This is a genomic window from Streptomyces sp. CB02009, assembly GCF_001905825.1.
Lineage (GTDB): Bacteria > Actinomycetota > Actinomycetes > Streptomycetales > Streptomycetaceae > Streptomyces.
Genome location: NZ_LIVV01000001.1, coordinates 1,619,373 through 1,660,693, shown reverse-complemented (window position 1 = coordinate 1,660,693; position 41,321 = coordinate 1,619,373). Strand labels below are relative to the sequence as shown.

Sequence of the window (41,321 nt, the reverse complement as noted above, 5' to 3'; positions counted from 1 at the left end):
ATCGTCCAGAACATCGGACGCGCCCTGCGCCCGAATCCCGACGGCAGCGTGAAGACGGCGCGGATCATCATCCCGGTCTTCCTCCAGCCCGGGGAAGACCCGAAGGACATGGTCGCCTCGGCCAGCTACCAGCCCCTCGTCGACATCCTCCAGGCGCTGCGCTCGCACTCGGAACGCATGGTCGACCAGCTCGCCTCCCGCGCCCTCACCCGCGGCAGCGCCGAACGCCGGCGCATCCACGTCCACCCCTCCCCCGCGACCGCGGCCGGCCCGGAGAACGGGGACATGCCCGCGGAGACCAGCCAGGCGCAGCAGGAGGCCGACCGGGTCGCCTCCATCGTGGTCAACTTCGCCTCCCCCCGCGACGCCGCCGACATCGCCGCCCTCACCCGCTGCCGCGTCATCCGCCCCCAGTCCCTCGTCTGGCTCGAGGGCTACCAAGCCCTCACCCGCTGGCGAGCTGAGAACGGGATCACCGGCCTGCACTCCGTGCCCTATGACGTCGAGACCGCAGTCGGGACGACGAAGACGTTCCCCCTTGGCCGATGGGTGCATCAACAGCGAAAGACGCTGCGGGCCGGGGAGCTCGACCCCCACCGCAAGAACCTCCTCGACATGCCAGAGGCCGGCATGGTGTGGGAACCCGGCGACGAAGCATGGGAGAACAAACTCGCCGCACTCCGCTCGTACCACCAAGCACACGGGCACCTCGCACCCCGACAGAACGCTGTCTGGGGCGAAGGCGCGGCAGACGGGGAGCAGCTAGCTGTCGGACAGCTCCTCGCCAACCTCCGCCGCAGGGGCGGGCTCGGGAAGGATGCGGAGCGGGCCACGGCGCGCGCGGAGCAGCTGGCGGAGATCGACCCGGACTGGAACTGCCCCTGGCCACTCGACTGGCAACGCCACCACAAGGTCCTCGCCGACCTCGCCGACGCCGAGGACGATGGAGTGCTGCCCGACATCAAGCCCGGCGTGCTCTTCGAGGGCGACGACATCGGACGCTGGATCCAGCAGCAACGCAACCCAGGCACCTGGAAGCAGCTCTCCACCGAACAGCAAGAACGACTGACGAAGCTCGGCGTGCAGCCCGACCAGGCACCGGCCCCCGCCCCGACGGCGGCGCGTACGACAAAGGGCCCGAACAAGGCACAACAAGCATTCCAACGCGGACTCACAGCCCTCAAGCAATGGGTGGAACGGGAAGGCGCCGACCGGCCTGTACCCCGCGGCCACACCGAACAGATCACGGTCGACGGCGAAACCGAACCGGTGGCCGTCAGGTTGGGCGTGTGGGTCTCCAACACCCGCGCGAGGCGGGACAAACTCGCCCAAGAGCAGCAGGCCGCCCTCTCTGCACTGGACGTTCCCTGGGCAGTGACCGCGCCGGTGCCGAGTCGGCCTGGGGACCTGGGTCCGGCGGGTGAAGCTGTCGTCCAGCCCGTACCGTCGGACGCGTGCGGGTAGGAATGCCAGAGCCGAGACGACACCATGAAGGACGAGATCGCCTCCCCAGTCGTAGACCTCGAACTTCGGGCCGCTGTCCGCCAGACCAAGCCCGGTCTGCAGAGACACCACGCCCTGCGCAAAGAGTTCTCATCCGTTCGGGTGAGCGGCGAGGATCGGAACATCTGCGCTTCTGCTCATGTACTTGGCTTCGGGTATGGAGCCTGGCGAAGTTGTTGCTGTGGATGCGGCGGGTGATCTCAAGGTTTCCGCTGTACCTGTGGCTACCGGCGGGGTCGACGCGTGCTTTCGTGATCCTCTGGGAAAGGCACATCAGGTTTCGTGGCTTGCGGCGGCGCAGGACGTTAGCTTTGAGGACTGTCCTTTGATTCGGTCGTTTCCCGTCCGGTATGGGCGGCGCGTGGCGCCGGGGTGGTGGTGGTCGTCGACCAGCGGGCGGCTGGTGGCGTACGGGTCTGGTGTCATGCGGACCCAGCTGATGCTGCTCGACCGGGATCCGGCGGTTGTGGCGCTGGCCTGTCGGCCAGTGGAGCTGGTGTGGCGTGAGGGCGGCAAGGTCGTCTCTCATGCGCCGCAGCTGATGGCCCGGCTTCAGGACGGCAGCGGCCTGTTGCTCGACTGCGCGGGACGCACCGGGTCGTCTGCCCGGCTGGCGGAGCGGGCGCGGGTTGTGGCGGCTGCCGCGGAGGCAGTGGGCTGGCCCTATCGGCTCGCGGGGCCGCCGGATCCGATGTTGGTGGCCAATGTGCGGTGGCTGGCCGGTTACCGGCATCCCCGGTACGCCGCAGGACCGTGGATGCCGGCTCTGGTGGAGGCGTTCAGGAGTCCGCGGCCAGCGGTGGAGGCCGTGCGGGAGCTGGGTGAGCCGATCGCCCTGTGGCCCGCGGTCTTTCATGCGCTGTGGAGCGGTGTGCTTCGGGTGCGGCTGGACGAGCCGTTGCATGAGCGCGCCGTTGTCTCGGTCGCCCGGCAGGAGGCCGGAGCGGCATGAGGCAAGCGGTTGTCGGAGTCGGGGCGCGCCTTCGCTACGACGAACGGGTATGGACGGTCGCCGTGCTGGAAGGTGCCCGGGCCACTCTGGTGACCGATGAGGGCACCTCGGCGGTGGTGCTGCTGCCCTATCTGTTCGCTGATCCGTCCTTCGATGTGGAAGGCGGGCCGACGCTAGGGAGGGTGCCGCCGTTCGGGCTGGTTGAGGCCCTGCCGGAACAGGTGCGCGAGCGGGCTGTGGCGTGGCAGCGGCATGCGCGGGAGGTGGAGACCGGCTTTCCTGACGCGGTCGGCCAGGGCGCCCCGCGTGAGCAGTTCGATCCGGCGACGCGGAGCCTGGCGCAGCGGGAACAGGCGAAGGCGGAGGAGTTGAGGGCGGCGGGCTGGGCCGCGAGTGCGGCGACGGTGCGCCGGATGCGGGCGCGCTACCGCAGCGAGGGCTTATGGGGGCTGGTGGACGGCCGGGCGGTGCGGGAGCGGTCGGCTGTGGGGCGGGCCGATGAGCGGGTGGTCGCGGCAGTCAGGAAGGGGCTGGAGGGGCAGCGGGAGCGGTCGACAGGCACGCTGGTACGGCTGCGCCGCCAGGTGGGGTGGCTGCTCGAGGAGGAGTACGGCGCGGGGGTGGTGGACTTGCCGCCGGCGTCAACATTCAACCGGCTTGTGCACGCGGTGGCTGACGGGCAGGGCCTTTTGGGGACAGCGGCGCAGCGGCGGTGGCACGCGTCGCGGCCGGCACCTCCGTTCACGCCGACGGTGGCACTGCGGCCGGGCGAGCTGGTGATGCTGGACAGCACGCCGCTGGACGTACTGGCGGTGCTGGATGATGGTGTGACCGGCCGTCTTGAACTGTGCATCGCGCTGGACGTGGCGACGCGCAGCCTCTGCGCCGCGCTGCTGCGCCCTGTGGGCACGACGTCGGTGGACGCGGCGATGCTGCTGGCGCAGATGGTGGTGCCAGCAGTGATGCGGCCGGGCTGGGACAAGGCACTGTCCATGCAGCGGTCCGTCATCCCGTATGAGCGGCTGATCGCGTTGGACGCTCGGCTGGGGCGGGCGGCCGCACGGCCGGTGATCATGCCGGAGACTGTGGTGGTGGACCAGGGCCGGGTGTATGTGTCGGCTTCGTTCGTCTCCGCGTGCGAGAGCCTGGGGGTGTCGGTGCAGCCGGTTCCGCCGGCGAACGGCCCCGCGAAGGGGAACGTGGAGCGGACCTTCCGCGCCATCGCCGACGGCTTCAGCCAGTATCTGCCGGGCCACACCGGCTCGGACGTCTGCCAGCGGGGCGCGGCCACGCAGGAGGATGCGTGCTGGAGCCTGGCGCAGCTTCAGGAGCTGCTGGACGAGTGGGTCATCTGCGGGTGGCAGGAGCGCCGTCACGAGGCGCTGCGACACCCGGTGATGCCGCAGGTCGCCGTCTCCCCGAACGAGATGTGGGCAGCGCTGGTAGCGGTGACGGGGCACGTGCCGGTGCCGTTGTCCGCCGACGACTACGTTGAGCTGCTGCCCTTGCGGTGGCTGGGGATCAACGACTATGGCGTCCGCTTCGGCTGCCGCACCTACGACCACCCCGGCCTGAACGCCTACCGGCGCCGCCGCTCACCGCAGACGGAGAAGAACGGACGGTGGGAGGTCCACCACAACCCCTACGATCCGAACCGGGTGTGGGTGCGCCTGCCTGAGGGATGGCTGGAGGTGCCGTGGGTCCACGCGGCGGCGGTACGGCGCCCCTTCACCGCGTTCACCTTCGACCACGTCCGCCGCACCGTGGAACGCCGGCATGGCCGCGAAGAGCACGAGGCGGCGATCGCCCAGGCGCTGGATGGGCTGCTGCGCCGTGCCAGTCAGGGACTGGGCAGCAGACGAGAGCGGACGGTAGCTGCCCGGGCCCAGGCTGCCGCGCAGATGACTGATCTCTCCCCCGTCACCACACCGCAGCAGTGGCCTGCGTCTCTCGCGCCGGGGGCCTCGTTCGGGCTGCCCGGCTCCTTCACCGTCCCGCTGGACGCCGACGGCTGGGACATCGACGACAGCCTGGATGACATCGATGACGATCCGGGCGGCGAGGACTTCCTTCTCGCCGCCCTCGCCGGCGGCCAGGACGTCACGGCGGGCCACGCGGATGAAGCGTCCGAGCCGACGGCCGCAACGGCCGGAAACCAGGCCGCTGAGCAGACGCCGGGCGTTGCCGGGGCGGGCAGCATGCGCATCTACGACCCGTACCAGGAGGCCCTGGCATGGTGACGACGGCGCAGCCCGCCAGCACTTTCAGTCCACTGACGACGTGGGACAGGTGGCAGCAGTTCGTCGACACGCCCCACACCCGGGCTCGGGACGTCGGCGACCAGGAGTGGACGCTGGAGCAGCGGGAGGACTACCACGCACGGTTCGTCGTGCTGAAGACCCCTGCCATGGACACCATCTCCACCGCGGTACGCCGCCTGCTGCTGCTCAACCGCGGCCAGCAGGGCGGAGCCAGACGCGGCCTGATCATCTCCGGGCCGGCCACCACCGGGAAGACCACCGCGATGCAGCAGCTCGGGCGCACCGTCGAACTCGCCGACCGGCGCCGCCACCCCGACCAGGACGGGCGTCTGCAGGTGCTGTTCATCACCGTGCCGCCGGGCCGCCGTCCTCCACACCGAAGATGCTCATCAGCGAGCTCGCCCGCTTCCTCGGCCTGCCTACGCTGGAGCGGATGAACCAGATCCAGATCACTAACGCCGTGTGCGAGCTGCTGTGCGAGATGGGCACCCAGCTGGTCCTGGTCGACGACGTGCATCTGATGGACACCCGCAGCCGGGCTGGCGCCGAGACTTCCGACCAGCTGAAGTACCTCGGTGAGCGGATCCCAGCGACGTTCGTCTACTCCGGCATCGACGTCGAAGCCTCACCGCTGCTGACCGGCGTGCGCGGCTCCCAGCTCGCCGGCCGCTTCAAGATCGTGCGCAACCAGCCGCTGCGCTACGGCAGCAGCGGCGACAAGCAGGTCTGGAATGACCTGGTGAACGGCATGGACAGCGCGCTGCGGCTGCGCCAGCACCGGCCCGGCACGCTGGTCACACACGCCGCCTACCTGCACGCCCGCACCGGCGGCCGCATGGGCAGCCTCTCCCACCTCATCCGCGAAGCCGCCCTGGTCTCCCTGCTGGACGGCACCGAGAAGATCACCAAGAAGCTCCTCGAACACATCGAGCTCGACACCGCCGCCGAACAACGGGCCCGGGCACCCAGGCGCCACCCGATGCCCACGCACCGCCAGCCCTGACCGGCGTCCGCCACCAGGGCCGAGAACCGTATGAGAGGCAGGCGCCAGAACGCCGCCGACCGTGTCGGGGAGCGCGCTGAGCGGTGTGGCAGAGCGATCGCTGCCGGCGGTTTGGACAACGCCCTCATCCATGGCGATGAGTTCGGCGCCCTCGCGGACGCCGAGCACGCCAGATTGCGCGACGTCGCCACCTCGTGGACCCGGCTGCGTGCGGAGGACGGCGAGGTCATCGGCACGGAGATCGCCGACGCGATCGTGGGTGGTCTGGCTGCTCTCGTCAGCAGTGCTCGGCGCCAGGGCCAGGGCGTCTACTACTGGGTCGCGTAGCACTTCATGCCCGAAGCCAGATGACGAGGGCCGCGGCGGTGGCGCTGCCGAGGAAGACGTAGCCGAGCTTGTCGTAGCGAGTGGCGACCGCCCGGGACTGCTTCATGCGGTTGATCGCCCGCTCGACGGTGTTGCGCTTCTTGTAGCGGTCCCCATCGAAGCCGGGCGGCCGTCCACCACGTGCCCCTTTGCGCAGTCGGGCCGCCTGGCTGCCAGTCTTCTCCGGGATGGTGTGGCGGATCCCCCGCCGTCGCAGGTACTCGCGGATGAGGCCGTTACTGTAGGCCCTGTCAGCCGCGAGGCTGTCGGGCTTCTTGCGCGGCCCGCCCAGGCCAGATCTGGGCACCCGGATCTTCTCCAGACCGGCTCGAACTGGGTGCAGTCCGCCCGCTGACCTGGAGTGACGATCAGGGACAGTGGGCGGCAGCGGCCGTCCCCGCTCAGGTGAAGCTTGCTCGTGAGCCCGCCCCGCGAGCGGCCCAGGCCCTCGCCTCCCACGCCACCTCCACCAGGCGGGCAAGAAGGCTCTGCCACGGCGTCTCGTCCTGGTGTTCCACCCCTGCGGCCCCCTCTGATCCCGGGGCCAGCGGCAGGTCGGTGCGGGCGCCGGCCGCGTGCTGATGCGCGCGGACGATAGTGGAGTCGACCGAGATGTCCCAGTCGACCTCGCCTGCGGCGTCGGCCGCGGCCTGGACCTGCTGGAGCAGACGCTCCCAGGTGCCGTCGGCCAACCACAGGCGATGGCACTCGGTGAGCTTGTGACTGCGGCCGGCCGGCAGGGGTAGACGGCTGACCGGCCCGCCCGTCGGCGCGGCCAGAACTCAGGAGAGGACACGATCAGCGTGAGCGACGCCGAGCAGCGGAAGCAGACCCCCGACGGAGCGGCCGAACTCCTGGTTCGCTGTCTGGAGAACGAGGGCGTCGAGGTGGTGTTCGGCGTACCCGGCGAGGAGAACATCCGTTTCACCAACGCCCTCGCCCGCTCGGAGAAGATCCGCTACGTCCTCACCAGGCACGAGCAGGCCGCGTCTTTCATGGCGGAGATGTACGGCCGGCTCACCGGCTCGGCGGGGGTGATGTCCGCGACGCTGGGGCCCGGCGCGATCAACCTGATGCTGGGCGTCGCGGACGCCATGACGAACAGCACGCCCGTCGTCGCGATCACCGCGCAGGTCGGCAAGGAGCGCAACTACAAGGAGTCCCACCAGTTCGTGGACCTGGTGAGCATGTTCGCCCCGGTCACCAAGTGGTCGGCGGAGGTCCCGGCCACCCGGGCCATCCCCGAGATGGTGCGGCGCGCGTTCAAGACTGCGGAGTCCGAGCGGCCCGGTGCCGTCTATCTCGCCGTGCCCGAGGACGTCGACGCGGCGACGGACGGCTCGGACCTGCGCCCGCTGCGCAGGAACGTCGTTCAGCCCGAGGCCCCGTCCCCGAAGCAGATCGAGCGAGCCGTGGAGCTGCTGCGGGAGGCCCGCCGGCCGGTGATCCTCGCCGGACACGGCGCGGCGCGCGGCGGCGCCGCGGAGTCGCTGGCGGCGTTCGCCGCCGCACTCGACGTGTCGACGGCGACCACGTTCCACGGCAAGGGCGTCCTGCCCGATGACCACCCGTGCGCGACCGGCACGTTCGGCTTCATGCGGCGCGACTACACCAACTTCGGATTCGAGGAGGCCGACGTCGTCATCGCCGTCGGCTACGAGCTGCAGGAGTTCGACCCCTCCCGGATCAACCCGGACGGCGACAAGAAGATCATCCACATCCACCGCGTCCCGGCGGAGGTGGACGACAGCTACTCGGTCGACGTCGGCATCATCGGCGACATCTCGGCCTCCCTTGACGCCCTCGCCAGCGAGCTCGGCGGCCTGCGCTGGACCATCGACGACGAGGACACCGTGGCCACCCGCGCCCTGCTGGCCAAGGAACTCGAGCAGGGCGCCGCGGACGAGCGCTACCCGCTCGCCCCGCAGCGCGTCATCGCCGACACCCGCGCCGCGCTCGGTCGCGACGACATCGTGCTGGTCGACACCGGCGCGCTGAAGATGTGGATGGCCCGGCTCTACCCGACGTACGCGCCGAACACCTGCCTCATCTCCAACGGCTTGTCCACCATGGGCTTCTCGCTGCCCGGCGCGCTCGCGGTTCAGCTCGCCAGGCCGCAGTCGAAGGTGCTGGCGGCGGTCGGCGACGGCTCGTTCCTCATGCACTCCCAGGAGATCGAGACGGCGGTCCGCGAGAACATTCCGCTGACCGTGCTGATCTGGGAGGACAACGGTTACGGGCTCATCAAGTGGAAGATGGACCTGGAGGTCGGGGAAAACTCCAACACCGACTTCGGCAACCCGGACATCGTCCAGTACGCCCGCAGCTTCGGCGCGAAGGGCTACCACATCGAGTCCGCCGGGGACCTGCTGCCGACGCTCCGTGAGGCACTGGCGGACCCGGGCGTGTCGATCATCAACTGCCCGGTGGACTACGCCGAGAACATGAACCTCATCAAGTACCTCGGGCACCTCGACTCGGCGCTCTGACCCGCCCGCGGCGCGGCCCGACTCCCGTACGGGCCGCGCAGCGGCCATCCCGCGAGGGCGGTGCCGGCTGGTCTCCGGCACCGCGTGGCATTTCCGCGGCGCGGGGTAGGGGGTCACCGTGAGTTTCGGCCGGTCGAGGAGAGGAACGAATGTGATGCGTGCTCGGAGCATAGGTGCGGCAGCCGCCACGGGGTTGGCACTGGTGGCCGCCCGCGACCTCGTGCAGAAGAAGCACGCGCTGCTGAGGAACTTCCCCCTGGTGGGACACGCCAGGTATCTGCTGGAGACGATCGGCCCCGAGCTACGGCAGTACATCGTGACGTCCAACGACGAGGAGCGTCCCTTCAGCCGTGACCAGCGCAGCTGGATCTACGCGTCGGCGAAGGGGGAGAACAACCACTTCGGGTTCGGCACCGACAACGACGTCGAGCACGTGCAGGGTCATGCCTACGTGAAGCAGCGTACGTTCGCCGGTCCGCTGCCCGATCTGAGCGACCCACAAGCGGCGTTGCCCTCGGCCAAAGTGCTCGGCGGACCGCGCGGCCGCGCGAAGGCGTTCCGCCCGGCGAGCGTCATCAACATCTCGGCGATGAGCTTCGGCTCGCTGTCCGGCGCGGCCGTCACGGCGCTCAACAAGGGCGCGGCGCTGGCCGGGACGATGCAGAACACCGGAGAGGGCGGCCTGTCGCCCTACCACCTCAACGGCGGGGACCTTGTCCTCCAGATCGGTACGTCGTACTTCGGCTGCCGCAACGAGGACGGGACGTTCAACCTCGACAAGCTCAAGTCACTGGTCGCGGGCGCGCCCGTCAAGGCGATCGAGATCAAGCTCTCGCAGGGCGCGAAGCCGGGGCTCGGCGGCCTGCTGCCGGGCGCGAAGGTGACCGACGAGATTGCCGCGATCCGCGGCATTCCCGCGGGCGAGGACTGCGCTTCGCCGTCGCGGCACACCGCGTTCCACGACGTGGACTCGATGCTCGACTTCGTGGAACTGTTGGCCACGGAGACCGGATTGCCGGTCGGGATCAAGAGCGCCATCGGGGACATGGACTTCTGGGAGGAACTCGCCACGCTGATGGAGCGGGGTGAGCGAGGGGTCGACTTCGTGACCGTCGACGGTGGCGAGGGCGGCACCGGGGCGGCTCCCCTGATCTTCGCCGACTCGGTGTCCCTGCCGTTCCGCATGGGCTTCTCCCGCGTCTACGGTGTGTTCGCCGAGCGGGGCCTGACCGACGACATCACCTTCATCGGCTCCGGCAAGCTCGGCCTGCCCGAGAACGCCGTCGTCGCGTTCGCCCTCGGCGTCGACATGATCAACGTGGGCCGTGAGGCGATGCTGTCCATCGGCTGCATCCAGGCCCAGAAGTGCCACACCGACAAGTGCCCCACCGGCATCGCCACCCAGAACCCGTGGCTGGCGCGCGGCATCGACGCGCCCTCGAAGAGCATCCGGGCCGCGATGTATCTGCGCACCTTGCGCAGGGAGTTGCTGAAGGTCTCGGGCGCCGTCGGTGTCCCCCACCCGTCGCTCATCACCCCGACCGACATAGACATCCTGAACGGCGACTACGACGCCCGCACCCTGGGGAGCGTGTACGGCTACAAGGACGGCTGGGGCTCGCTCGGGCCGGACCTCGCCCACGAGATCGCCGAGCTGCTCACCACCTGAGCTAGCCACTCGGCCAACTCTCTTCAACCGTCATGGCCTGCGCAGCACGCCCACCGAGTGGAGCGCACCGAGCGGACGGTGGTGCGCGTCGCGGTGCGCACCGGATGGACTCGGTGCGCGCATCACCGCACCGGTGCGCACCGACCCGGTGCGGTGATGCGGTCAACTCGGTGGAGTGACCGCGAGGCGTCGGCGGTGCGCACCACCCCAGCGAGTGCGCGCCATCGAGTCCGCTCAGTGGCCGGCCTCCGGCCGCGGTGCGGTCCGGGCTCCTGCGGGCGGTGCGCCTGCTGGCCGTCCCGGCGCACCGGGTGCACTGCATCGGCACAGCACCAGCCAGTGCTCCAGGGTCCGCAGCCGTGGAAGGTCTGGCGACAGCTCGGACATCAGGCACCCGGGGGTTCACCGTCGCGCGGGGCACGGTAGAACTCAACGACGCAGGACCGCCCACCGGTCCGGAATCGAAACGCGCAGCCGGTCGTCCAGAGCACGCCTCCAGAGGCGGCCCGATTCGTCCAGGTGAGTCTGTGGATCTGCTGGATGACCTCGTCCATCCACGCGCCGACCGCCCGCCGACGCGGCTGCGGTGAGCGCCATAGCGAGGCCGGGTCCGGCATCGCTGCCATGTCGTTGCCGACAGCGGCAGCCAGGGTCCCGCCGACGAGGGCGCGGCTCGCGCCAGTGCCCCGCAGGGCAACGGCCAGCCGGGGCGGTTCAGCGCCGCTCGACTCCCCCTACGCCACGTGCGAGCGTGACACGGACATCGGGCGGGTGCAGGAGTCCGGTCGAAGCAGCCTGAGCAGCCTGATTGTCACCAGCGGGGCACGCGGCCTGTCACAGGTTCTCCTTCGCGACCACCGTGACCGGCCAGAAGCAGCCCCTCAGTATCCCAAGCTGGCGTAGATGGTGACGTTCTTGCCGTTGTCCCTGGCTCCGACGCACAGGTCACGCTGGTCGAGCAGCCAGCCGTTGCGGCGGCACCTCTCCTGCTGGAGGCCCAGTGCGCGGATGATCTCCGGGCGGGACAAGTCATCCCTGCTGGCGACCTTCACAAAGCGCCAGCAGCCGCCGGAACCGCAGCTGGTGCCCTCGCTGATCATGCTGATGCTCGGCGGCAACGAGGGGAGAGCCTTGGACGGCGGGGCCTCCGAACCTTCGCTGATCAGCAGCGCGTACCAGGGGCCGACCACGAGGGTGAGGGCGAACTGCATCCCCAGGAAGCCGATCGCCCCGTTGCGGCGGACCATCCATTCCGGAGGACGGGAGTTCTCGTGCCGGCGTTCCAGTCCCGCACCGCAGACGATGAGCGCAGGCGCCAGGATCGTGAACACGAGATGGGCGTCGGGCCGGGGGGCGTGGATCCATACCTGCTGGACGCTGATCAGCAGACCGGCTCCTGCGAGCAACGTGGCGCCGATCGCGAAGCCGACAAGACGGGTACGGGCGATCGCTGTCCAGACGGCGGTAGGCGCGACGGCAAAGAGTATCCCCAGGACGGTCAGCATGTATGGGGGACGTACCGCCTCAAGCGACCGGTTCCACAGAGCCAGATTTGACCTCAGGGACAATTCCCGCAGAGGCCGCGGGGAATCGCCGGGCAAGACCTATGGTGTCCACCCAGACCGAGCGCCGCCTGCTGCAGGCGAATGCCGGCCAGATCTTCGAGAGCAGGGCCGACCCTTACAGCGGGTACCGCCTGGCGTATCCCGAGTTGCTCACGAACTCCGTGGCGGCTCTGGCGCACGATCACATCGCCGTCCCTCGGATGGTCGACCTCGGCCGCGGTCCCTGCCCGATCATCCTGACCCTGGCTGCTCCAGGGATCGACATGCTTGCCGTGGACCCCAGCAGCAAGACTCTCCCCACCGTGAGGAAACAGGCCGGTGGGCGCGAGGAGCGGCGAGCCATTCGCAACCTTGTGGGCGCGCGATGTCCGGGCGGGGCGCGCGATACGCAACGCTCGCCACCGTCACCGCATCAGCATCGCCGAGATCGCCCTGTCCGCCGGAAACGGGACGGCCCTTCAACGAGCCGCTCATGGAACGCATGTGCGTCAACTTGGCGATCGTTTCTTCATTCATTCCAGTGGCGCGTGAACGCCAGAGTGCCATGTCATCCGGTCAGCACGGGAGGTACGCGCGTGCGTTGTGGTCCACGGGTGGCCGGTGGGGTCGCCGGAAGTCTGCGGCGGGAGGCGGGAGCACCGTAACGCTCGATGTCCTCCGCGGGTAAACCCGACGGTCGGTGCTGGCCGGGAGGCTTCAGGCTCCGCTGTACCCGGCGGCACAGGGGCGGTGAGCTACAGGGCGTTCCTGCCGCTCGGCCTGTGTTCCAGGCCGGCGGGGTCCATCGCGCACCGTCGACCGATCGGAGACGTCACCATGAGCACACCTCCTTCCGTCCCCCTCCGTGTCGCCCTCGTCAACGGAAGCTTCGAGCAGCCGTCCGTCACCGACATGGCGTTCCTCCCGGACGCCTCGCAGACCCAGGCCCCGCGGCACGTCCCGGGCTGGCTCACCACAGCCACGGACCACATGGTCGAGGTGTGGCACTCCGGCTTCAACGGCGTGCCCTCCGCGGAGGGCGAGCAGTTCGCCGAACTCAACGCCAACCAGGTCTCCACCCTCTACCAGGACCTGCCGACCACCCCGGGCACCAAGCTGTACTGGCGGCTGTACCACCGCGGCCGGCAGGGGCAGGACACGATGGCCCTGGACATCGGCGCTCCGGGCAGCACGGTCGAGCAGCGCTCCTTCACCGACGGCAACACCGCGTGGGGGTACTACACCGGCACCTACACCGTCCCGGCCGGGCAGACCACCACCCGATTCGCCTTCCGATCCGTCTCGGCGGCCGGCGGCAACCGTGGAATCGGCAACTTCCTCGACGGGGTGTTCTTCGGTACCGCTCCCCACGTGGTGCTCACGAAGACCGCCGTCCCGGCCGGCCCGTTGGACGTCGGCGATGTCGTCACCTACCGGATCACCGCCAAGAACGAAGGGGGCGGAGCCGCCGAGCGGCTCACCCTCACCGACGCACTGCCGCCGGGGACGACGTACGTGCCCGGCTCCCTCCGCATCATCGACGGCCCGAACGCCGGAGTGAAGACCGACCGGGCGGGTGACGACGAGGCCGCGTACGACTCCGCGAGCGACACGGTGGTCTTCCGGCTCGGCACCGGCGCCTCCGCCGGCCAGGGCGGCAGTCTGGCCAACACCGCCGCTCTGCCCGGGGGCACCACCGTCGAGTACCGGGTCACCCTCGGTCTGGAGACGGCGGGCACCCGGGTGACCAACACCGCTGTCGCCGCGTACGAGAACCGGCTCGGCTCCACCCCGGAGCCACTGACGTCCACCTCCGACGAGGCGGTGACCGAGGTGAGGCCGGCTGCCGATCTGGGCGTGACCAAGGCGGCCGACGCGACCACCGTGACCGTCGGTCAGACCGTGACGTACCGTCTGACCGTCCACAACGCCGGTCCCAGCCCGGCCACCGGCGTCACGGTCACCGACCGGCTCCCCGACGGCCTCACCTTCCTGTCCGCCGACACCGACGCTGGCGCCTACGACCCGGAGACCGGCCAGTGGTCCGTCGGCGCCCTGGCCGCCGGAGCCCGCGCCACCCTCACCGTGCGGGCCAAGGCCACCAGGCCCGGCCGCGTCACCAACACGGCCACCGTCACCGCCGCCGAGAAGGACCCCGACCCGTCCGACAACACCGACTCGGTCACCGTGTGCGTCGAACCCGCACCTGCTTGCTGCACCCCCTGCGTGCCCCGCACCTGACCGGCTGTCGGCCAGGAGGGCGGCTTTCGCCGAGAGGGCTGTTGTACGTCGGGGATGCTGGCCCCCCTCACCCCCTGCCGCCCATGCCTGACGGCCGCGGCTTCGACGCGTTCTGAGTCGTTCCGCATGCCCTGCGGGAGGCGAGGTGAGCGGCGACTCCTCGGCACCGGCGAGACGGCCGGTGCCGAGGGGCGTACACGCGTACGTCTCGTCGGTTACGTGACGGATCCGCCACGTCGCCTTTGGCGGGCATGGCAGGCATGGCGGGCATGGCGTCATGGGCTGTCGACAAGGTCCCGAGGCCGATCACGATCATCCAGTGCCACCGTGAGCAGGGCAGCCGGTCGAGTCAGGCCGGCACGGCGGTCGTCACGGTTCCTGTGGATGCGGGCTCAGGGTTGTCCCGCGCCGTGTCTCCGGTCATGGCTCCCTCTCTTCGGGCGCGTTTCTGTGGGTTCCCCGCTCCGGAGCGGCCATGCGTACGTGGATCCGAACGTCGTATCCGGCGTGCGGCCGACGGCCGCTCCGCAGCCGCACCCCGACATCGCCGACGGTCGGGAGCAGCCCGGGTGGCACCGGGTCCGCTGTGCGGCCGTCCTCCGGATGGCAGGCAACCGGCCGGAGGACGGCCGTCGTGCTCTGCGTCCGCGCCACCGGGTGGCCCTCCGCGTGGGCGGCTCCCAGCTCTACGGAGCAGATGCCCTGTTAATCTCCAGAACGACCGCCCGATATGCCTGGAACAGAGTCCACATGTCATTCTTCGTTTTCGCGACCCACGCCTCGAACGGCTTCGGCTTCTTCTTTACGCCGTTCTCCTCCCTCTTTCTCTTATACGCGTCCTGGTCGAATATGATCGATTCAAGTCCGGCTTGGTCTGACACTGCTGTGACGGCTTGTGCCGCTTCCATGTGCGCCCAACCGTAGAGGAACGGGAGCTCGTTGACCGCGGTGACCATCTGCCGGGAGAATTCTCCGTAACGCTGCGAGTTCGCGTCTCCGGTCCGCCCGGAGCCGCCTCCCTTTACTGCTGCCGCCGATTCGAAGTCAGCATTCGCGCGCTGCGTCACCGCGGCGTTCGCAAGCACCTCCAGCTGATCGATCTGCCTCGCTATATCTGGATTGTCACCCGCGAGCTCCGTGTTCTGTGTCCTGAGCGAGGTAATGAGGCCCAGAATGGCGCTACCCAGGGCATTGAAGAGATGATCGCCCTGCTTGGGCCCGTCCACGGCCCTCCCTTTCGGCATCCTTTGAATGATGGTTTCGTTGGGATGGACATCGCGTCCAACGGTCGCCGCAGTTCCCTCAGTTCGCTGAACCGGCGCGGCTCCTGACATGACGCGCGTGGCATTGGACTCCGCCTCTCGTTCGAAGCGGTCGGAGGGGTCGCTGATGGACAGGCCGGCGCCGTTGTCGGTTCCGGCGACGGGGCCCCGGCGTTGCTGGATCACATGGGTCAGTTCGTGCGCGAGGGTGTGCTTGTCGCTGCCGCCGTCGCCCAGGGCGATGTTGTTGCCGCTGGTGTACGCATGGGCACCGATCTCGGCGGCGGAGTCGCGGGCAGCCTGATCGTCGTGGATACGGACGTCGCTGAAGTCGGCCCCGAGCCGGGCCTCCATCTCTTCGCGGAGCGGGGCGGCGAGAGGGCGGCCGGAGCCGGAGAGAACGCCGTGGACGGAGGAGCGCTGGACGTCGGGCTGCTCGGCCTGCTGATGGCCGCAGCTCGCACCGTGCTGATGCCGCTCCAGCTCCCGTTCCTTCTGCTGAACCGGTGCCAGGGCATGGGGATGGCTGGAGAGCTGGAGCATGCGGAGGACTGCGGTATTGCCCGCGGCGCGCTGGAGCGCGAGCAACCCGGAATCGTCCCGAGGGGCCGGCGTACGAGGGAGCGGTGACTTGGCTGTGGGGGCCTGGTCGTGGTGGTGGGCGTGCTGTGCCAACGGAGTGCCTTTCGTGAGGCGGACACAGCCCACGAGACCGTTTCGGTGTTCTCCCGGGCGAGGTGTCCGGGGGCAGACTCAGGGGCACAGTTCTCGTCCTTCTGGTCACGGGCCCTGCGCTCTCCCTGCACTCTCGGCCTGCCGCCACATCCCCACACTCGACGCCTTCTGGGGACGGGCCCTCTCCCGACAGGCATCGCGGCGGCGGCACGGTCTGTCGCTGCCCGACGCGGCTCGGCGCTGTACGACACGGCTTGGCGCTGCCCGACACGGCTTGGGAGCGCTTCCTCGAGTTGCGCGAGGGCGGCGCCGGCCGGTCGGACCTGGCCGGCGCCGCCCTCGCTCACCAGCGGCGCTCCGGGTGTGTCAGTGACGGAAGATAGCGTCCCCGCGCATGGGATTCATGAGCGCCTGGGGCATCAGCAGCCACACGGGCCAAGTCATCGCCGGCCTCAGCCCGTACCTCGTGCCCGCGATGAGCGCGGACCGCGCGGAACCCCATGCCGAGCGGCGCTGGCAGGCGTGGGGGCAGAGTCCCCTCCCGGATTACCGGACCTGGTACTCCGACGGCAGCGGCGTAGGGTACGGCGGATCCGCGCGTGCCGACGTCGCCGCGGTCGAGTCCTTTCGATCGCTCACCGCACCCGGGCGCCATGTCGATGACGCGTGCGCCGGTAGGGCGCATCCCTCGTTCTCCGTACTGGACGATGTATGGGAAGGACAGAGCGAGGACAGCATGTTCATCTCCGTCCAGAGCAAGGACTACGCGGTCTCATCGCTGTTCCACGCCTTCGGCCCGGCGCGAGCGGCGCTGCTGCCGGGCTGGTGCGGCGCGTTCCTGCTGGATTCCGCCCAGGTACGCCATTCCCTGCCACCCGTCGAGCGTGCCCTGACGTTCACCCCGACAGAGCGCACCGCGGCCGAGGCCCAGGACTGGCTGGACTACGGCGAGGGCGACGAGAGCGTTCTCGACGGTCCCCTACGGGTGTGGCGAACGGCCGCCCGCGAAGGGCTGGGGCTGTGTGGTGTCCATGTACATGTCGGTTGATGACGTTCAGTCGCACGACCGGGCTTCACCCGACTGACGCAGCCGCTTCGCCGGCAGCGTCCCGCCCTTCTGAGATCTGGGCGATCGGCCTCCGTGCTCGTCGCCGAACGGCGAGTGAGCCAAGGCTATGGAAGGGGCGAACGGGACCGCCTCCGGCAGGCAGTTCGGGCACGAGGAGAGGATCCTGGCGCCGTCCGGTCCGACCCTATGGCCACCTCCGAACGCCCCACGGCCACCTCCGAACACGCGGCGGCCGAGCTCGTTCCCGTACCCGGTTTCCACACCGAGTTCGACCTCGCGAGGGACCCCGCTATCCAGGCCTGCGCCGCCAGCTGTCGTGTCGTACTCACCCTCTACAGTGAGCGGGTTCAACAGGGGAGGGAACCTCGCATCATGCAATACCGCACCAACCGCCGCGTCGTCGCGGCGGCACTCATATCAACCACTGTCACCACACTCGCCGCCTGCGGGCCCGCCGACACCGGCGCGGACTCCAAGAGCTCTGCGGGCGTCGACAGCGCCGGCTCGAGCACGCTCGGCCCGCAGGACTCCTTCAGCGGTCTTACCGGCGCGCAGATCAGTGACAAGTCCTTGGACGCCTTTCGAAGTGCCACGTCCGTGCGCCTCACCGGCGATGCACCGAACCCGCGCGGCAGCGGCACTTTCACCTTGGACATCGCCCTGGACATCGCCGGTTCGTGCCGCGGCACGATCACCATGCCCGGCGCCGGCACCCTCAACGTGATCAAGGGCAGAGGAGCCTACTTCGTCCAGGGCGACGAGACGTTCTGGCGGACATCGATGGCTGCGGCCGTCAAGAACAAGCCGAACGCCCAAAAGGCCGATGCATTCCTGAAGAGGGTCAAGGGCCGCTGGATCAAGATGAACAAGAAGACCACCAAGGCCTTTGCATCCTCGATCATGTGCGACCTCGCCGCAATGACCAAGCAGTTCAAGAGCCACTCGCCGGCATCCACCGAACGTGGAGCGGACGTCACCCGGGACGGCCGGAAACTCGCGGTCATCTACGAACGTGACGGATACCAGGTCACCACCAGCTACATCTCCCAGGGCGATCAGCCCTACCCCGTGGAGATCACCGCTACCGGCGGCAGCGCTCCCGTGGACGTCAAGCTCACCGACTACGGCAAGCCCGTCGACACCACCCCACCGCCCGCCGATCAGATCATCAGCCCCGAGGAACTCGGGCTGACACCCAGCCGTCGGGCATGACCACCCTCACGCCGGCGCGCCAGGCGGACAGCGTCGAAGCTGTGAGCGCCTTGCCCTCGGGGACCCGGCAATCTGCCTGACAGCTGTTCTCACCCGGCCGGGAATGCCGCAACCGTTCCCGGCCGGGGGCCGCGTCGCCATCTGGCCGGTGGCGCCGTACGGGTTCTCACTCGACTCGGGTGAGCGTCGGCCTGCCCGGGCTGCCTCTCAGCCCTGACGTGGGTGCCCTATTGATGTTGATGGCAGCGCTCTGACCTGCGGAAAGTAACGGATCACTGGCGCCGAGCCAAGTGATGGGTGACAGACTGCAGAACCGTTGTGGAGGGCCCAGGTGCTGATATCCGGTCACGACCCTGGACGGAGTCCTACTCCGTTCAGCGACGTCTATGAGGCGCATTTCGATGCGATCCTCGGGTTCGTCACCCGCAGAACCGCCGACCGGCACGTGGCGGCGGACCTGACCGCGGACGTATTCGTGGCGGCGTTGGAGGCGTTCGACAGCTACGACGCCAGACGTGGCACACACCGGGTCTGGTTGTACGGGATCGCCCGCAACACTCTGGCTTCGTACGCCCGTCACACGGCTCGCGAGCGGGAGGCGGTGGCCGCGCTGAGTGGACGTCGGCTGCTGGACGAGCAGGACATGCTCCGCTTCGAGGAACGCATCGACGCCGAACGGGAGGCCAGGGAACTGCTGGCCCGGCACGCGGTGCTGTCCGCGCCGCTGCGCGCGGTGCTCGACCTGGTCGCCGTCGACGGCCTGACCACGAAGGAAGCCGCGAAGGTACTGCGGATCTCGCAGCCGACCGCCCGTGTCCGCCTGCACCGTGCCCGAGCCGCCTTGCGCGCCGGGCGCGCTACCCCGCCCGACACTTTCACCAGCCCTCTCGCGGAGGCCACCCGATGAACACCCCGATCGGTTTCAAGGAGCGACTCGGTGCGGAACTGGCGGCCCTGGAAAGGGCACGGGCCGATCGAACCGAGCAGACGCCGACATCCCGGCACGAGACTCAGGCCCGCGCACGGAGAGTCTTCGCACAGCCCGGCGTGCGGCGAACCGTGCTCGCGGGACTGGCGGCCGGGGCAGCCGCCACCATCCTCGCCACCACGGGCGTACTGGAACCGCAGAACCGTCGGGTGCATGCGGACACCGTCGCCCAGGTGCTGGACGCCGCCGCGGTCAACGCGTCGAAAGGACCGGGCCAGGAGCCCGGACTCCGCCAGTGGATATACACCGACACCGTGACCTGCATGCCGGTCTGCGGGAACCAGGCCTCCTGGATACGGTACGACGGGGCGCAAGGCGCCTTTGTCGGCAAGGCGTTCGAGACGAAAGGGCGCACCGCCGTTGTCGTCAACGAGATTCCCGACTTCCTCAATCAAGGCAGGGTCGGGGGAAAGCCGCGGGAGACGTGGCAGGTGCTGTCCCAGCTGCCCACAGAGCCCCGTGAGCTCCTCGCCCGGGTGAGCGAGGACCCCTTCTTCGCGGGCGGGCTGGACCGTAGCGCGCCTCCCACCCGCAGTGGCCCGGACAACCGACACGACTTCATGGAAGAACGTCCTCCGGCCGCCACCGCCACCCCCGGCGCGCGGTTCTCCAGGATCCTCAACATCCTGCAGACCGCCCCGAACATTCCCCCAGAGATCAACGCCGCGCTCTACCGCGCGCTGGCCCTGATCCCCGGGACGGAGCTGGTCGGCACATCGATACGGGACGCGGCCGACCGGCCGAGCCTGGCCATCGCATTCGACTTCCATGACCAGCTGCGCACACGCGAGTACCTCTACCTGGACCCCCAGACGTACGAGTACCGCGGATACCGCATGGACTGGGACGGCGAACGCCGGTTCTCGAACTCGTTCGCCCTCGCATCGACCGGCGTCGTCGACCACCCCGGCCAGGTGCCCGGCGGCCCCGCTCCCGACCCCTCGAACATCGTGAAGATGACGCCGCCGATCATGGCTCCTCCGACGAAGAAACACTGAACGCAGCGCCCGCTGCCGGCACGGCTTCCGCCTTGCCCCTTCGGGGGCGCCATGGCAGCCGTGTCGGCGCCGTTGTCTTCGGCGCGGGCCCGTCGGCGCAGCGCGGCCCCGTGTGGGCAGCAGGCCAAGGCGTCGGCGTGGGCCTCGACCCCAGCCTCCGCCACTGGGCACAGCACCACGACACATGGCGTACCTCAGAACGCCAGGCATTTCGGGGGACACCATGCCCAGATTCCACAGCGTGGGGGCGCGGAGACACCTTCGAATCGACGGTTCCCCTCGCACGGTCGCCACACAGGCACTGGCGTGCGCGGGACGGGCCGGAAGGCCGAGAACAGGTGGGGGCGGTTCGTTCCCACTGGGCGCCAGGAGTGCGACGGCGCCGGCACTGTCGGTCCCGGGTGTTAGCGTCGCCGCCATGGCGAACCGTTCGTACCTTTACTCCGCGGACTCGATACCTGACGAGACCCAGATCCCTCAGCACGTCCGATGCGTATCCGAGCACAACTGGGACATCCCGCTGGCGCACAAGATCATGGTGGGACACGGAACGACGATCGTCCCCTCCATGATCTGGAACCCTCCGATCGGCATCGCCGCGGACTACGCCGCCGGGGCAGCCCTGCTCCGCAACCTCCTGCACGCGGTCGGCGAAGGTCTGGAAGAGGACACCGAGTTCACCGAGTTCACCGACTGCGTTGCCAGGACCACGGCCCACCTCGAGAAGCAGCAGGCGAAGTACTTCATTCTCGAGACCGGGGAAATCGTCTCGATGTCAGATACCGATCCGGCAGCGAGCGTGCAGCACCTGGTATCCCAGGACATCCCCGACGCCGTCGCCAACGCCGAAGCAGCGATCGCCGGCCGGAACGACGCCTGGCTCGCCACGCTCCGAACCGACTGGCAGACACATTTCGCATCCTTCTACAGCGAAGCCCTCTACTTCAGCTTCCCCGCCTGACAACACCCGCGGCGCGGGCGGTGCCGTATACAGCAACCTGATCCGGAGAACGCGCCCTGGTGGTGGCGCTTGGCGCCCAACCCCTGCCGGGAGCAGCCCTCCAGCCACTCCCCCGTCAGGGCCGAATGTACGCCGGACCGCCCCTCAGTCCGGTCACACAGAGCTAAGGTCCGCCGGCCCAAGGGCTCTGCGCCACCGCGGGACGCATTCCAGCCGACAGCCACCCATGCCTGCGCCTGCACCTATGCCTGCACCTATGCCTATGCCTATGCCTATGCCTATGCGGCCTCTATACCAGGAACGCAGCCCCCGCACAGCAGCACATAGGCTGGGGCGATGAACCGCACCGATCGCCTGTACGCGCTGGTCGAGGAGCTCCGAGCGGTGTCGCCCCGACCCCGCAGCGCTCCGTGGCTAGCACGACGGTTCGAGGTCAGCGTGCGCACCATCGAGCGGGATCTCGAAGCGCTGAGGCAGTCGGGCCTGCCGATCCGCAGTGACACCGGTCGGGCCGGCGGATACAGCCTTAACCGGGACCGTACGCTGCCGCCCGTGACACTCAGCGCCGCCGAGGCGCTCGCGGTCAGCGTCGCGATGCGCACAGCGGCGTCCACGCCCTTCGCGGCAGCCGCCCACCGCGCCGGACAGAAGGTGCTGGCCGTACTGCCCGCCGACGTGCGACAGCGGGAGGAAACACTCGCCCGACTCGTCCACAGAGTCGGGGACCACCCTCCAGACGCCAGTGGGAAGATGAGCGAGACCATCGTCGACGCAGTGGTCTGCGGCCATGTCCTGCACCTCACCTACACGGACCGGGCCGGCGCCGAGACAACATGCGATGTCGAACCGTTGGGCCTCTTGTCGGGACCTAACGGCTGGTATCTGGCGGCATGGTGCCGACTGCGTTCAGCCGTCCGAGGCTTCCAGCTCGACCGGATCACCTCACTGGAACCGTCGGACGAACACGCGGCGACCCGCGAGCCCCACTGGAGGGCCGAGCTGAAACGCCTGGACGCCGAACCCCTTCGCACGGTGATCTGAAACACCGACAGGACGGTGTCGCCAGGGACCGCGATGCTGTTCACCATGGACAACGAGAAGCGCATGACCACGTGGTGCCGCATGTGGAACGAGGACCCTTCCCTGGCACACGACCTGATGTCCGACGATTGCGTGCAGTGGTCCGACCGCGTGGCCGACTTGGACTCCGTGGTCGGCCCGGACGACCAGGAACGATTCGTCACCGCATACCGCGCCCGGCACGTGAACATCTTCAGCCCGCGGGTACTCGTCGACGCCGGCGATCGGTTCGCGTACCTGTGGGATGTGGTGAAAGCCGACGGCCGGACACTGACCGGCATCGACGTCAACGTCCTCACAGACGACCGCATCCAGGAGGACTGGACCTTCGTGGCGCAAGGCGCTGCGAGCAGACAGATCCGGAACCCCACGCGGCCGAGCGGACCGACCTGGCCACGCTCCAGGACCTGTGCCGCGACTGGGTCCAGCTCCGCAACGGCCGGGTCGAACTGGTCGCAGACCTTGCGACAGACGACTTTCGCCTCTTCTCTGGCACCACACCCGTTGACGACGCCCACGGCCCCACCGAGCTGGCCGGCTTGATCGAGCGACAGGCCGCCACCAACGACCCGCCCACCATCGCCCTCCACCGGCAACCCGTCATCGACACCACCCGGGGACACCTGGCGCTTCTCTGGACAGCCCGCACCAGGACCCACGGAACCTCCGTCGGCGGCGTCGACCTCCTGACGACCCGCGCCGGGCGCATCACGCACGCCTGGTCCCTCACCGGCACCCGCCCCTTCCGGTACTGAAGCCGACACCCGCCCGGCACCGACTAGCGGAGTCGGTCGGCAGTCCACCTGCTTGACAGCGGAAGGCCTCCTCAGCCCACCCACGCCATCCGCGGAGCCGTCGCGAAGGCCGCCGCCCGCAACGACTACGTGGTCGTCCTCGGCACCACATCAGCAAACACACGCGCGTCCTCACCACCCGCGACACACGGCTCGTCGCGGCCGCGCTCGAGGACGTCAGGAAGCGATCACACCACCCGTCGGTCCGCTGAGGCTCCGTCCGGCCCGCAGCGCCACGCACGAGATGTGGTTTGGCCGCTGTGCATGGCGACACGTGCCGAGACCGCGCGGGGACGGCTGGTGCGACGATCGGGCCGCTGACGGTACCCGGATCCGCTGCTCGTACGATCCATCCGCCGGACAGAATCTCTGGAGGACACATGGCTGACGCCAGCAATACCCGCTCTGCCGCCGGGGAGACCCCTGCAGCGCCACCGAGCCGGTTGCAGCGCCTGATGCGATACATCCCCTTGATCGCACCCCTCCTTCTGTGGTCCGTGCCCTGCTGGGTCCTCCTGTACGCGGGACAGCACTGGCCGCTGCCCGTCGCCGTGAGTGGCACCGCGCTGTTCGCCCTCGGCCTGGTCGGGATGCCGCTCACGATGGTGCGCGGCCACGGGCGGCGTCAGCAGGACTGGGCTGCGATCGTGGGCGACACGTTGCTGGGCGGCGCTTGGGTGCTGTTCACCTGGTCGGTGCTGCTCGGCGTTCTGCTGAGGCTCGCGTTGACCGTGGCCGACGTCGGTGACGGACAGGACCGCGCGCGGATGGTCACCTGGGCGGTCCTCGGTCTGACCGCCCTCCTGCTCGGGTGGGGGTCCTTCGAGGCGCGGCGCGTCCCCCGCGTGCGCCGGCTCGAGGTGGAGCTCCCGCGTCTGGGGGCGGGGCTGGACGGCACCCGCGTCGTCCTGATCACCGACACCCACTACGGCCCCCTCGACCGCGCCCGCTGGTCGGCCCGGGTCTGCGAGACGGTGAACGCTCTGGAGGCGGACCTGGTGTGCCACACCGGCGACATCGCGGACGGCACGGCCGAACGCCGCCGCGCCCAAGCCGCCCCGCTTGGCACCGTGAAGGCGACTCGGGCCCGCGTCTACGTCACCGGCAACCACGAGTACTACAGCGAGGCCCAAGGCTGGGTCGACCTGATGGACAAGCTGGGCTGGGAGCCTCTGCGCAACCGCCATCTCCTCCTCGAGCATGAGGGTGACACCCTCGTGGTCGCGGGCGTGGACGACGTCACAGCCGAGTCCTCCGGACTGGCGGGGCACCGCGCCCACCTCGCCGGAGCCCTCCAGGGCGCCGATCCCGGCCTGCCTGTCCTCCTCCTCGCGCACCAGCCCAAGTTCATCGACCAGGCGGCAGCCCACGGCATCGACCTCCAGCTCTCCGGCCACACGCACGGCGGCCAGATCTGGCCCTTCCACTACCTCGTCCGCCTCGACCAGCCCTCTGTCGCCGGGCTCAGCCACCACGGCGATCGCACCCTGCTCTACACCAGCCGCGGCACCGGCTTCTGGGGCCCGCCCTTCCGCGTCTTCGCCCCCAGTGAGATCACGCTGCTCGTGCTTCGCGCCCCACAGCAGTCCACGTCGTCCTGAAGAGTGTTGCCGACTGAAGAGTGTTGCCGAGGGTCCTGCTCCAGCAGGCCTCAGCGGTGCTTGACCTGACGCTTCACCGTGTCAGGGCGAGATCGTGCATGGAGCAGGGTCCTCCGGGTCACTACTCGGCCGGTCCCGTGGAGGTCTGACCTCCACGATCCACTTTGGCGGGGAAGGCGGCCGCCATCCACGGGCCAAGCTGAGCAAGCCAGGCCAGTGGGACGACAGGCCACAGCTGATCCCGGTCCTTTGATGGCGATTCTTGGAAACTGCCAGCGATGCTCCTCACCCCACTTCCTTGACCGTTGAACGGTGTGAGGAAGGTGCGGAGCGAGGAGCGACTACAGGGTAGGCAGAGGGCACTGGCATCCTGGCCCCATGGCAATCGCGGGGTCTCGCACGATGACGACGGACACATGGCTGACGCCTGCCGATGAGGTACTTCTGAGGCAGCGAATTGCCGAGGTTCTTCCCTCATCTGGATGGCACTGCAGTCACCCAGGGCCTGCTGGATTGCACCAAGTGCACCTGCATGACTCGATCGAGTCCGCTCTGAGCTGCGGAAGCACGCAGGCGTTTCTCAGCTTCCCGGCAGGCGCTTCCCTCCCACCAGCGATCATTCCGGCTGCGGGTGTCCGCACGCCTGTCGGGCCTCTGACCTCGGCGGTTGTCCAGCTGCTCCGTTCACGGCTCAGAACGGACGAGAGGGGCGAGTTCTTCGAGAGCGGGCGACTCGCAGTGCGGTGGTTCGAACCCGAAGTCGGACCGGAAATGCATCAAACCCTCACCGAACAGACCCGGCTGATCTGGGCTGCGTTGCGCACTGTGACCCGGCCGGCCGTGATCGAGGCGCCCGACGGTCGCCGCACTTCGGGACTGAGAATCGGGCCCGCCGCCCGTGACGCGGTGGTGCGCCGCCAGGTGCCGCTGGCGCGACCTGGCATTCAGCGGTTTCGGCTTGTGACCTGATCGCGAGGGCCTGGCGGCCGAAGGCCGCCGGGCCCGATGACTAGTAACGTTCAGGCCGAGTCGTTCAGGGAGTCCTTCGCGGCGGGATGACGTCGGGGACGGTAGGCATGGCAGGGCGGGCGACCTCTGGGGTGGCCAGCAGGGCCACGATGGTGACCGGCTGCTGGCAGTGCGGACGGTCCGGGTGGCGGTCGGCTCCAGAGGGTCGCGTTCCGGGACGGCCGGTCGGGGTCCTGATCGTGGTGTCGATCTGGGTGGTGGTGGAAGATCAGGCAGTGCGGGCGACGCCTGCACCTCACCGAGCCGGCGGGCGCGTTCCTTGTCGCGCTGACGATCACGCTGCTTCTCCGCCTCGCGGCGACAGCCCGGTGAAACAGTAGACCTACCGGAGGCGAGGCTTGGCGGTGAACTCGCCGCCGCAGGCCGGGCAGGACTGCAGCTGCGGGCCGGCGGGGGCCGTGCGACGCGCGAGGTTCTTTCAGCGAGGGGAGCAATAGATCTGCCGCGAGTTGGTAATGAACTCACACTCACAGAACGGGCAGTTGACAGTGCCGGCTCCCTGGAGCCGTGTCTGTTCGGTGTCACGAGACACGGGCGTTCACTCCCTTTCGCAAGGTCTCGGCCTGGTTCTAGTGACCGGGAGCCGGTAGGAAGGGCCGTCGATGCCGGCCCAGTACAGGAGCCGGTCAAGCATGGCTGCGGCAACGGTGGCACTTCGCGTGCGTCAGCTGGTCGTTAGCTGGTCGCTCGTCCGGGGTGCAGGGCCGTTCAGGACTTACGGCTTGCGGGCGACCCAGAGCAGCTCCGCCGGCCAGCGGTGCGCCCAGTCCGGTGGGTCGGTTGCGTTGTAGCCATTGAGTGTTCCGAGTTCGGGCCGCGGCTCGATCAGGTCATCGATGATGAGACCCGCACCGCGCAGAACCCTCACCCAGTCGCCGTAGGTCAGCTGATAGCTGGTCGCGCCGTCGCCTTCGGCGATGGAGTCCAGCCCGAAGTAGTCCTGCTGCAGCGTCGTGGTCACACGGCTGGCGGCCTCGTCGTAGCAGGCTTCGAACCACGGGCTCGCGACGTTGAACACCAGGCGCCCTCCATGACCCAGAACACGTGCGGCCTGCGGGACGGCCAGGTGCGGGGGCGCCCAGCTGAGCCCGCCGAAGTCGCAGAACACCAGGTCGAAGCTGCTTTCTGCGAACGGGAGTTGTTCAGCCGCGCCCTGCACCAGCGGATAGCGAGCCTGTCCCATCGCGCTCGCCGCCGCGGCGAGTTGAGCTTCTGACAGGTCGAGTCCGACCACGAGGGCGCCCTCGGCAGCGAGCGCCCTGGACCACTGGCCGGCGCCACAGCCGAGTTCGAGGACACGCTTGCCGGTGACGTCGCCGAGGGCGTGCAGGTGCGCGTCGGGCACGGAGTACATGCCCCACAGCCGAGGTGTGGCGCCGATCTGCGAGTCGTGTGCGTGCTGGTAGGTGCTGCTGATCCGGTTCCAGAACCGCCGGTTGGCGGGGATGCTGTCCACCTGCCGACTCCAGCACTCCCCGCCGGGGCAGTCAACACGATGGGGGCATTGGCTCCAGCTCGGCCCGCTCCGGTCCGGCCCCGGCTCTGCCTCGGGCAGGGCATCGGGCGGAGGGGGTCGGGTCCCCGGGGGCCCTGGATGGCACGACCCCGGGAGCTTTCGTACAAGACAGGACCGCTATGGGTCGGGGACCGTAGCCGCATGCGCAGACATGAAGCGAGGGCCGCCTCCGCCGATCGCGTTGCCGAGAGCGGCTGGGAGGTCGCCCGGCTTCCAGGGAGTCCGTCCCTCGAGGGGGTCTGGATGGCCGGGTTCCGTGACCGGGGCGCCGGCGGGCTGGACCTGCGGGTGCTCCCCCAACTGGTCGTGGTCGTCGTGATCGGGCTCGGGGGCGACCCGGTCGCGGTGAGAAGTGCCAGCGGCACCCAGCCCATGAGGAGCCTGGTGGCCTCACTGTCCCCGGGCCCGGCCCGTGTCCGTGGCGAGCATGTCGAGTGCGTCGAGGTGTGCTTGTCGCCCCGGGCCGCCTATGCGGTGCTGGGTGTCTCACCACGGGAGTTGGACGGTGCTGTCACTGCGCTCACCGACGTGTGGGGGCCGCAGGCGCGACGACTTGGCGAGCAGTTGGCAGAGGCCGGGACGTGGCCAGAACGCCTCGCGCTGACGGACTCCTTCCTCGCGAAACGGGCGGTGGGGGCTCCGTCGATGTCACCCGAGGTAGCCGCCGCCTGGCAGACCATCGTCGCCCGGCGCGGCCGGATACGGATCGCTGACCTCGCCGCGTCCTGCGGGTGTAGCCACAAGCTCCTGCGGTCCCGCTTCACCGCCCAGATCGGCCTCACCCCCAAACGCGCCGCCATGCTGGTCCGCTTCGACCACGCCGCCCGAGCACTCCGTGCCGGCCACAGCCCCAGCAACGTCGCTCTGGCATGCGGCTACAGCGACCAGCCCCATCTCCACCGCGACGTGCTGGCCCTGGCCGGATGCACACCGGGCGCACTGGCGGGTACGGCCGCGTCCGCCGGCTGACGTGGCCGGTACCGCCGCGTCCGCTCCCGTCCCCTCCCCCGACCGCACTCACATTCCCGAGACGCCGCAGCCAATGAGGCCGGTCGCACCGCTACCCGCGCGGACTGGGCGACATCAGGCCTGTGACTCATGCGCACACCACCTACACGAAGACGAGGAAGGCACCGATGACGAACCCCGATGTCCGAGGAACAGGCATGGCCGAGCGCAATCTGATCGTCCGACTCACCTTCGGGACCATGGCCGCGCAGACCCTCCGTGCCGCCATCCGGTTGAAGGTCATGGAACTGGTCGGCGACACGCCACGCCGGGCCGCCGATGTGGCCGCTGACGCCGGAGCCGAACCTCAGCCCATGACACGCCTGCTCCGCGCCTTGGCCGGCCTCGGCCTCCTTCGGGAACACTCCCCCGATTCGTTCTCGGCGACCCCGCAGGCGCACTTCTGGACCCCGGCAGCCCCGGCTCGCTCGCGTCGTTCGTCGCCATGTTCACCGAGCCGGTGATCACACGCGCCTGGGACCACTTGGACGACAGTGTCCGTACCGGCGACGTGGCGTTCGACGCCGCCTTCGGCACCGATTTCTTCAGCCACCTCGCCCAGCACCCCGCACTGTCGGCCCAGTTCAACGCCGCGATGAGCGGAGCCGTAGCCGAAACCACCGCCGCGCTGCCGCACGCCTTCGACTTCAGCCGCTACACCACCGTTACGGACGTCGGCGGTGGCGAGGGAACCCTTCTGGCTGCGATTCTCACCGCACACCCCGGCCTGACCGGCACCGTCTTCGACACGGCGCAGGGACTGGCCGAAACGCCCGAGACAGTGGCCCGACACGGGCTGGAGCGGCGATGCTCCCTGGTCGCCGGCGACTTCTTCCACTCCGTCCCCGAAGGCTCGGACCTCTATCTGTTGAAGAGCGTCCTCCATGACTGGACGGACGACCAGGCTGTCACCATCCTCGGCCACTGCCGTGACGTCCTGCCGCCCGGCGGTCTCATCCTGATCGTCGAACCTATCCTCCCCGAAACCGCCACCCCCGCCCCGGGGACAGACCCTCGAACCAACCCCTCTGACGCCGGCGACGGAGGAGTGACCTACCTCAGCGACCTCAACATGCTGGTCAACCTCGGTGGCAGGGAGCGCACCCGTGGAGACTTCGAGAAGCTCTGCCACCGGGCAGGCCTCACTCTGACATCGGTCACTTCACTCACAGACGCCGCGCCGTTCTCCCTGATCCACGCCATAGCTCGCTGACACCTCACGCCGAGCACCCCAGAACCCTGTGTCGAGCCATGGTTCGGGGGGGGCGGTGGGGCGGCGACCGTGGACAGGGCCTGACTCCTGGAGCGTGGCGGTCAGAAGCCGCAGGGTCCCCAGAGGCCACACCGAAAGGGCTGCCCCTGTGGTCCCGGGCAGGTGCGTGCCGCAGGCCGTCCTTCTACACCCGGGCTGTGGCCCAGTACTGGTGAGGCTGCCGCACCGCAGGTTCGACCTGATATGAGTTGATCATGAATGAACACACCCTCGACCCGATCGAGCAGCTTATCGCGGAGCGGGCATGCGAGCGGCTGGTCATCGAGTTCGTCCACCGGCTGGACTTCGGAGACCCAGGCTCGGTGGCGGAACTCTTCACACGGGACGGCACCTGGCAATGGCCCGTCGGCGGCCGCCTCATCACCGGTCGCGACGCGCTGCGCGTCTACTTCGGCAGTCGGCCCACAGACCGGCTCTCGCGCCGCATATGCACCAACGTCCTGGTCACCGTGACCTCTGCGGACACCGCCACCGCCACCACCTACTTCACCACCTACCGTGTGGACGGCTACAGCGGGGGCCTCGTACCGCCGCGCCCTCCGGTCCAGGTCGGTCACTACGAAGACACGTTCCTCAAGGTCGACGGCACGTGGCTGCTCACCACCCGGACCCTCTTCCTCGCCTTCGCCGGCCCCACCGAGCGGCTCGACGACCCCGGCCCGTCTTGACGGCGGCTCCCAGGCAACTGGCCATCAACGGTCCCGCACCACGGGAAGCCGCACACAGCACATCTGACGGATGACCGACAAGGGCGAAGGAAGCGGGTCTCAGCGGCAGCCAACAGGGCAACCACGTCAGTTCGAGTGCCGGGCAGCGCGCGGGAACTTTGCGCTCTGGACGAGGGACCGGCCCGCACAACACCACGAGTGCGGGCCGGTCATCCACCCGGTCGGGCCCTGCGGCAGGGGAGTCCGCGGACCCGGTGAGCAGTCCCACCTGCTCAACCCCCGCCTGCCCACGATTCGGATCCCTATGCACACCTTTTCGCTCGAAGATCGAGGGCTTGGCGAGGACGAGGGTTCGGCGGGCATCGCGGGCGGTGGTCCGGAGGCCGCCTTCTGGTGTGCGGGGCGAGCCCACCGACGTACGACGTCCCCCGCCGGGCGACCGCAGCCGGGGAGCACCCCTTCCTCTCGCCACGCCTCGCCTGCTTCTGCGTCCTCTCAACCGCAGCAGCGAGTTCACGACCGCAGAAGAGCGGCGGCGCACGAGACCCTGTTCAGTCGGAGGACGGGGGGTCGGAGCGTTTGATGGCCCTGCCCACCAGCACGGCGAGCGGGATCACGACGGCGATGTAGACCGCGCAGATCGCTGCGGCCGTAGTGCTGGCGAATACCAGGAGGACAAGTGCCCCGACGACAAGGGCCACGGTGAGTGTCAAGAGAAACACGCGCATGAGAGGCTCAACGACCGAATCGACCTGGGGACCTCATAAAGGTCCCATCGACTTCTTATCGGGGTACGCGCCGGGTGCGGAGCCGCTGCAGCCGAGACTCTGCCGCCGGCACCGGGCAGGAGTTCCTGCTGTGCCGTTCCACTTACCACCGCGCGTACGAACGGGTATTGGCATCAGCTTACTCGGGTCGCGCCCCGGCCTGACCCGGTCCGCATATCTGGCGGTCGCCGGACTGGCGCAGGCGATCGGGTGTGGGCAGCAGGCCTCGCGCGGGGCCAGACGCTCCGTGAGGAAAATCGGGGCCGCCGGCCGGACTCTGGCCTACCCTTCCGGATCATGACCGTCGTACTGCGGGGCGAAGCCCTGGAACTGACCCCTGCCGGGCCCGACGACGTGCCCGCGCTGGCCGCCATCCGGGCCACACCGGAGGTGCGCGCACGCTGGCGCGGCGGGCCCGACCTGGCGTCCGAGATCGCCGACGACCTCGCCGACCCGGACACCCGCTGCCTGACCGTACGCAGCGAGGGCCGGATCGTCGGCATGATCCAGTGGTACGCGGAGGAGGACCCCGAGTATCGGCACGCGGGCATCGACCTCTTCCTTGACCCGTCCGTGCACGGGCGCGGGCTCGGCACCGACGCTGTACGCACCCTCGCCCGCCATCTCGTTCACGACCTGGGCTTCCACCGCCTGGTGATCGACCCGGCGGCCGACAACGCGCCCGCGATCCGCTGCTACACGAAAGTCGGCTTCCGGCCGGTGGGCGTCATGCGGCAGTACGAACGCGGCGCCGACGGCAGCTGGCACGACGGACTGCTGATGGACCTCCTGGCGGAAGAACTGCGCTAGAGAGGGCAATGGGCTCGACAGCGGCGGGCGTTCGGCGCACCGCGAGTAACGACGGGCACGGCGATAGCTTCATTCCCTACCGCCCGGCTGAATTCAACAGCCCCCTGCGCATGTGGGGAAGGAAGGACATGACGAATGTCGGATCATGTTATTGAGGACCTGGTCGCGGATTCGGTGCGTGTCCTGGACCGGCACAGCGGGGGCGAGGACCCTCGTCTCCGTGACAAGATCGCCGTCCTTTACGGTTTCCAAAGCCGCTACGACTGCTCGTTCACCAGGTTCCGGGTGATGAACATTTCGCTGCGCTGCGGATTCACCTACCAGTTTCCGATGGACCGGCACCCCGACCATTCGGAGCGGTCCCCGTACTTCGACTCGCTGACCGAGTTCACCGGGCTGCGCACGTTCGACGAGGACTCCCCCGAGTTCGACGGCTACGACTCCTGGCTGGAGGACGGCTACGTGCAACCGCCGTTGCTGTACTGCGATGCCGGAACCGACCTGTGGCGGCGCATGGTCGCCACCGGTGAACTCCACGGCCCCCACGCGGCCCCGCTCCGTCCCGTTCCTCTGATCGACGTGGTCCGCGACATCGCCGTCGCCGCGGAGAAGGAGCAGGACCGCGACCTCATCGGCCTGTGGTACTCGTTCGGCTGCGAGACCCTCCTCGGCGGTCCCGCAGGCTGCCCGTACGACATCGACGAGCTCATCGCGATGACCGCTGTACAAGACCTGCGGGCCGTCGTCCGCCGTACGGAGGCTCTGTCCCTCGCGGAATCATCCCCCTACGCGAGCCCTGTGGAGTTCGCCGGCGACCAAGACCTCGAGTCGTGGTGGTGGCAGCTGTAGGCCGTGCGATGCCAAGCAGTGCCGGGAGTTGCCAAGCTGGGCCGGGCAATGCCGCCTGCTTCCTGGTCGGAATCCGCGAGCCCACTGTGAGCGCCCCGATCGGGCGTGCGGCCTCAGCGGTCGGCGAGGGCCCGGATCTCCTGGGCGATCAGCAGGGGGTCCTCCTCGGCCATGAAGTGCCCGCAGGAGACCGTACGGTGCCGGAGGTCGTCGGCCCACGCGCTCCACAGGCCCTGCGCGTGGTAGCCGAGGGCCGCGCCCCAGTCCTGCTGGAGGACGGTGACCGGCATGGTCAGCCGGTTGCCGGACTCGCGGTCGAGGGTGTCGTGGTCCACGTCCACACCGGCAGAGGCACGGTAGTCGGCGACGATGGACGGCACCGCCCCGGCGGACGCGGCGAGGTACTGGGCGCGGACGCCGGCGGGGATCGCCTCCGGCGTCCGGGTCCACGTGTCGAGGAAGGAGGCGAAGAAGGCGTCGGCGGAAGCCGCGATCATCCGCTCCGGCAGACCTGCGGGCTGGGCCATCAGGTAGAGGTGGAAGCCGACCGCGCCGGACACCCCGCGCAGGGCGTCCCACATGTCGAGCGTCGGCAGGACGTCGAGGAACAGCGCGCGGGACACCGCCCCCGGGTGGTCCATCGCCGCACGGAACGCGACCAGGGCGCCGCGGTCGTGGCCGGCCAGGGCGAAACGGTCGTGGCCCAGCTCCGCGGCGAGGCGCACGATGTCCCGGGCCATGGTCCGCTTGGAGTACACCTCCGTGTCGCTCTCGGCGGGCTTGTCACTGGCGCCGTAGCCGCGAAGGTCGGGACAGATGACGGTGTGGTCGGCGGCGAGGTCGGCGGCGACGTGCCGCCACATCAGGTGGGTCTGCGGAAAGCCGTGCAGCAGTACGAGGGGGCTGCCGGTGCCGCCGACGGCGGCGTGCAGGGTGACGCCGTCGTCGACGGCGACCCGGTGCTCGTTGAATCCGGGGATGGTCAGGGGCTTCACAGCGACTCCTGTGGCTCGTGGGAGAGTGGATGTCCCGGGTCTGAAGGCCCGAAGGCCTGAGACCTCCGGGGCGTCCGGGGCGTCCGGGGCGTCCGGGGCGTCCGGGGCGTCCGGGGACGTTCTGGGACGTCACCCAGGTTGGAGGCCCCGGATCAGCGATCGATGAGTGGACGCGCGGTGCCCCGGGGACGCCGCGACCCGCGAAGGGACGAAGCCGTGGGCGTCGAGTTCGGACTGCTGGGACCGGTCGCAGCCTGGGACGGCGAGGGCGCGCCCCTGCCGCTCGGCGCCCCCCGCCACCGGGAAGTGCTCGGTCGGCTGCTGGTCGCCCGTGGCCGTGTCGTACCGGTCGGCCGGCTCGTGGCCGACCTGTGGGAGGAGGAAACCCCGGGCGGCGCGGTCGGCGCGGTGCGCACCTTCGTCGCGGCTCTGCGCCGCGCCCTTGAACCCGGACGCCCTCCCCGGCAGCCGTCGCGGTTGCTGGTCACCGAGGGCCCCGGCTACGTCCTCCGCGCCGGACGGGACGCGGTCGACGCCTGGCGGTTCGAAGACACGGCGGCGCGGGCCGCCGCAGCGCCTCCGCACGCGGCGGTGGCTCTCTGGGACGCGGCGCTCGCCCGATGGCGCGGCCCGGTCCTCGCCGACTTCCCCCACGCCGCGTGGGCCGCCGCCGAACAGGCCCGCTTGGAATCGCTGCGCCTCGACGCGGTCGAACGGCGCGCCGACGCCGTCCTTGCGACCGGCGCAGCCCGGGACGCCGTCGCCGATCTGCGCGCCCACGTCGCCGCGTACCCGGGTCGCGAGGACGGCTGGGCGCTGCTGGCGACAGCGCTGGACCGGGCCGGCCGGCGCGGGGAGGCACTGGAGACCCTGCGCCACGCCCGCCACGTCGTCACCAGCACATTCGGATCCGGTTCCGGGCAGGCCCTGGCACGCGCCGAGACCCGCATCCTCAGCACACCGCCCGACGCCGGGATCGAGTCGGCCGGAGCGGCGGACGGCGTCTGGAACCGCACCGCCGCTGCCTGGGAACGCTCGGTACCCGCCCGCGCCCGCGCCCGGCTGCACGCCACCGCCGGTCTGCTGCGCGACCTCGCGGTGACCGGCGCCGACGGCCTGCAGGAAGCCCGTGAGCACCGCCGCGACCTGATCTCGGCAGCCGAGACCACGGGGGACCCCGAGCTGACCGCCCGGATCATCGGCTCCTACGACGTCCCGGCCGTGTGGACCCGTGCCGACGACCCCGAAGGCGCCGGCGAGCTGGTCCGCTCCGCGGCCCGGGCCGTAGCCCAGCTCGGCCCGGACGGCCCGCCCGCGCTGCGCGCCCGGCTTCTGTCGGTCGTCGCCGTCGAATCGCGTGGCGACGCCGGGGCCGACTCGCCGCTTCCCCGGGCGGCGGAGGTCGCACCCCCGGAGCCGTGGCGCCTGCGCGCCGGACGCGCCGCCGACGAGGCCGTCCGACTGGCACGCCGGCTCCAGGACCCCGCGCTGCTCGCGTTCGCCCTCAACGGCGCCTTCATGCAGTCCTTCGCCACCTGCGGATCAGCGGACCGCAGAGACGCCCTCGGTGGCGAACTGACCCAGCTGGCCGTCGCCCACCAACTGCGCGGCCACGAGGTCCTGGGGCGCCTGATCCGCCTCCAGGCCCTCGCGGGCCTCGGCGACCACACGGCCGCCGAGGCGCAGGCAGAGGAGATCGACCGGCTCGCCCACCGCGACGAACGACCCCTCGCCGGAGTCTTCACCGCCTGGTACCGGGCCCTGCTCGTCTGCGAGACCGACGGCTGGACCGCCGCGCGCCCCCGCTACGCGAGGGTCCTCGCGGAGACCGCCGATTGCGGCATGCCCGGCCTGACCACGGGCGCCGCCGTCCTCGTCGAGCTGATCCCGGTCATGCGGGGCGATGCCCTGCCCGACCCCGAGGAGTTCGCACACCTCGACGCCGGCCCGTACCGGCCCTGGCTCGACCCCCTCCTGCTCGCCGCCTCCGGGGCCACCCGGCAGGCCCACCAGGCGCTCTCGGAGGTGCCGCGGCCACCTCACGACCTCCTCCAGGAAGCGCTTTGGGCCGTCCTCGCGCGCACGGCGGCCGCCGTCGGACACATGCCGGTCCTGCGCCGCGCCCGAGACGAACTCGCCGCCGCCGCAACCGAATCCGCCGGGGCCGGGAGCGGGCTCGTTTCCTTCGGCCCGGTCACCCGCCACCTGGTGGCCGCCGACGCCGCTCTCGGCGGGTGACGGGAAGGTCCTCAGGTGATCGCGGGATGACGTCGCAGGGCCGCGACGAGAGCTCGATCTGTCCGAGACCGCTCCTCGGGGATCAGACCTTGACGCTCGGCGTACGCGCGGTGATTCCATGCCTGTCAGCGAGCCGAGCAGCTATCAGGCAGAACGCCGGCGCGAAGATCAGCTCGGCGACAAGAGCCTCCCAGGGCGCATCAGCGGCGGTGCTGTCGTCGGCCAAGTCACCGAAGAACGCAGCGAGCGAGAAGGCGATCAGATTGTTCACCGTGTGCACGGCGATGACCGCCTCCAAGCCGCCCGTACGGATGGTGAGCCAGCCCCACCAGGCTGCCGAGTAGCACAGCAGCAGGAACCCCGACAGCTCTCCGAAGCCGTGGGCGAAGGCGAACAGCAGCGAGGCGACGCCGACTCCGGGCCAGGGTGAGCGCAGGAATCCGCCGAACAACTGGACCAGCCAGCCACGGAACACGAACTCCTCGGCGGCGGCCTGGAAGGGGACGAGCGCCCACAGCACCAACAGACTCAGCAGAAGTTCGGACCAGCCGGGGGTCTCGCCCGTCACGGCCTCGGAGCCGTCCTGGATCAGGCTCCATGCGACCAGCAGAAGGTTCTGGAGCACGAGGACGCCGGCGGCCAGCCCGAGGCACCAGACCAGCCACTTCCACCGCAGCCGACCGGTGACGGACGCGAGGGTGCCCGCGGGCCGCTTCCCGCTCACACGGACGGCGATCAGCACGGCGGGGATCCACACGGCGAGGCTCACGAGCAGTACCGCGTTGTCGAGAAGCGGATCGGCGAAGATGTTGTCGCTGTCGTCCGGGGCCCACGCGAGTCCGAGGACCATGCCGATGACGGCGGCGCCGACGAGCACGCCGATCATCCCGGCCCCCATGAGCGCGAGGCCGAGGAAGAACTCCCCCACCCGCGCCCATGCGCTCTGTCGCCCGTTGCGTGCCTGCTCGTGGTACGCGGTCCCCGGCGGCGCAGCCGCCGGGCCGGGCGCGCCTGCCGGCGGCATGGGAGTCCCCGGGCCCCACGCGGCCGGTGGCACGGGCCAGGGCTGCGCGCCCTGCGTAGGTGGCGCCCAAGGGTTCTGGGGCTGGTGGGGACGTCCTGGTATCGGGTCGGACATCGGCTGCTTTCTGGAGACGTACGAGTGAGACGGTTCGGTCGGCTACCGAAGCGCTGCGAGGCGCTGCGCCGAACTCGTCGTCAGGTAGTCACCAGATCTTCGGGTCGGACGCCGCTCCACCGGAGCGGATGCCTCGCACCCGCACCATTCTCGCTGTTGGGCGTGCGGGCCGACGAGCGAGGTCGTGGATGCCGATCGCCGCCGTCGTGCTGACGTCCCATCGTCGCGTCTCCCCCACCTGGTCGCCGTCGGCGCGACACGAGAGCTGGCCGGCGCATCGGTACATGGCCCGCGTGGGGTTGTACCCGGCGTCAGTATCCGGTGCCGCGCTTGACCTTCGCCCGCTCTCCGTCGTGGGTCGCGCCCTTGGCGTCCAGGGTGCGACACGCATCGGCGATGTCCTGGCTCAGGCGATCGATCTGTTCGCGGCTCAGGGTCTCCTTGACCAGGGCACGCAGGATCTTCACCCGCTCCGCGTTGGGCGGAAGCGTGTACGCCGGCACCATCCAGCCGCGTTCCGCGGAGAGCTGCCATGCGATGTCGGACTCGTCGTAGGCGTGCTTCCCCGCGAGACGGAAGGCGACCAGGGGGAGCTGCTCGAGATCGGCTCCGATGACCTCGAACCGGCCGCCGTCGCGCAGGTTGTCCGCCAGTACGCGGGCATTCTCCTGCATCATCTTCATGACGTAGGTGTATCCCTGGCGGCCGAGCCGTACGAAGTTGTAGTACTGCGCGAGCACCATCGACGCGCCGGTCGAGAAGTTCAAGGTGAACGTCGAGTCGGTCTTGCCCAGGTAGTTCTCGTAGAACACGAGGTCCTTGGACAGGTCGGACTCCTCGCGGAAGATCAGCCAGCCGATCCCGGGGTACACCAGGCCGTACTTGTGACCCGAGACGTTGATCGAACGTACCTGCTCCAGCCGGAAATCCCATTTGGAGTCCGGGTAGAGGAAAGGCCAGACGAATGCACCGCTGGCGCCGTCCACGTGGATGGGAATGTCGAGGTCGCGCTTTGTGCGGACGTCTCGCAAAAGCTTGTCGATCCCGACGACGTCGTCCTTGTGACCCGTGAAGGTGGTGCCGAGTACGGCGACGACGCCGATGGTGTTCTCGTCGAGGTGGGGCTCGACGTCCTCGGGCCCGATCGTGTACTTGCCCTCCGCGAGGGGCACGATGCGCGGCTCGACGTCGAAGTAGCGGCAGAACTTCTCCCACACGACGTGGACGTCTCCACCGAAGATCAGATTGGGCCGGTCGATCGAAAGGTTGGCCGCCTGTCGGCGCTCGCGCCACTTCCATTTCAGTGACAGCCCGCCGAGCATGATCGCCTCGGACGAGCCCTGGGTCCGGCATCCGGTCGTATTCCCCGGAGCGTTGAAGAGATCGGCGAGCATACGTACGCAACGCTGCTCGATCTCGGCGGAAATGGGGTACTCCGCATGATCGATGAAATTGCGGTGGAGGTTCTCGGCGATGAGCCGTTGCGCTTCCGGCTCCATCCACGTGGTGACGAACGTAGCGAGATTTCGTTGCGGATCGCCCTCCATGGCGAGATCCACATCCACGAGCCTCATCGCATCCGTCGCGGCCATTCCTTCCTGGGGGAAGGTCTCCGAGGGAGCGGGCACGGTCAGGAATCGATTGCCGAACAGAGACTCGTTGTCGCGGTTGGTCATGTGGGAATTCAAACAGCCCGGAAGCTCGGACCTCCCGAGGGACACGCCGAACCCGGCCGGTGCGGAATCCCGGCGATTACCTGCCGGTAGTCCCGCTACCCTCCGGTGGTCCCGCCACCTGCCACAACGCGTGGTGCTGACCGGCGAGACCCACGTCCGTCACGAGGTCACACGCATCCCGGCTCTCATTCCGCGAGGAAGGGTGCGTATCCGACCGGCATCTCGCTCACCTCAAGGTCTGAGAACAGCAAGGTCAGATCGTGAGCGTTGGCCTCGATGTGAACCTCATGGAAGTCGATCCCGACAGTCTTGGCCCATCGGAGGGCAGCCTCCGACTTGAGACGAAGCTCGGCTCCGTAGAGCTCGTGATGGTGCGCGCCCCAGACGTAACCATCGAGGCCGATGGCGGTTTCGCTGTCGAGGAGCCGGTCGTCCAAGGACTTCCGCCAGGTCCCGGTCGACAGGAACGTCTCGCACCGGGCTTCGACGAAGTACCGGAAGAGATACCGCAGGTAGGTCGACGGGTTGTGGGGGCCCTTCCACACGTTGATGACGACTTCGTAGTCGCGCATGTAGGTGGTGTATCCGTGGTGCACGACATTGGCTTGGATCGACTCGTTCAGCGTCCGCTGAAGTTCTGCGGTGTCCATGCCGCCGTTCTACCTCACTGGGCAAGACCTTCGACAGCGAGATTTGCAGCCTGAGGCACGCCTCGGACCAGAGAACGCCCAGAGAAGTCCCAGGGGGCTGCGACCTGGCCTGCCAGCGGAACGGGCCCGGCCGGGGGGCCGGAGGCCGGAACTGGGGAGGCGAAACTGGAGGGCCTCACGAACCGAACCCTAGGGTGTCAGATCCAGAGAACGTAACGGCGGAGACCCTCCACCCGGCCAGCGCTCCCTCATCCGGTCATCGGCTTTCCTTGTTGAACCATCCGAGCGACCGGATGAGGGACGCGCCGAGAAAGAGGATGCCGAGAGGGACGATCGTGAACCACATGGCATTGGCTTTCACGGCCGCGAGCAGGGCGATGGCGCCGATGGCCAGCGCCAGGAGCACGAGCATGCCCAGAAGGACGCGAATCTTGGAAACCAACGGAGGACGCTCCAATGTTGGACTGGGATATCGGCACCGGACGGCTACTGCTGCCCGTCGGGGCACTGGCGGCAGTTGCCCTCCGGGGAGGGCAGCGAGCGCTCTGGCAGGACACCACAGCTCTGCCAGGAGCTCATGCCGGAGCCTCCCATCGCCGCTTCCATGAAGCGTCAGTCGAACTACGTACTCTCCTACGTATTTCCCACCGCGTTCTACTGGTAGGCGGGTACCGCACAGGTGGCGCCACGCCCTCGACCGACTTCTCGGCGTAGTCGTTGCACCAGCCGTTCTTCGCGTCACCGACGACGAACGTGCTGAGAGGCCACCGCCCCGTCTCCACGGGCAGGGGACGGCGCCGCTCTTCCAGCCGCCTCGCCGGGATCAGACAGGAGGAGGGGCGTTGCCCGCCCCACGAGCCGACCGACCCGCCTCGCGCACATCCGCGTCCGTGCTCCGTCGTAGCACGAAGATCCGCAACAGAGAGAGCAGACTCGGACCGCACAATGCGCCGGCGATCCAGCCGTTCGTCGGCATCGCATAGAGTCCGCCTCCGAGCATCAGCACCGACAAGGCGACTGCAGAGTGCAGCAGACGCATCTGATGTCTGTGGTGGCGGACGGCCATCTGTTCACGTGCCCGGCGCTCCTCCTCTCTTTCCACCGCATCGGCGCGCCGCTGCGCCTCGGCCTCCTCAGCAGCCGCCTTCCGGGCCGCGTCGGCTTCCTGCCGTTCGAGTCGGAGCTTGTTCAGCTCGTGCTCGCGCCGGAGTTGCGGTTCGAGGGCTTTGAGAGCGGCCTGGAGCTTCTCGGGCCCGCCAAGCGCTTCCCCCCACTGGGCCGCAATGCCCAGGCCGGCGGACAGAAGAGGGTCAGAGCCGAAGTCTCCCGGGAAGTGACCCAACTGGCCTTCGAGACTCATGCCCGCGCTCCCCCGTCGTCGCCTGCCCATGGGACAACGTCGCTTTCGACGAGGTCCGGCGGTGGGCCGAGGCGGATGAACAGTCGGGCCAGGGCGAGGTTCAGAGAGTCAGCCGCAGCCTCCATGTCCTCTACCCGGTACCCGGCCGGTTCGAGTTGGCTGACTCCACGCGTCTCTACGTGCCTGTCGCTGCCGTCGAGAAGGGGAACGAAACCCCGCGACGCCGAATGACGGGGGATCGACCGGGGCAACTCGACGGCCATCAAGTCAATGCTGCGGGCAACCTTGCTCAAGGTCAGGTGATCGAGCTGATGCAGGAGGTCCAGGAACATGCGCGTGAGTGCCTGTTGAGGATCCTCAACAGGCAGGTCTCGTCCACGGGATCGCGCATGGTCGAGGAACCGCGTCATTCGTGCGCTCTGGTCATGGCTGATGCTCCGCGCCACGGCACGGCCGATGATGCGTCGTCTGTCCGGCCACCCCTCGGGGTCGTCCTCTTCCAGCGCGGCCGCGACCGCCAACCTCGCGAACCGCACAGCCAGTCGGTCGGGGTCGATCGGCCTGCTCTGAATGCCCCTCCCCCAATGGTCCCGTAGGCACGGCGGCGTGACCGCGATAGCGGACATCCCATCCTGCCCGAGTGGATGCCACGCGGGAAGAGCCCCTCGCTCGGCCG

The 41,321-nt window shown here is 69.2% G+C and carries 34 protein-coding genes and 5 pseudogenes; 25 read left to right on the top strand and 14 right to left on the bottom strand.

Annotated elements, in window-relative coordinates; all coding sequences use genetic code 11:
- The 5 genes and pseudogenes from AMK27_RS07405 to AMK27_RS07385 form a co-directional block, all read left to right on the top strand.
- Positions 1-1,464: helicase associated domain-containing protein (locus AMK27_RS07405; RefSeq protein WP_198955803.1), on the top strand; the 1,464-nt coding region annotated here is incomplete at its 5' end.
- 178 nt (positions 1,465-1,642) lie between these two features.
- Entirely contained in the window at positions 1,643-2,455 is an 813-nt protein-coding gene (locus AMK27_RS07400; RefSeq protein ID WP_338014288.1) for a TnsA-like heteromeric transposase endonuclease subunit, read from the top strand.
- Positions 2,452-4,695 carry a DDE-type integrase/transposase/recombinase gene (locus tag AMK27_RS07395; protein WP_073903734.1) on the top strand — a complete coding sequence of 748 codons (2,244 nt, stop codon included), beginning with the start codon at positions 2,452-2,454 and terminating at the stop codon, positions 4,693-4,695. The genes AMK27_RS07400 and AMK27_RS07395 overlap by 4 nt, the downstream gene beginning before the upstream one ends.
- Positions 4,689-5,719 (top strand): annotated as a pseudogene (locus AMK27_RS44500) (TniB family NTP-binding protein). Before AMK27_RS07395 ends, AMK27_RS44500 begins: the two are co-directional and overlap by 7 nt.
- Positions 5,720-5,830: 111 nt before the next feature.
- Complete coding sequence (locus tag AMK27_RS07385) at positions 5,831-6,046, top strand: hypothetical protein (protein ID WP_241847343.1); 216 nt, start codon at positions 5,831-5,833, stop codon at positions 6,044-6,046.
- Between the two features lie 4 nt (positions 6,047-6,050).
- Here the strand turns inward: AMK27_RS07385 and AMK27_RS41140 are convergent, their stop codons facing one another.
- Both AMK27_RS41140 and AMK27_RS44495 read right to left on the bottom strand, forming a co-directional pair.
- The gene (locus AMK27_RS41140; protein ID WP_158076908.1) at positions 6,051-6,392 is read right to left on the bottom strand and encodes a transposase; all 342 of its coding nucleotides are present in this window, start codon (positions 6,390-6,392) and stop codon (positions 6,051-6,053) included.
- 94 nt (positions 6,393-6,486) lie between these two features.
- A complete protein-coding gene (locus AMK27_RS44495) occupies positions 6,487-6,777 on the bottom strand; it encodes a transposase (protein WP_445194835.1) in 291 nt (96 codons plus the stop codon).
- Positions 6,778-6,888: 111 nt separating this feature from the next.
- Between AMK27_RS44495 and AMK27_RS07370 the strand changes: the two genes are divergently transcribed.
- Positions 6,889-8,574, top strand: coding sequence for an acetolactate synthase large subunit (locus tag AMK27_RS07370; protein WP_073903730.1), 1,686 nt, complete (start codon positions 6,889-6,891; stop codon positions 8,572-8,574).
- Positions 8,575-8,728: 154 nt separating this feature from the next.
- Entirely contained in the window at positions 8,729-10,243 is a 1,515-nt protein-coding gene (locus AMK27_RS07365) for an FMN-binding glutamate synthase family protein (RefSeq protein ID WP_073903728.1), read from the top strand.
- 881 nt (positions 10,244-11,124) lie between these two features.
- Here the strand turns inward: AMK27_RS07365 and AMK27_RS07360 are convergent.
- Positions 11,125-11,748: a hypothetical protein gene (locus AMK27_RS07360; RefSeq protein ID WP_073903726.1), complete on the bottom strand. Its 624-nt coding sequence runs from the start codon at positions 11,746-11,748 to the stop codon at positions 11,125-11,127.
- 876 nt (positions 11,749-12,624) lie between these two features.
- On the opposite strand from AMK27_RS07360, the gene AMK27_RS07355 reads away from it, so the two are divergent.
- Positions 12,625-14,028, top strand: coding sequence for a DUF7507 domain-containing protein (locus AMK27_RS07355; protein WP_079188242.1), 1,404 nt, complete (start codon positions 12,625-12,627; stop codon positions 14,026-14,028).
- 289 nt (positions 14,029-14,317) lie between these two features.
- On the opposite strand, the pseudogene AMK27_RS44490 reads toward AMK27_RS07355, so the two are convergent.
- Positions 14,318-14,530: pseudogene (locus AMK27_RS44490) on the bottom strand (MFS transporter); the annotation flags it as partial.
- Between the two features lie 184 nt (positions 14,531-14,714).
- Positions 14,715-15,878, bottom strand: a complete 1,164-nt coding sequence (locus AMK27_RS44485; protein ID WP_073903724.1) for an eCIS core domain-containing protein — start codon at positions 15,876-15,878, stop codon at positions 14,715-14,717.
- A gap of 481 nt (positions 15,879-16,359) precedes the next feature.
- On the opposite strand from AMK27_RS44485, the gene AMK27_RS07345 reads away from it, so the two are divergent.
- The 11 genes and pseudogenes from AMK27_RS07345 to AMK27_RS07300 all read left to right on the top strand — a co-directional run bounded on the left by AMK27_RS07345 (position 16,360) and on the right by AMK27_RS07300 (position 25,637).
- A complete protein-coding gene (locus tag AMK27_RS07345) occupies positions 16,360-17,013 on the top strand; it encodes a hypothetical protein (RefSeq protein ID WP_073903722.1) in 654 nt (217 codons plus the stop codon).
- A gap of 393 nt (positions 17,014-17,406) precedes the next feature.
- Positions 17,407-18,246 (top strand): hypothetical protein, encoded by an 840-nt coding sequence (locus tag AMK27_RS07340; RefSeq protein WP_143204829.1) that lies wholly within the window; start codon positions 17,407-17,409, stop codon positions 18,244-18,246.
- A gap of 331 nt (positions 18,247-18,577) precedes the next feature.
- Entirely contained in the window at positions 18,578-19,153 is a 576-nt protein-coding gene (locus tag AMK27_RS07335; protein WP_241847342.1) for an RNA polymerase sigma factor, read from the top strand.
- Positions 19,150-20,232 (top strand): CU044_5270 family protein, encoded by a 1,083-nt coding sequence (locus AMK27_RS07330; RefSeq protein ID WP_073903718.1) that lies wholly within the window; start codon positions 19,150-19,152, stop codon positions 20,230-20,232. Before AMK27_RS07335 ends, AMK27_RS07330 begins: the two co-directional genes overlap by 4 nt.
- Before the next feature lie 418 nt (positions 20,233-20,650).
- Positions 20,651-21,193, top strand: a complete 543-nt coding sequence (locus AMK27_RS07325; RefSeq protein ID WP_073903716.1) for a DUF7822 domain-containing protein — start codon at positions 20,651-20,653, stop codon at positions 21,191-21,193.
- A 336-nt stretch (positions 21,194-21,529) separates the two neighbouring features.
- Complete coding sequence (locus AMK27_RS07320; protein WP_073903714.1) at positions 21,530-22,234, top strand: helix-turn-helix transcriptional regulator; 705 nt, start codon at positions 21,530-21,532, stop codon at positions 22,232-22,234.
- A gap of 45 nt (positions 22,235-22,279) precedes the next feature.
- Positions 22,280-22,816, top strand: a complete 537-nt coding sequence (locus AMK27_RS07315; protein WP_143204827.1) for an ester cyclase — start codon at positions 22,280-22,282, stop codon at positions 22,814-22,816.
- Positions 22,813-23,028: a hypothetical protein gene (locus AMK27_RS07310; protein ID WP_073903710.1), complete on the top strand. Its 216-nt coding sequence runs from the start codon at positions 22,813-22,815 to the stop codon at positions 23,026-23,028. The genes AMK27_RS07315 and AMK27_RS07310 overlap by 4 nt, the downstream gene beginning before the upstream one ends.
- A gap of 419 nt (positions 23,029-23,447) precedes the next feature.
- Positions 23,448-24,668, top strand: coding sequence for a metallophosphoesterase (locus AMK27_RS07305; RefSeq protein ID WP_073903708.1), 1,221 nt, complete (start codon positions 23,448-23,450; stop codon positions 24,666-24,668).
- A 124-nt stretch (positions 24,669-24,792) separates the two neighbouring features.
- Positions 24,793-24,918, top strand: a pseudogene (locus tag AMK27_RS43490) (IS5/IS1182 family transposase); the annotation flags it as partial.
- 272 nt (positions 24,919-25,190) lie between these two features.
- Positions 25,191-25,637: a hypothetical protein gene (locus AMK27_RS07300; RefSeq protein ID WP_198955802.1), complete on the top strand. Its 447-nt coding sequence runs from the start codon at positions 25,191-25,193 to the stop codon at positions 25,635-25,637.
- A 775-nt stretch (positions 25,638-26,412) separates the two neighbouring features.
- On the opposite strand, the gene AMK27_RS07295 is transcribed toward AMK27_RS07300, so the two are convergent.
- Positions 26,413-27,153, bottom strand: coding sequence for a class I SAM-dependent methyltransferase (locus AMK27_RS07295; protein ID WP_073903705.1), 741 nt, complete (start codon positions 27,151-27,153; stop codon positions 26,413-26,415).
- A gap of 201 nt (positions 27,154-27,354) precedes the next feature.
- Here AMK27_RS07295 and AMK27_RS07290 point away from each other — a divergent pair, with 201 nt between their 5' ends.
- The 3 genes and pseudogenes from AMK27_RS07290 (at position 27,355) to AMK27_RS07280 (ending at position 30,162) form a co-directional block, all read left to right on the top strand.
- A complete protein-coding gene (locus AMK27_RS07290) occupies positions 27,355-28,182 on the top strand; it encodes a helix-turn-helix transcriptional regulator (RefSeq protein WP_073903703.1) in 828 nt (275 codons plus the stop codon).
- A 167-nt stretch (positions 28,183-28,349) separates the two neighbouring features.
- A pseudogene (locus tag AMK27_RS07285) lies at positions 28,350-29,434 on the top strand (methyltransferase).
- A 254-nt stretch (positions 29,435-29,688) separates the two neighbouring features.
- On the top strand, positions 29,689-30,162 hold the full coding sequence (locus tag AMK27_RS07280; RefSeq protein WP_073903701.1) for a nuclear transport factor 2 family protein: 474 nt from the start codon (positions 29,689-29,691) through the stop codon (positions 30,160-30,162).
- Between the two features lie 551 nt (positions 30,163-30,713).
- Here AMK27_RS07280 and AMK27_RS42670 read toward each other — a convergent pair.
- Positions 30,714-30,884 (bottom strand): hypothetical protein, encoded by a 171-nt coding sequence (locus AMK27_RS42670; protein ID WP_158076907.1) that lies wholly within the window; start codon positions 30,882-30,884, stop codon positions 30,714-30,716.
- Between the two features lie 342 nt (positions 30,885-31,226).
- Here AMK27_RS42670 and AMK27_RS07275 point away from each other — a divergent pair, with 342 nt between their 5' ends.
- Positions 31,227-31,739 (top strand): GNAT family N-acetyltransferase, encoded by a 513-nt coding sequence (locus AMK27_RS07275; RefSeq protein WP_073903699.1) that lies wholly within the window; start codon positions 31,227-31,229, stop codon positions 31,737-31,739.
- Between the two features lie 135 nt (positions 31,740-31,874).
- A complete protein-coding gene (locus tag AMK27_RS07270) occupies positions 31,875-32,588 on the top strand; it encodes a hypothetical protein (RefSeq protein WP_073903698.1) in 714 nt (237 codons plus the stop codon).
- Between the two features lie 113 nt (positions 32,589-32,701).
- Here the strand turns inward: AMK27_RS07270 and AMK27_RS07265 are convergent, their stop codons facing one another.
- Entirely contained in the window at positions 32,702-33,583 is an 882-nt protein-coding gene (locus AMK27_RS07265; RefSeq protein ID WP_073903696.1) for an alpha/beta fold hydrolase, read from the bottom strand.
- Between the two features lie 216 nt (positions 33,584-33,799).
- On the opposite strand from AMK27_RS07265, the gene AMK27_RS07260 reads away from it, so the two are divergent.
- Positions 33,800-35,821 carry an AfsR/SARP family transcriptional regulator gene (locus tag AMK27_RS07260; protein ID WP_073903694.1) on the top strand — a complete coding sequence of 674 codons (2,022 nt, stop codon included), beginning with the start codon at positions 33,800-33,802 and terminating at the stop codon, positions 35,819-35,821.
- Between the two features lie 82 nt (positions 35,822-35,903).
- Here AMK27_RS07260 and AMK27_RS07255 read toward each other — a convergent pair whose 3' ends face one another.
- From AMK27_RS07255 to AMK27_RS07230, 6 genes and pseudogenes are all read right to left on the bottom strand, one after another.
- Positions 35,904-36,845, bottom strand: coding sequence for a CPBP family intramembrane glutamic endopeptidase (locus tag AMK27_RS07255; RefSeq protein WP_073903692.1), 942 nt, complete (start codon positions 36,843-36,845; stop codon positions 35,904-35,906).
- 425 nt (positions 36,846-37,270) lie between these two features.
- Positions 37,271-38,635, bottom strand: a complete 1,365-nt coding sequence (locus AMK27_RS07250) for a glutamate decarboxylase (protein WP_073903690.1) — start codon at positions 38,633-38,635, stop codon at positions 37,271-37,273.
- A 185-nt stretch (positions 38,636-38,820) separates the two neighbouring features.
- Entirely contained in the window at positions 38,821-39,285 is a 465-nt protein-coding gene (locus AMK27_RS07245; RefSeq protein ID WP_073903688.1) for a YxiG-like protein, read from the bottom strand.
- A 256-nt stretch (positions 39,286-39,541) separates the two neighbouring features.
- Entirely contained in the window at positions 39,542-39,727 is a 186-nt protein-coding gene (locus tag AMK27_RS07240; protein WP_073903686.1) for a hypothetical protein, read from the bottom strand.
- Between the two features lie 381 nt (positions 39,728-40,108).
- On the bottom strand, positions 40,109-40,645 hold the full coding sequence (locus tag AMK27_RS07235) for a hypothetical protein (RefSeq protein WP_073903684.1): 537 nt from the start codon (positions 40,643-40,645) through the stop codon (positions 40,109-40,111).
- Positions 40,642-41,321 (bottom strand): annotated as a pseudogene (locus AMK27_RS07230) (hypothetical protein); the annotation flags it as partial. The gene AMK27_RS07235 and the pseudogene AMK27_RS07230, both read right to left, overlap by 4 nt.

Excerpts from the sequence above, each read along its gene's own strand:
- AMK27_RS07400 (WP_338014288.1), top strand. The coding sequence starts at position 1,643 with ATGTACTTGGCTTCGGGTATGGAGCCTGGCGAAGTTGTTGCTGTGGAT.
- AMK27_RS07235 (WP_073903684.1), bottom strand. The coding sequence starts at position 40,645 with ATGAGTCTCGAAGGCCAGTTGGGTCACTTCCCGGGAGACTTCGGCTCT.
- AMK27_RS07395 (WP_073903734.1), top strand. The coding sequence starts at position 2,452 with ATGAGGCAAGCGGTTGTCGGAGTCGGGGCGCGCCTTCGCTACGACGAA.
- AMK27_RS07270 (WP_073903698.1), top strand. The coding sequence starts at position 31,875 with ATGTCGGATCATGTTATTGAGGACCTGGTCGCGGATTCGGTGCGTGTC.
- AMK27_RS07305 (WP_073903708.1), top strand. The coding sequence starts at position 23,448 with ATGGCTGACGCCAGCAATACCCGCTCTGCCGCCGGGGAGACCCCTGCA.
- AMK27_RS07340 (WP_143204829.1), top strand. The coding sequence starts at position 17,407 with ATGCAATACCGCACCAACCGCCGCGTCGTCGCGGCGGCACTCATATCA.
- AMK27_RS07360 (WP_073903726.1), bottom strand. The coding sequence starts at position 11,748 with ATGCTGACCGTCCTGGGGATACTCTTTGCCGTCGCGCCTACCGCCGTC.
- AMK27_RS07365 (WP_073903728.1), top strand. The coding sequence starts at position 8,729 with ATGCGTGCTCGGAGCATAGGTGCGGCAGCCGCCACGGGGTTGGCACTG.
- AMK27_RS07325 (WP_073903716.1), top strand. The coding sequence starts at position 20,651 with ATGGCGAACCGTTCGTACCTTTACTCCGCGGACTCGATACCTGACGAG.
- AMK27_RS07250 (WP_073903690.1), bottom strand. The coding sequence starts at position 38,635 with ATGACCAACCGCGACAACGAGTCTCTGTTCGGCAATCGATTCCTGACC.
- AMK27_RS07345 (WP_073903722.1), top strand. The coding sequence starts at position 16,360 with ATGGGATTCATGAGCGCCTGGGGCATCAGCAGCCACACGGGCCAAGTC.
- AMK27_RS07245 (WP_073903688.1), bottom strand. The coding sequence starts at position 39,285 with ATGGACACCGCAGAACTTCAGCGGACGCTGAACGAGTCGATCCAAGCC.
- AMK27_RS07290 (WP_073903703.1), top strand. The coding sequence starts at position 27,355 with ATGCGCAGACATGAAGCGAGGGCCGCCTCCGCCGATCGCGTTGCCGAG.
- AMK27_RS07280 (WP_073903701.1), top strand. The coding sequence starts at position 29,689 with ATGAATGAACACACCCTCGACCCGATCGAGCAGCTTATCGCGGAGCGG.
- AMK27_RS07330 (WP_073903718.1), top strand. The coding sequence starts at position 19,150 with ATGAACACCCCGATCGGTTTCAAGGAGCGACTCGGTGCGGAACTGGCG.
- AMK27_RS07275 (WP_073903699.1), top strand. The coding sequence starts at position 31,227 with ATGACCGTCGTACTGCGGGGCGAAGCCCTGGAACTGACCCCTGCCGGG.
- AMK27_RS07255 (WP_073903692.1), bottom strand. The coding sequence starts at position 36,845 with ATGCCGCCGGCAGGCGCGCCCGGCCCGGCGGCTGCGCCGCCGGGGACC.
- AMK27_RS07320 (WP_073903714.1), top strand. The coding sequence starts at position 21,530 with ATGAACCGCACCGATCGCCTGTACGCGCTGGTCGAGGAGCTCCGAGCG.
- AMK27_RS07355 (WP_079188242.1), top strand. The coding sequence starts at position 12,625 with ATGAGCACACCTCCTTCCGTCCCCCTCCGTGTCGCCCTCGTCAACGGA.
- AMK27_RS07315 (WP_143204827.1), top strand. The coding sequence starts at position 22,280 with ATGGACAACGAGAAGCGCATGACCACGTGGTGCCGCATGTGGAACGAG.